This window comes from Prevotella dentasini JCM 15908, assembly GCF_000614065.1.
Classification (GTDB): domain Bacteria; phylum Bacteroidota; class Bacteroidia; order Bacteroidales; family Bacteroidaceae; genus Prevotella; species Prevotella dentasini.
This window is the reverse complement of record NZ_BAKG01000022.1, coordinates 1-42,198: the sequence shown is the minus strand read 5'-3', so window position 1 is coordinate 42,198 and position 42,198 is coordinate 1. Positions and strand designations below refer to the sequence as shown.

22 protein-coding genes, 1 tRNA gene and 7 pseudogenes are annotated in these 42,198 nt (G+C 54.2%); 8 read left to right on the top strand and 22 right to left on the bottom strand.

The features are described from left to right. Window positions 1-110: 110 nt before the first annotated feature. The 9 genes from JCM15908_RS10410 to JCM15908_RS10380 form a co-directional block, all read right to left on the bottom strand. Complete coding sequence (locus tag JCM15908_RS10410; protein ID WP_036893163.1) at window positions 111-767, bottom strand: SprT-like domain-containing protein; 657 nt, start codon at window positions 765-767, stop codon at window positions 111-113. 154 nt (window positions 768-921) lie between these two features. After that, complete coding sequence (locus JCM15908_RS15645) at window positions 922-1,035, bottom strand: ATP-binding domain-containing protein (RefSeq protein WP_506256112.1); 114 nt, start codon at window positions 1,033-1,035, stop codon at window positions 922-924. Further along, entirely contained in the window at window positions 1,032-1,094 is a 63-nt protein-coding gene (locus tag JCM15908_RS15725) for an ATP-binding domain-containing protein (protein ID WP_506256113.1), read from the bottom strand. Before JCM15908_RS15725 ends, JCM15908_RS15645 begins: the two co-directional genes overlap by 4 nt. Beyond that, entirely contained in the window at window positions 1,091-2,338 is a 1,248-nt protein-coding gene (locus JCM15908_RS13755; protein WP_234396445.1) for an ATP-dependent DNA helicase, read from the bottom strand. The genes JCM15908_RS15725 and JCM15908_RS13755 overlap by 4 nt, the downstream gene beginning before the upstream one ends. A 158-nt stretch (window positions 2,339-2,496) precedes the next feature. Further along, complete coding sequence (locus JCM15908_RS10400; RefSeq protein ID WP_025003271.1) at window positions 2,497-4,809, bottom strand: RelA/SpoT family protein; 2,313 nt, start codon at window positions 4,807-4,809, stop codon at window positions 2,497-2,499. A 41-nt stretch (window positions 4,810-4,850) separates the two neighbouring features. After that, the gene (locus JCM15908_RS10395; protein ID WP_025003270.1) at window positions 4,851-6,005 is read right to left on the bottom strand and encodes a lytic transglycosylase domain-containing protein; all 1,155 of its coding nucleotides are present in this window, start codon (window positions 6,003-6,005) and stop codon (window positions 4,851-4,853) included. Between the two features lie 37 nt (window positions 6,006-6,042). Further along, on the bottom strand, window positions 6,043-6,822 hold the full coding sequence (locus JCM15908_RS10390; protein WP_234396444.1) for a DUF5683 domain-containing protein: 780 nt from the start codon (window positions 6,820-6,822) through the stop codon (window positions 6,043-6,045). Window positions 6,823-6,851: 29 nt separating this feature from the next. After that, window positions 6,852-7,757, bottom strand: coding sequence for a ParB/RepB/Spo0J family partition protein (locus JCM15908_RS10385; protein ID WP_025003268.1), 906 nt, complete (start codon window positions 7,755-7,757; stop codon window positions 6,852-6,854). Window positions 7,758-7,915: 158 nt separating this feature from the next. Beyond that, complete coding sequence (locus tag JCM15908_RS10380) at window positions 7,916-8,680, bottom strand: ParA family protein (protein WP_025003267.1); 765 nt, start codon at window positions 8,678-8,680, stop codon at window positions 7,916-7,918. A 193-nt stretch (window positions 8,681-8,873) separates the two neighbouring features. Here JCM15908_RS10380 and surE point away from each other — a divergent pair, with 193 nt between their 5' ends. Both surE and lpxB read left to right on the top strand, forming a co-directional pair. Beyond that, complete coding sequence (surE, locus tag JCM15908_RS10375) at window positions 8,874-9,650, top strand: 5'/3'-nucleotidase SurE (protein WP_025003266.1); 777 nt, start codon at window positions 8,874-8,876, stop codon at window positions 9,648-9,650. A 141-nt stretch (window positions 9,651-9,791) separates the two neighbouring features. Continuing rightward, a pseudogene (gene lpxB / locus JCM15908_RS13750) lies at window positions 9,792-10,990 on the top strand (lipid-A-disaccharide synthase). 473 nt (window positions 10,991-11,463) lie between these two features. On the opposite strand, the gene JCM15908_RS10365 reads toward lpxB, so the two are convergent. After that, entirely contained in the window at window positions 11,464-12,507 is a 1,044-nt protein-coding gene (locus JCM15908_RS10365; protein ID WP_025003265.1) for a DUF4435 domain-containing protein, read from the bottom strand. 12 nt (window positions 12,508-12,519) lie between these two features. After that, the gene (locus JCM15908_RS10360) at window positions 12,520-13,338 is read right to left on the bottom strand and encodes an AAA family ATPase (RefSeq protein WP_025003264.1); all 819 of its coding nucleotides are present in this window, start codon (window positions 13,336-13,338) and stop codon (window positions 12,520-12,522) included. A gap of 440 nt (window positions 13,339-13,778) precedes the next feature. Here JCM15908_RS10360 and tnaA point away from each other — a divergent pair. Beyond that, window positions 13,779-15,154, top strand: a pseudogene (gene tnaA, locus JCM15908_RS13745) (tryptophanase TnaA). A 229-nt stretch (window positions 15,155-15,383) separates the two neighbouring features. On the opposite strand, the pseudogene JCM15908_RS13740 reads toward tnaA, so the two are convergent. The 11 genes and pseudogenes from JCM15908_RS13740 to rsfS form a co-directional block, all read right to left on the bottom strand. Beyond that, a pseudogene (locus JCM15908_RS13740) lies at window positions 15,384-16,731 on the bottom strand (TIGR00341 family protein). 556 nt (window positions 16,732-17,287) lie between these two features. After that, complete coding sequence (gene recA / locus JCM15908_RS10345; RefSeq protein WP_025003263.1) at window positions 17,288-18,292, bottom strand: recombinase RecA; 1,005 nt, start codon at window positions 18,290-18,292, stop codon at window positions 17,288-17,290. 174 nt (window positions 18,293-18,466) lie between these two features. After that, window positions 18,467-19,704: pseudogene (locus JCM15908_RS13735) on the bottom strand (saccharopine dehydrogenase family protein). 84 nt (window positions 19,705-19,788) lie between these two features. Next, a pseudogene (locus JCM15908_RS13730) lies at window positions 19,789-20,413 on the bottom strand (DUF6621 family protein). 392 nt (window positions 20,414-20,805) lie between these two features. After that, window positions 20,806-20,985, bottom strand: a complete 180-nt coding sequence (locus tag JCM15908_RS14855; RefSeq protein WP_159101335.1) for a hypothetical protein — start codon at window positions 20,983-20,985, stop codon at window positions 20,806-20,808. Between the two features lie 34 nt (window positions 20,986-21,019). Then, window positions 21,020-22,476: pseudogene (locus JCM15908_RS13725) on the bottom strand (TrkH family potassium uptake protein). Window positions 22,477-22,620: 144 nt separating this feature from the next. Continuing rightward, window positions 22,621-23,961 (bottom strand): Trk system potassium transporter TrkA, encoded by a 1,341-nt coding sequence (gene trkA / locus JCM15908_RS10320; protein WP_025003262.1) that lies wholly within the window; start codon window positions 23,959-23,961, stop codon window positions 22,621-22,623. After that, window positions 23,958-25,922 (bottom strand): 1-deoxy-D-xylulose-5-phosphate synthase, encoded by a 1,965-nt coding sequence (gene dxs / locus JCM15908_RS10315; RefSeq protein WP_025003261.1) that lies wholly within the window; start codon window positions 25,920-25,922, stop codon window positions 23,958-23,960. Before dxs ends, trkA begins: the two co-directional genes overlap by 4 nt. Window positions 25,923-26,674: 752 nt before the next feature. Next, complete coding sequence (locus JCM15908_RS10310) at window positions 26,675-27,538, bottom strand: phosphatidate cytidylyltransferase (protein WP_025003260.1); 864 nt, start codon at window positions 27,536-27,538, stop codon at window positions 26,675-26,677. Beyond that, window positions 27,528-29,591 carry an ATP-dependent zinc metalloprotease FtsH gene (gene ftsH / locus JCM15908_RS10305; RefSeq protein ID WP_025003259.1) on the bottom strand — a complete coding sequence of 688 codons (2,064 nt, stop codon included), beginning with the start codon at window positions 29,589-29,591 and terminating at the stop codon, window positions 27,528-27,530. Before ftsH ends, JCM15908_RS10310 begins: the two co-directional genes overlap by 11 nt. Before the next feature lie 161 nt (window positions 29,592-29,752). Beyond that, window positions 29,753-30,111 (bottom strand): annotated as a pseudogene (rsfS, locus tag JCM15908_RS13720) (ribosome silencing factor). Window positions 30,112-30,416: 305 nt separating this feature from the next. Here rsfS and JCM15908_RS10295 point away from each other — a divergent pair. From JCM15908_RS10295 to sov (JCM15908_RS13715), 5 genes are all read left to right on the top strand, one after another. Further along, window positions 30,417-30,487 (top strand) — tRNA-Gln (locus JCM15908_RS10295). A gap of 605 nt (window positions 30,488-31,092) precedes the next feature. After that, window positions 31,093-32,835, top strand: a complete 1,743-nt coding sequence (locus JCM15908_RS10285) for a DNA recombination protein RmuC (RefSeq protein ID WP_234396443.1) — start codon at window positions 31,093-31,095, stop codon at window positions 32,833-32,835. A 368-nt stretch (window positions 32,836-33,203) separates the two neighbouring features. After that, window positions 33,204-33,824, top strand: a complete 621-nt coding sequence (gene ruvA, locus JCM15908_RS10275; RefSeq protein WP_025003256.1) for a Holliday junction branch migration protein RuvA — start codon at window positions 33,204-33,206, stop codon at window positions 33,822-33,824. Between the two features lie 62 nt (window positions 33,825-33,886). Then, window positions 33,887-35,857: a T9SS outer membrane translocon Sov/SprA gene (sov, locus tag JCM15908_RS15640; RefSeq protein ID WP_373277431.1), complete on the top strand. Its 1,971-nt coding sequence runs from the start codon at window positions 33,887-33,889 to the stop codon at window positions 35,855-35,857. Continuing rightward, window positions 35,794-41,469 (top strand): T9SS outer membrane translocon Sov/SprA, encoded by a 5,676-nt coding sequence (sov, locus tag JCM15908_RS13715; RefSeq protein ID WP_373277433.1) that lies wholly within the window; start codon window positions 35,794-35,796, stop codon window positions 41,467-41,469. The genes sov (JCM15908_RS15640) and sov (JCM15908_RS13715) overlap by 64 nt, the downstream gene beginning before the upstream one ends. Window positions 41,470-42,198 lie beyond the last annotated feature (729 nt).

The following is a 42,198-nucleotide window of genomic DNA, read 5'->3' as shown; positions in this document are numbered from 1 at the left end:
GCTAACCGTATATAATTTTAAAGCCTCCCTGAAGCCCGGAAAACAACGCCCAATCCTGCCGAAATCGGTACTGCCTATAAAACTGCCAAAACCTTATGGACGGCTGGCAGTTATTCCATCCGCTTCATCTTCCGGGTCATCTCGTCGAAAAAGTCGGCAGAGACCTTCCTGCCCCGCAACGAGCGCACCCGGGGCATGCTGCTGAAATATTCGTCCTCTGTCTGATACCATGCGTGAGATTCGACCTCGCCGGCACGCAAGAGCGACAGCTCCAGACGGCCTGCCGATGCCGGGCTGACGGAGGAGAGATAGCGGCTGCCGTTCTTCATCTTCAGGGCAAGGACAAGACAGGTACGGGGAGCCTGCGGCACACGGGGACGGATGGAGCGCGTGTTGACGGAGACGGCAATGTGCCGCCCGAACCTGCGGTTGATGTTGTCCATCATTCCGCGGAAAACGATGCCATGAGGCGCGTTGTCCCTCAGTCCCGTATAGGCGATGGAGTAGTGTATCATCTCGTGGATGAGCACGTCGTCAAGCTGTTCCTGCGTCAGCGCATAGTAGGTGGAAACGGAAATGCAGTAGTCGGAGAACGTCGTGCGTCCGCGGACGGTCTTCCGCTTGCACGCCATCTGCCCCAACCGCGTCTTGGCCTTGGAGAGCCGGAGCCGCGGAACGGGCAGGCGGCCGTCGAAGATGAGGGCGTTGTACTTGTCGAACGCGGCGAGGAGGGCGGCTGTCTCTGGATTCGCCTGCCGGCCGGGGATGGGAGTGTACTCTTTCCGCTGACTGCGGAAAGGAGGGGAAAACAGCTTCTTGATGGAGAATGTCAATGCGTATGGATGTTTTAGAATGTGGAAAAGTGGGGCGGAGAAAACCGGGACGGACTCTCCTTGGCCACTGCAAAATGTACTGAAGGCGTCAGTCGCCAATCTGCGCCTTGGGCCAGTTGACCAGATAGAGATGCTCCGTGGCACGGGTGAAGGCCGTATAGAGCCAATGGATATAGTCGGGCGTGAGCATCTCGTCGGTCATATAGCTTGGTCAAGATATACGTGCGCCCACTGGCCGCCCTGTGCCTTGTGGCAGGTTATGGCGTAGCGAACTTTATCTGCATGGCGTTGTAGTAGTTGTCCTCGCGCAGCTGCTTCATCCGGTCGGCCTTCAGGGAGATGTCGGCATAGTCTTCCATCACACGCTGGAAGAGTTGCGTGTCCTGCTCACGGGTCAGTGCCGGAGCCTCGGAGGTCAGGGTATCGAGTATGACGGTCGTTTCCATGTCGGCATGGTCGTAGTCGGGGAACTCGAGGGACACGTCGGCAAAACGGAACCCATACAGGCTCTGCACGTTACGCACCCTACGGACCATGGCGCGGTCGCCGTTGGCAATGAACGAGAGGGCCGGGAAGCCGGGCGAGAGACTATATTTGTTCTTCACCACCATCAGCATGTCGCCCGTGGTCAGCTCCTCTTCGCGGCCGAGCACCATGTTGCGGATGCCTTGGTTGAAGATATTGGCACGCTTGTTGGAGCGCGTGATGACCATTGTCTCGTCCATTCCTACCCCGGCATAGCTCGAAGCGAGACTTTCTATCAGTTCGTCGCCCGGGACGACGGAGATGTCGGCAAATCCCCGGAAACGTATCTTGGGCAGCTCGGTAGCCCTGTCATGTGTTATCATCCGGCGTATCGCGGTGGCATTGCTGAGGATGCCCGAGTCCCGGCTCTGGCGCAGCACCTCGCTGAGGTCGCACTCATAGACGTGCAGGCCGTAGCAAGCGAGCACGTCGGCACGGAGGGCCGGACTCTCGGCCTCGCCCACCGGCGGCAGCTGCGCCTTGTCGCCGATAAGCAACAGACGGCAGTTGCTGCCGCCATAGACGTATTGTACGAGGTCGTCAAGGAGACGTCCGCTGCCGAAGACCGTGTTTCCCGTCGCAAGGCTGACCATCGATGCCTCGTCGACCATGAAGAGGGTGTCGCGGAAAAGATTCTGATTGAGGTTGAAAAGTCCGTCCGTTCCGTTGAACGTCCGCTCGCGGTAAATGCGGCGGTGGATGGTAGAGGCAGGGCTGCCGGCATTGAGCGAGAAGACCTTTGCGGCACGCCCCGTCGGAGCAAGGAGCTGCACCTTCGCCTTCAGCCGCCTGAGAGTCCGCACTATGGCACCGGCGAGCGAGGTTTTCCCCGTTCCTGCGCTGCCACGCAGAATCATGACCGGGTATTCGTCCGCATCGGTCATAAATCGGGAGAACGTCCGCAGGGCATTGTCTTGGTCGGCAGTCGGCTCGAAGCCGAACTCCTGCCGGATTTGGCACATCAGTTCGTCTATTGTCATGGGCTATTGTCTGGATAGGGCATCGGTGGAAGCAGGTACTGCCCGATGGCCGGTAGAAGCACGGGAGAGGCCGGGGCGTACCGGCCGGCTACTTCAATAAAGGGAATAAAATAGCCGTTCCTATAGAATAGAAACGGCATACCGCAGGTACGGAGGCGTCAGAAAATCTCCTGCACCTCCTGCATATCCTCTATCTTCCGCAGGCTTTCTACAATGACACTGGCGTCCTCCCGGTCATGAACGCGCAGCTCCAACGAGCCTTCGAAAATTCCCTTGTCGCTGGAAATGGTAATCTTGCAGATATTGACACCCAACTTGTCGGAGATGACATCGGCCACATCGTGGAGCATGCCCTTCCTGTCTATGCCGTGAATCTCGATAGTCGCGTCGAAGAAGAGGCGTTTGTGCATGTCCCACTTGGCGTCGACGATGCGTGTTCCGAAGCTCGCCTTCAGCTTGGAGGCGACGGGACAGGAACGCTTGTGAATCTCTATGTGATTCTGATTGTCGATATATCCCAGCGCATCATCTCCGGGAATGGGGTGGCAGCACGATGGGAAGATATAACGGGCAATATTCGATTCGCTGATGTAGATGGGCTTCTTCTTGTTGAAATCTTTCCCGACGGTTATCAGTCCTTCCTCTGTAGCCGGCAGATTGTCGGGAGACGGGGCAGCGGCAGCAGTGGGTTCTTCCTTTTCCGAACGCTTCAGGAAGGGGACATACTTCCGCCATCCTCCGCTGCGCGTAGACTTCTGGAACTTTGACTTCCCCTGAAGCATGTCCAAATCGGCATCCCCCATGACGATAGTCTTATCCCCAATGGCAACAAACAGGCTGGAATGACGCTGCAACTCGTGCAGGCTGCAAAGCGAGTCAAGCACGGATGTGGTCATCTCAAAGTCGTTGTCGCGGAGCCATTCCGCAAGCATTTCCTCGCCTATCTTCTGTTTCTCGCGTGCTTCGCGGCGCAGGCTCGCCAGAATCTTGCCCTTTGCCTTTGCCGTAGATACGAAATTAATCCACGACGGCTCTACTTTCTGCGCCTTGGACGTGAGAATCTCTACCTGATCACCGCTTTGCAGACGATGACTGAGCGGTACCAGCTTATGGTTTACCTTGGCACCGATGCAATGACTGCCCAAGAAGGTATGTATCTGAAAGGCAAAGTCGAGCGCGGTACATCCTGCCGGCAGCGTCTTGATTTCGCCCTTGGGCGTGAAGACAAATATTTCGGACGCGAAGAGGTTGAGCTTTATGGCATCAAGGAAATCCATAGCATCGGGCTGAGGGTCGTCAAGAATCTCCTTGATAGTGTGCAGCCAGTCGTTCAGTTCACCCTCGTCTTCGGTTATCTCTCCCCCTTCCTTATACTTCCAATGGGCAGCAAAGCCCTGCTCTGCAATCTCGTCCATCCGCTCCGAGCGTATCTGCACCTCTATCCAACGCCCCAGCTTCGACATGAGTGTAACGTGGAGAGCCTGATAGCCGTTGGCTTTCGGATGGTTGACCCAGTCGCGCAGGCGGTCGGGATGACTCTTGTAGAGCTTGTTGATGGCTACGTAAATCTGAAAGCACTCGTTCACCTCTTCCTCGCGCGACTTGGGCGAGAAGATGATGCGTACGGCAAGAATATCGTATATTTCCTCAAAGGTAACGTGCTTGTTCTGCATCTTGTTCCAGATGGAGTACGGACTCTTGATGCGTGCCTTCAGCTCGTACTTCAGCCCCAACTTGTCCAGTTCCTTTCGGATGGGGGCCGTGAAGTTCTCGAAAAGGGTCTCGCGCTGCGACTGTGTCAGGGCGAGCTTGTTCTCTATGAGCTTGTAAGTATCGGGATGCTCGTATCGGAAGCTGAGGTCTTCAAGTTCGGTCTTCACCTTGTTCAGTCCCAGACGATTGGCAAGCGGAGCATAGATATAGAGTGTCTCGCCTGCAATCTTGTACTGCTTGTTGGCAGGTTGCGACTGTAAGGTACGCATGTTATGGAGACGGTCGCAAATCTTGATGAGAATGACCCTTATGTCGTCGCTCATGGTCAGGAGCAGCTTCTTGAAGTTCTCCGCCTGTGCCGAGGCCTGCTCGCCGAAGATACCTCCCGAAATCTTCGTCAGCCCGTCAACGATAAGGGCTATCTTCGGGCCGAAAATGTTTGAGATGTCCTCCACCGTATAGTCGGTGTCTTCCACCACGTCGTGCAGCAGCGCGGCAGAGATGCTCGTCGAACCGAGGCCTATCTCTCCGCAGGCTATCTGGGCTACCGCAATCGGGTGCATGATGTAAGGCTCGCCCGAAAGACGGCGTACTCCCTTGTGCGCTTGGCGTGCAAAGTTGAATGCCTTCGTGATGATATCCACCTTCTTGCGGTGGCGCGAAGCAGTATAAGTATGCAGAAGATGCTGAAAGGCATCCTCTACCATCTTGTCTTCAGCCACCTGCTTTGAGTCGGCTTTTTCTATATCTTTGTCCATAGTATATCTTTTCCTTTCTTAATATTAAGGTGAGGCAGTAGTTATTGCAGGGAGGGCGTATTTCCGCTATTATTTTGAGAGACATCCTGCCCGACTGTCTGAGCTGTTATTTCCTCCGGGATGGATGGGGAGGCCGGACACGGCTGTCGGAGCAATTCGGAACACTTGATGAACCGGGAAGCCTCGTCAGCAGGCAGCAAAAGCGACGCACATCCATTGGAAGTTTTGACAATTCCCTGCCGGTACTGCGGATTGAGCATCTTGAGATTCTCTACGCTTATTCCCATCATGTCGGCTATCCTTCCCAAGGACACGTCTTCCGTTATCTTGACAGGCTCCACACGCTGTGGCAGACCCGTGGATGTCGGCTCAATACCATAGTCCCCATAATATGTCATCACGTAGTTGGCAGCAATAAAAGCAGGCACATATCCACGCGTCTCCTTGGGAAGATACTGATAAACCTGCCAAAAGTCGCAGTCGCCATTGTCGAGCCTCGCTTTCTCTATGGCATTGCTGACGCGCGTCGGGCCACAATTGTAGGCTGCCAGAGCCAGAGTCCAGTCACCGAAACGCAGATACAGGTCGCTCAGGAAGCGTGCCGCAGCGTAGGAAGACTTGACGGGATCACGCCGTTCGTCCACGTAGCTGTCTATACGCAGGTCGTACTGCCTGCCGGTAGTGGGCATGAACTGCCAGAGACCGACTGCCCCGACGCGCGAAGTGGCGTTCGGATTAAGTCCTGACTCTATGACGGGCAGATATTTCAGCTCAAGCGGCAGACCGTATGTGCGCAGCGCATCCTCAAAGAAGCGGTTGTAGTACTGCGCCCGCCCAAGAATACAGCCAGTAGAGTGTCGTCCTGCCTTGACATACCGGTCGATATGTTTCCCCACCTCGTCATTATAGGTCAGCTGCATCGTTCCCGGCAAGCGTCTGATGCGCCTGTCAAGTACCGCTGCCTCGGTTTCCGTCTCTACCGCATGGTCGCTGTAGTAGTTCCATGAAGCCTCGTTGCTATAGTATTTGGCGTCGCTGTACTCCACCTCCAGCCCATCCTCGTCGGGCTTGGCTGCCGGAATCATGACCACCATCTGCCGTCCGTGGTTGTCGGTAACGGTCTGGCGTTGTGCCTGCACCGCACAGGCAGCGGCAGATACCAGCAATGCCGTCAGTATATACTTCTTGTTAATCATCCGTAGGATTTATATTAATATTGCTCTCTTCCGCCTCTCAGAACACGAGACTGCACCCTACGCCGAGTGCCGTGGAGCCAAAGAGATTGTGCGAGCCACCCGGCGACTGGTCGCGGATGACCGTGGGAGATACTCGCAGCGACAATTCGTCGGAAATATCAAACTCCGACAGCGAAGCATCCACGTAGGCATCAATGATTGACAATGCGTAGACGGCCACTGTAGCAAATATGCTCATGTCGCGCCAACGGCGGTAGCGGTCCTTGCGTTTCTTGAAAACACTCTGATAGCGCGCCACGTTGCTTTCGTCAATGGTAATGCCCAAATGCAGGAAATCATTGTAACTCTGCGTGGAGGGGTCGCCGTCCATGATGTCGAGGTAGGCCTGCGAATAGTCGCGGTAAGTCTGATTGTTCCACGACCACGCATAGATACAGCCGAGAAATCCCCCGTAGAAGATAGGCAACTTCCAATATTTACGATTATAGATTTGTCCGCCACCGGGTATCAGCGAAAGCCAGAGAGCCTTTTTCGGACTGGGCCGCCACGTGCTCCAGTCGCGTCGCTGCTTCCGGATTTTCAATGCGACTTCATGCCCCTCCAACGCTCGAACCAGTTCTGCTTCGTCAGGACTGGCCGCCACACTGTCGCCCGTGCTTTTGGAATGGCCGTCCAACTGCTCTACCGCGACAGAGTCGTCAGGGTAAATAATGTCAGGGACACGGTCGGGCACCTGTGCCAGAACCTCCGTCGCCCCACACAGAACGAGCCATAGCACGAACGCGGTTCTGAAAAACCTCTGTAATAGCTTATCCACTATCCGGCACTTTAGAGTTGTTCTACTTCCTATTTCATCTTGTCCATCACTTCCATGATGTGCACCAATTCCTCTTCCGATGCAAAAGAGATGCTGATGCGTCCCTTGCCACTGGCATTGCAGGTCATCTGCACCTTGGCATCGAAAAAGGCAGAGAGGCGTTTCTTGAGAATGTCAAACTCTTCGGGGAGTTTTGCCCTCGCCGCAATCTTCTTCTTGGCAGTCTGTATATCCTCGCCCCTATTAAGCTGCTGGCAGAGTTCTTCCACCTTGCGCACGCTATAGCCGTTCTTCTGTATCTCGCGGAAGAGTTTGAGCTGGAGCGACGGACTCCCGAGAGAGAGGAGGGCGCGGGCGTGTCCCATGTCAATCTCCTTTTTCTGCAAGGCCATCTGGACCTGCGCCGGGAGCTTCAGCAAACGGAGGTAATTGGCAACGGCAGCACGGCTCTTGCCCACCCGTTCGGCCACGCGCTCCTGCGTCATGCCGCTTTTCTCCTGCAAATGCTCGTATGCCAGAGCAATCTCTATGGCGTTGAGGTCTTCGCGCTGAATGTTCTCAACGAGTGCCAGCTCCATGACGTTTTCGTCCCTAATGGTCCGAATGTAGGCCGGAATGGCGGTCAGACCTGCCTGCTGACAGGCGCGCCAACGCCGCTCACCGGCAATAATCTGGAATTTCTGCTCGTCTATCTGTCGGAGAGTGATGGGCTGGACAAGTCCCAGTTCGCGAATACTGTTGGCAAGTTCCTCCAATGCTACCGGGTCAAACTCACGACGGGGCTGGTTGGGATTGGCTTCGATTTGGGCAATGGGCACCTCATTGATGGTCGAACTGCCTTGCGTGCTGACCGATTCGGTCGAAATGAGTGCGTCAAGTCCTCGTCCGAGGGCATTGGTCTTTGCGTTTCTGTTGTATTTCTTGTGTACTGCCATATTCTAAAAAAGTTAAGGGCGTCAGTATAGTTAAGGAGATGGAAGGCGTCAGGGCCGTATCCGCGCTTGCCGGTCTTGCTCCTTGCAATGCTTTCGGTTTCGCAGACGCAGGCTCAAACCGCCCGTCTCCTACCTCCCGACAGCCCGGCCAAGCCGGCTTATTTGTTCTTTTCGATAATTTCCCTCGCGAGTGCCAAGTGGTTTTTCGCCCCCGTCGAGTCGGCATCGTAGAGGATAACGGGCAGTCCGTGGCTCGGACACTCGGAGAGTTTCACGTTCCGCTGGATGACCGTCCGGAAGACCAGCTCTTGGAAATGCCGCTTTACCTCGTCGTAAATCTGGCGTGCCAGACGCAGACGGCTGTCGTACATCGTCAGCAGAAATCCCTCTATCTCGAGCTTCGTATTGAGTTTGCTCTTAATAATCTTGATGGTATTGAGCAGCTTGCTGATGCCTTCAAGTGCGAAATACTCGCACTGCACGGGAATGATAACCGAATCGGAAGCCGTCAGGGCGTTCACCGTGATGAGGCCGAGCGAGGGGCTGCAGTCTATGAGTATATAGTCGTATTCGTCCCGGATTGATGCAAACAGGTCTCTGACGATATTCTCCCGTTCCCTGAGATTGAGCATTTCAATCTCCGCACCCACGAGGTCGATGTGGCTCGGCACGATGTCGAGTCCCTCAATGTCGGTAGTATAGATGGCGTCGCGTACATCTGCATGGTCGATGATGCACTCGTAGAGCGAACAGTCCACCTCCTTGATGTCGACACCCAGTCCGCTCGAGGCGTTGGCCTGCGGGTCGGCATCGACGACGAGCACACTCTTCTCCAGCGTTGCCAGCGAGGCGGCAAGGTTGATGGTGGTCGTGGTCTTCCCTACTCCGCCCTTTTGGTTTGCCACTGAGATTATTTTTCCCATTCTTGTCTATCCTTACTTTATTCGGTTTTCGCCCGTACAGGCCCATCAGAACATAATGAAAGTCTCCTCACAATGCCCCGTACCTGCGAAAGCCCGGTTGTTGTTTTGCCGACAAAGATACATATTTTATATGAGACTAAGGGTATATCTGAACCTTTTTTCGTAATTTTGCACGCAAAAGAAAGCATTTATTATGGATTCCAACAAACCCCTGATACTGATTTCCAACGACGACGGCTACCACTCCAATGGTATTCGGACGTTGGTGTCGTTCCTCTCCGACTTTGCCGATGTTCTCGTCTGTGCCCCCGAGGCGGCACGGTCGGGATTTTCGTGCGCCTTCTCGGCCGTCGACTATCTCCGGCTGAAACGCCGGCACAACATCCCCGACTGCGAGGTATGGTCGTGCACGGGCACCCCGGTAGACTGCGTGAAGCTCGCTCTCGACCAGCTGACGCCCCACCGCCGCCCCGACATGATTATCGGAGGAATCAATCACGGCGACAATTCGTCGGTGAACAATCATTACAGCGGCACAATGGGCATCGCCTACGAGGGCTGCATGAAATACATTCCCTCCATAGCCTTCTCCAGCTGCGACTACAATACCGATGCCGACCTGTCCTATCTGCGCGACTATGTACGCAAAATCGTGAAACGCGTACTGGCAGAAGGTCTGCCGAAAGGTATCTGCCTGAACGTCAACTTCCCCAAGGCAGAGCGGTTCGAGGGCCTGAAGGTATGCCGCATGGGCTTCGGCAGCTGGATAAACGAGGTGGTCGTGCGCGACCATCCCCGTGGTTTCAGATACTACTGGATGACGGGCGAATACCGCAACGACGAGCCGGAAGCTACCGACAACGACCAGTGGGCACTGGCGCACGGCTATGTCAGCGTAACGCCCACGAAAATTGACGTTACCGGATTCGAGGTAATGGAACAGATGAAAGGGTGGGAAGAGAATCTGTAGACAGAAACTTCCCAAAGCCTTTCCGACGGGAAGGGGTGCAGGACATTATGCCGCAGTCTCTCCACATACTCGCATCCCTCTTCCGAAGGGGGCTTGGGGAGGCTTTCGTCAGACATTGAGGAGCTTTTAACTACATAGCTTATGAAATACTATCTTATCGTTGGCGAGGCCTCGGGCGACCTCCACGCTTCGCGCCTGATGGCATCTCTGAAGGAATACGACCCCGATGCACGCTTCCGCTTCTTCGGGGGCGACCTGATGCAGCAGGTCGGCGGCGTGCGTGTGAAGCACTACAAGGACCTTGCCTACATGGGCTTCATCCCCGTGCTGCTCCATCTTCCCACCATCTTCAAGAACTTGGAGAAGTGCAAGAAGGACATTGTGGACTGGCATCCCGACGTCGTGATTCTCGTAGACTACCCGGGCTTCAACCTCAAGATAGCCAAATTTGTACACAAGCATACGGGCATCCCCGTCTATTACTATATCTCTCCGAAAATCTGGGCGTGGAAAGAGTGGCGCATCCGTGCCATCAAGCGCGATGTAAACGAGATGTTCTCCATCCTGCCCTTCGAGGTTCCGTTCTACGAAAAGAAGCATAACTACAAGATACACTACGTAGGCAACCCCACTGCCGAGGAAGTCTGCGGATTCCGCCAACGCTATGCGGAGACCAAGGAGGAGTTCTGCCACCGGCACAGCTTGGACGAAAAGCCCATCATAGCTATCTTGTCGGGCAGCCGGAAACAGGAAATCAAGGACAATCTTCCGAAGATGCTCGAAGCCGCAGGCCACTTTGAAGACTATCAGATGGTCGTAGCCGGCGCACCCTCCATCAGCGACGCATACTATGAGCCTTTCCTGAAAGACACGGGGGCGCGGATAGTCAGGAACGCCACCTACGAGCTTTTGTCACACGCCACGGCTGCCCTCGTCACGAGCGGAACGGCTACTCTCGAGACGGCCCTGTTCGATGTGCGCAGGTGGTCTGCTATGCGACGCCCGTCCCGAGCCTCATCCGCTTTGCCTTCAAGCATATTATCAAGGTCGATTTTATCTCTCTGGTCAACCTTGTTACCCAGCAGGAGATAGTGCAGGAGCTGCTTGCCGACCGCTTCAGGATATATAACATTGCCAACGAACTCTACCGCATCCTTCCCGGACAGCCTGACAGGGCGAGGATGCTTGCAGGATACCAGCTCGTGCGCAGCAGACTGGGCATGGAGGTTGCCCCCGACAACGCTGCCAGCATCATGGTCAGCCTGCTCCGGCGTCCGGCTGCGCGCCCGGCAGAAACAATTACCGACAGGGCCGAACCGCACGCAGAATCCGGCGAGTAGCCCGTTGCCGCAGTCCGTCATGGCTGCTGCCGGCTGCCTTTAGTTGCAGGCAAGGAATAGAAGGAAAGGGCATTGCTGTTCCCTACCCTCTATTTCTGTCTCTGCATTGCCTGACAGAGAGCAGCCGAAAGCAGATACAGAGAGAAAGAGGGGAGCGCACAGAAACTACGAAAAACATTTACAAATCAAGCGAGAGATATTTAGTTTTCCAGAAAAACATCCAGACTCAAAGAGCGAGTATGGGAAGCTGACCGTCAGAGACTTACGCACTACACAACCCAAAGCATCAGAACGGGTTAGCGGAAATGCCCGTTTCGCTGTGCCGTTAAGCCCGTTTCGGGATGCGAAAGTGCCGTTTTGGGATAGCCGCAAAGGCACAATGAGAAGACGGATAATCCTTTATCTTTACATATATACGACATATCCGACGGTCAGAAACACAGCCGACGGCATGCTCCTATCCCCTTGCGACCTTACGGATTCTCCCCGACGGGCTGACCGTCCTGACCGTCCCGAAGAGCATGGTGGCTTTCCAAAAAGCGGGCAATATCGTCCTTTATCCTGCGGAAAGGCTCAGACGACATATAGCCGACATTGCGGCGGAGCATCGGCACAATTTCCTCTATGCTGTGGGAATAGCTCGACAGCTCGTTGTGGCGTTGTATGCTGTGGACTGCATTGCGGTTGATTTCCGTCTCGCGCTCGCGAATCAGCTTGTCGCAGACTTTCTTCATGGCCGGCACAACGACACAATCGAAGAGATGATGCCCCTGTATGAAGAGGTAGGCGGTCTGAGGCGTAACGCCCAGCGCGCGCAGCTCGTCCTTCAGTCCGAGATAGCCCTGCTTGGCATCGGGATGCTGCCGTTGGAGCCGCTTCACCTTCTTGCCCACCTTCCGCCTTACGTTCTGCAACACGTCGACAGCTCCCTGAAGGGTAAAGTTGCCCGTCTCAATGACCCGGCAGAAGTCGCTGATGGTGAACTGGCCGTAAATCCGCTTCCTGTAAAACCATATATTCCATACCAAAAGCGGATAGACGGCTTCGCTGTACTGGCGGATATACTCTTCGAAATTGAAGATGGGGCGGTCGTTCAGGGCCACTGCCACGCTCACGTCGTGCAGGCTCGGTGCATAGCATTGCAGGTTTTCGATGGCGTAGGCGTAGGTATGGAAGACGTAGGGATTCCCATTCACCTCTTGGGAGATTTGTGTCGTGTCTTGCAGAAGATAGTCGTAGTCGGCATCCACGCAGGCAATCATGTTCTCGCCCACCTTTTTCGACACAAGATTCATCAGTACCGACTTCTTTCCCTTGGTAAGATTCTGCTTTGAGGGGAGCATCACCTCGAAATAAACATGCTCGTTCTCGAAACCGCTGAGTACGGTTCGCCAGAAGTAGATGTCGTCGTAGGACTCTACGTAGGCCACTATCTTCTGCCGGGCCGTCCGTCCGTTGAGCCGGTTGGCGGCTTCTATGTATGCTGAAGAAAGGTTCTCGCTCAATCGTCTTCCCATGACGCGGAGATTTTAGTTGTCGGTAATGTCGGAAACCTCGGTTACATGGTCGAGCCACCCGTTCATAATCACTGCAGGACTATGGGTCGTCAGTATAATCTGCACATTGGGGTTAAGCTCGAGAATGAGGTCGATGAGCCGCTTCTGCCAGTCGATGTGCAGGCTCACTTCGGGTTCGTCCATGAACAGCACGTAGGGCAGCGAGTCTTCTACAAGCACCGTCAGCAGGATGGCAAGAATTTGCTTCTCACCGCTCGACAGCTGATAGGGCATGAGAGACTCGCCGATTTGCGAGAAGCGTATCTCGTTCTCGGTGCGGATGATGGTCTTGCCCGTCTCCGTAAACAGGTCGTCGATAATGTCCTGAAACCGCCTTTTGGGTGCGGAAAGCCTGTGTGCTTTCTCGGCAGCGTCGGGACTGCCGCCCTGTAGGGTGTTGATGATTCGGTTGCCGATGTTCACCTGATAGTCGAGGTACTTGCGCTGAAGCTGGAAGAGCTGCCAGTCGAGTTCGGTAACGAGGTTGAAGTCGAGTTTGCTAACGGCTTCGAGGTTGAGCAGCGGACGGTCGAAGGAGCGGATAATGTCGTACCTTATCCACCGGGCATCGGCCGGCGAGACCTTCAGATGGACGCCCTTGATGAGGTGGCTCGGAAATTCGCCACCCTGCATCAGCCCTTTTACCACCTTGTTGAGAATGGTGCTTTTCCCGACTCCGTTGATTCCGCTCAGGACATTGACCTTACGGTCGAGCTGCCACTTGATGTGCTTTTTTCCGCTCCAAAGCGAATCAATCTCAATCTCCTCTATATAATCTGCATATTTCTGCATATTCTACCTGTTGTTTGTCAGCGCAAATATAGGAAATATATCCGAACGGGCAATGAAAACGCATCATTTTAACTCAAATACCCGCCTTATGGCAGGTACCGGCAACGGCTCCTCAGGCAACGGATAACGAAGTGCCGGAAACCCTGCACTACACTTCCATATAGTGAAAGAAGCAAAAAAATGGGCTTCGGACTAAAAGTTTTAATAACAAAACGCACGCAAATGGAAAAGAATTGTGTATATTTGCGAACATAATACCCGTTATACTGACGATTCAAAGCAATAACAATGCAATTGCTTCAACCGTCTTTCCGAACATACAGGGAGCGCGACGCTTTGCCACTCCTTTTATGATGAAGAATGGAGTCTACGGACTGCATGCCGTATAGAGGTGTTGTCTATTCTCATTAACATTATACTAATCAATTAAAACCGACGTTATGGAAATCCCATTTGCTGAATCTTGGAAAATCAAGATGATTGAACCAATTAAGAAAAGTACTCGCGAAGAAAGAGAACAGTGGCTCAAGGAGGCTCACTACAACGTATTCCAACTCAAGGCCGAACAGGTTTACATCGACTTGCTGACCGACAGCGGCACAGGTGCCATGTCCGACCGACAATGGGCAGCCATGATGCTGGGCGACGAAAGCTACGCCGGTGCCACCTCGTTCTACAACTTCGAGGCGATGGTACAGAAGATTCTCGGCATGAAATACATCATCCCGACCCATCAGGGACGCGCAGCGGAGAACGTGCTCTTCTCGTATCTCGTCAAGGAGGGGAATGTCATACCGGGCAATGCCCACTTCGACACGACCAAGGGACACATAGAGAGCCGCCGGGCGCACGCCATCGACGTAACGACCGACGATGCAAAGGACACCCAGAAGGAAGTACCCTTCAAGGGAAACGTGTGCCTGAACAAGCTCGAAAAGGTGCTGAAGGAGAACGAGGGGAACGTGCCGTTCATGGTGCTCACCGTTACCAACAACACCGTAGGCGGTCAGCCGGTCAGCATGAAGAACATCAAGGAGACTTGCGCCCTTTGCCATAAGTATGGCGTACCAGTGGTAATGGACTCCGCGCGCTTTGCCGAAAACGCCTATTTCATAAAGGTCCGCGAGGAGGCTACGCCGACAAGACCATCAAGGAGATTGTACGCGAGATGTATGCCGATGCAGATGCCGCCACGATGTCGGCCAAGAAAGACGGCATAGTGAACATGGGCGGATTCATAGCCACCAACAACAAGGAATGGTTTGAGGGTGCGAAGATGTTCTGCATACCGATGGAAGGCTACGTTACCTACGGCGGCATGAGCGGACGCGACCTCAATGCCCTCGCGCAGGGACTGGACGAGAACACCGAGTTCGACATGCTCGACACGCGCATCCATCAGGTACAATATCTGGCAAAGAAGCTCGACGAGTACGGCATCCCCTACCAGCGTCCTGCCGGTGGCCATGCCATCTTCGTAGATGCCAGCAAGGTGCTCACGCACGTGCCCAAGGAGGAGTTCCCGGCACAGACCCTGACCTGCGAACTCTACCTCGAAGCCGGCATCCGTGGCGTAGAGGTGGGCTACATGCTTGCCGACCGCGACCCCGAAACGCACGAGAACCGCTTCAACGGACTTGACCTCCTGCGTCTGGCCATCCCCCGCCGCGTCTACACGGACAACCATATCGACGTGATTGCGGCTGCACTGAAGAATGTCTTCGACCGCCGCGAAAGCGTTACCCGAGGTGTTGCCATCGAATGGGAGGCTCCGCTGATGCGCCACTTCACCGTTCAGCTGAAGCGGCTCGGATAAGCAGGCATTGCAGCCATCGCAAGTCGAACCTGCCGGATACGCATTTCCCCACACCCGTCTGCCGCAAAGGCGAGACCACTCAAGGAGAAAGGAAAGACACTGAAAACCAACAGGAGTACGCCGAAAGGCGTACTCCTGTTTTTATTTGCAGACTATCGTTCCTGCACCATCTCCTTGCGGCCTCATATCCACCCGGCAACCACAGCCGTACCATACCGCCCACCCGGGGCTAAGGCACCACTATCAGGCGCAGGCTGTCTGCCTTTGTCCGTGCCTTCAGCCACTTCTGAAGGCGCGCCCTCTCCACAGGGGCAAGACTTCCCCTGCTGTCTATCACCGCCATCACGTAGCGGCAGGTGGCAGCCGTATCGGTGCGCGCCTCAGTAACGTTCGACAAGCTCAGTCCGGCAACCAACGGGAAAACCGCCTTCACTTCGCCACGGATGCTCCTGCTCAGCTCCGCATAGGAGGCATAACTGTCCAGCTGCGTCTCCAGTTGCTGAATCTGATTGGCCTGCTCCAGCAGTTTCTGCCGGTTGGCTGCGGTGGATGTAGCTGCGGTGTTGAGGGCCTGACTGAGGAAAAGCATGCTGTCCGACTGCGAACCTTGTATGACATTCAGCTTGTATCCGTCCAACTGATACTCGTCCATCAGCGCGGGCATTACCAATAGCCTTGGACGAAATGATTTTCCCAACGGCAACCACGTTCAGCGTCTTGTGCTTCTCGTCCCTGTTCTGCGATATAATCTGCGTTCCCTTGAACGTCAGCTCGTTCTTTACGAACTTTCTCGTGTTGTTGTCGAGCACGCTCTGCCTGATAATCTGCACCGTCATGTAAGCTGCCGGAAGCATCGTCAGCACCACAATGCCGATGATGTACCGCTTCACCTTCGCCAGCCGGAGCGCGTCGACAAACACCTTGTGCCGGAAGCGCAGCATGCGCACCCCGATGAAAGTAGACAAGGCTATGAAGACCGTATTGATGAAGAAGAGGTAAAACGCCCCGAAGAAATAGGAGAAGTTGCCCACCGCCAGTCCGTATCCGGCTGTACAGAGCGGTGGCATAAGGGCCGTGGCGATGGCAACTCCCGGAATGACATTCCCCTTTCCCTTTGTCGAAAGGGCCAAAATGCCTGCCGCACCACCGCAGAGGGCTATGAGCACGTCGTAGAGCGTCGGCGATGTCCGGGCAAGAAGTTCCGACTGTGCCTCGGTCAGCGGTGTTATGAGGAAGTAGATAGTCGCCGTGAGCACGCTGATGCCGGTTGCCACAAGGTAATTCTTGATGGAACGCTTCAGCAGTCCGAGGTCGTTGATGCCCACCGACAGCCCCATGCCGATGATAGGCCCCATCAGCGGCGATATGAGCATGGCACCGATGATGACCGCCGTAGAGTTGACGTTCAGCCCCAGCGAGGCGATGAAGATAGCAAACACTAATATCCACAGGTTAGCACCGTGGAAGACGACTCCACTGCTAATCTGCCTGATGGTCTCGTCTTCATCTTCCTTGTCGGGCAAAGCATTGAAATATCCCTTCACTACCTGCCAAAGTGTCTTGTCGTTCTGTTCCATAGTCATTTCGTTTAAGTACAAATATAAATAAAAAAAACAAGATAAGGGGCAACGGACAGAAAGAATTTGAATGTAAAGCTAACTTACATCAAATTTTCAGCCTTCCCACCCCATACAGCGAAAGTGCCGGTTTCGCACTGTCAAAGTGCCGGTTTCGCACTGCGAGAACGGCACTTTGACCACATCATTTCCACACTTTCACTCCTCTATCCTGAACCCATTGATAACCAACTACATACGAAACACATATCTCATAGGTAGTAGCAGGTGATGCAGACAGACTTGCAGGACACACAATCTTGCAGCATCCTCAATATAATGACGCGGAATGGGGTGAACCTCAATTACCCTTCAGCAATCCGGACATCTCTTCCTGCATCATGGCGCATGCCACGCTTCCACCTTCGAGGAGCGCGCCGGCAAGACCGCATCAGGCTTTGTGCAGACGGAGAATTTTCTTCTCTACAGTGTACTTATTGTTTTTATAGTATAGACAAGGTAGCAGGCATATACCCACCCTACCTTATTATATATAGGGCAAGGCGGGCATGCGGTCTTATTTCTCTTTCTCTGCAATCGCCTGCTTAATGAGTCCTTCCAGCTCCTCGGCAAGTTCAGGATTGTCCTTTATCATCGTCTTGGTAGCATCGCGGCCCTGCGCGAGCTTCGTACCGTTGTAGCTGAACCAACTGCCACTCTTCTGAATGATGTTGTACTGAACGCCCAAGTCGACAATCTCGCCAATCTTGGAAATGCCCTCGCCAAAGGTAATCTCGAACTCAGCCTTGCGGAAAGGAGGAGCCACCTTATTCTTTACCACCTTTACGCGCACTTGGTTTCCGATAACTTGGTCTCCATCCTTGATACTCGTAACACGGCGGATGTCAAGGCGTACAGAGCTGTAGAACTTCAGCGCGTTTCCACCCGTGGTTGTCTCGGGATTGCCAAACATTACGCCTATCTTCTCACGCAATTGGTTGATGAAGATGCAGCAAGTGTTGGTCTTGGAGATGGTGGAAGTGAGCTTACGCAGTGCCTGACTCATCAGTCGGGCCTGTAGACCAACGGCAGAGTCGCCCATGTCGCCCTCAATCTCCTTCTTCGGTGTCAGTGCAGCCACGGAATCAACGACGAGAATGTCAATAGCGGACGAGCGGATAAGCTGGTCGGCAATCTCCAAAGCCTGCTCTCCATTGTCCGGCTGCGAAATCCAGAGGTTGTCTACATCTACTCCGAGTTTCTCGGCATAGAAGCGGTCGAAAGCGTGTTCCGCGTCAATGAAGGCAGCAATCCCCCCCTGCTTCTGTGCCTCGGCAATGGCGTGGATAGCCAGTGTCGTCTTGCCGGAACTCTCCGGCCCGTAAATCTCTATGATTCGTCCGCGTGGATAGCCGCCTACACCCAGTGCGGTGTCGAGGGCGACGCTGCCCGTCGGGATTACCTCTACGTTCTCTATCTGTTCGTCGCCCATGCGCATGATGGACCCTTTACCGAAATCTTTCTCTATCTTCGACATTGCAGCCTGCAATGCTTTCAGTTTTCCTTCGTTTGTTTCTGACATAATTAGCCTCCCCCGTCCCCCTCCGAAAGGAGGGAATTCTTATCTCGCGGGGGCCGAGTCTGAAGTTATCCCACAAAAGGGATGTGAGACAATTGTTTGTTAATATGAATGATGGATGAATGTTCTCAGCAAGTCCGTTCGTCCACCTCCTTTCAGGAGGATAGGAAGGAAGCCTTACAGCTCAATATCAACATTGAACTGCTCATGCCACGGCAGTCCCTGCTCGTTGAGCACCTGCAAGAATGGATCCGGGTCGAAGTCCTCGACATTCCATACCCCCGGCTTGTTCCAGAGACCCTTGAAGAACATCATCGCACCTGCCATAGCCGGTACGCCCGTCGTATAGCTGACCCCCTGCATGCCCGTCTCGTTGTAGGCATCCTGATGCTTGCAGTTGTTATAGATATAGTAGGTCTGCTCCCTGCCGTCCTTGACACCACGGATGCGGCAGCCAATGGAGGTTTCACCGTCGTAATTCTCTCCGAGGTCCTGCGGATTTGGCAATACAGCCTTGAGGAACTGAAGCGGGACAATCTTCACCTTAGCAGTCTTTCCCGAGCCGTCGGCCAATGGTGCCTCGTATTCGATTTCATCAATACGGCTCATGCCGAGGTTCTGAATACAGTCAAGATAGGTAAGATACTGCTGACCAAACGTCATCCAAAAGCGGGCACGCTTGATGGTCGGGTAGTTCTTTACGAGCGACTCCAGTTCCTCGTGGTGCATGAGATAAGAGTCTCGAGGGCCGATATTCGGATAATTCAAGTCCTGATGTACTGCCAAAGGCTCTGTCTCAATCCATTTGCCATCTTCGTAGTAGAGTCCCTTTTGGGTAATCTCCCGGATATTGATTTCCGGGTTGAAGTTGGTGGCGAAAGCCTTATGATGGTTTCCGGCATTACAGTCAACGATGTCAAGATAGTGAATCTCGTCGAAGTGGTGCTTGGCAGCGTATGCCGTATATGCCTGCGACACGCCCGGGTCGAAGCCGCAACCGAGGATAGCCGTCAGACCCGCCTTCTCGAACTTGTCCTTGTACGCCCACTGCCAGCTGTACTCGAAATGCGCCTCGTCTTTCGGCTCATAGTTGGCGGTGTCAAGATAGTTGCACCCACAAGCCAGACAGGCATCCATGATGGTCAGGTCCTGATAGGGCAGTGCAAGATTAATCACCAACTGCGGCTTGAATGAGCTGAAGAGGGCCTTCAGCTGCTCCACATCGTCAGCGTCTACCTGTGCTGTCCTGATGTCAGCCTTGTAGCCCTTGTCGTGGATAGACTTCACCAGCTCGTCGCATTTCTCCTTGCGGCGGCTTGCAATCATAAACTCCGTGAATACGTCCTGATTCTGGACAATCTTAAAAGCGCTACGGTAGCCACGCCACCTGCGCCAATCATTAAAACTTTTCCCATAGTCTGAAACTCCCCCCTATTCCCCCTCTCGAATAGAGAAAGGGCATCGGTATGTTTTGATGGGGGATTTTATTGTTCTTATTTTTACTTGTTTCCTATTTTGTTGTCTATCTCGGAAGCAGAGATGCCCATTGCATTAAGAAGCGAATAGCCAAGTATCTCCTGCTTGAAGTTTCCGCCCCCTACCGGCTGCATCGTGAAAAGCGTGATGTGTTTCTGCTCATCGTCCACATCCCGGAGTCGAGCGGAGACTGCCTAAAAGCTGTCCGTCCTCTCCATCCGGCACAATCATAATCCGCCTGACCTCCTCGTGGCTGAGGAGCGTCTTCAGCAAGTCGAGCAAAACATCCTCCTTGTTGCTTGCTTCCTCGCCAGTCGGTATGGCATTGATGATGAACTCACCCATCTGCGGGTCTTGGAAGGCCTGTCCGTTCAGCTCGTTGTCGTAATCGGCAGGGGAGAAATTCTCCAACTTGGGATTCTTCCTGTCGTGCAGAAGAACCACCTGCGTCTCGTGCCTACCCGGTTTCAGCCGGCCGTCAAGAGCTATATCAACGGCCCACTGACTGAAATCAACAGCCGGAATACGGCGGTTCAGCATCCGTTCAAAGTTGACGATGAGGTCGAAAGCCACGCGGCCGATGTAATCGCCATCGGCTATTATGATGTTTTTACTCCATCTGATGTTCTGTGCTTCTTGTACGTTCATAGCTACAAAGATACACTAAATCGGGCGAAGTGCAAAATTATGGGATTGTTTTTTGGAGTCTGTACCCATTTAGATGAGGCTGAAAACTTTCACGACGACGCGTGCCGCGGGCAGCCTCCCCGGGGGAGTGATGCCGCAATATGCGGTCTTATGCACCTTGGCGACGAATGGAAGGCACATCCGGTATGAACATTCCTGAGAGGATACGGGCATTTTTTCGGATGTGAAATGTTTTTACAAACCTATTCAATGTCCCGTTGTGGCCAGCCCTTGCCGCTATGGAGGAAGCGAGAATGTAATGCGGTGAGAGACAGACTATTGAGAAATAATGATTAGCCTGTGTTTTACCGACAATACGAAAACGGTACTTTCGGACAATGAGAACGGCACTTTCAGAGTGTGAAAGTGCCGTTCTCGTTCCGCCATCCCAATGTATTGGAACAATGGAAATGAATTTTTCTTACATTCTGTATGGCTGTACCCTGTCCCGAGACTTCGTCTGCTGCGCCCTGCTCCGGCCTTCTGCTTGTCTGGCAGCGGCTTTCGGGGAAAGCCGCTGCAGTCGCCATCACCTTTCCTTAGACGGCCGTCGCATAGCCGTGCTTGTCAGTTCTCCTTCCAAAAGGCCGGCGTGAAGAGTACCAGAACGGTGAAAAGTTCCAGTCGGCCGACCAACATCAGAAATGCTCCAATCCATTTCGCAAAATCGGGCAGTTGTGCCCACGACATGGTGGGGCCGATTTCCATGCCCAAGGTAGGGCCGACGTTGCCCAGACAGCTTAGCGTAATGGTGATGGCATTGGTATTGTCGATGCCTGCGGCTATCATGGTGAAAGCGCAGAAGAGCGTCAGTATGAGGTAAAGACCGATGAAGGCGAGAAGCGTTACACGCTTGGACTGGGAGACATTGACACCGTCTATCTTCATTGGCAGGACGGCATTGGGATGGAGTATCTGCCTGAACTCATTGCGGACGACTTTCAGCATCATCACGCCGCGGATGCTCTTGATACCGCCACTCGTAGAGCCGGAGCAGCCGCCGAAGAACATACAGGCGGCGAGTACTACCCACGTAACGTGCGGCCACTTGGCGGCATCGTCGCTGAAAAGCCCGGTCGTAGTGATGAACGAGATAACCTGAAAGAGCGAGCTGCGGAAAGCGTGCTCTATGTCGTAGTGGTTGCGGATGACAAGCTCCATGGCTATGAACGCGGTAAAGGATGCCACCATGATGGTATAGAAGCGGAACTCACTGTTGCGGAAGAGCTGTCGCAGGTTCACCCCTACTACTGAACTATACAGGAGCGTAAAGTTCACGCCTGACAGGAAGCAGAACAGGGCACAGACATACTCTTCGGCAGGAGAATGGAAGGTCATAATGGAGCCGCTCTCGGTGGCGAATCCGCCGGTGGCAGTACTCGTCATGGAGTAGTTGAAAGCATCGAACCACCCCATCCCGCAAATCTTGTAGCTGACGATACAGGCCGCCGTGAGCACGAGATAGACCACCCATATCCATTTTGCACCCGTACTGAGCCGGGGATGGAGCTTGCTCTTGATGGGGCCTGTGGCCTCGGCAGCAAACACCTTGACCGACCCGCCCACGAGCGAGGGCAGGATAGCGATGGTGAAGAAGACGATGCCGAGTCCGCCTATCCACTGGGTCAGCGACCGCCAGAACAGAAGCCCCTTGGAAGATGCTCGGGAAAATCGATGATGGTGGCCCCCGTCGTGGTAAATCCCGACATGGTCTCGAAGTAGGCATCGGTGAAACTGGTCAGTGCTCCGCTGATGAGGAAGGGCAGCGTGCCGAAAAGCGAGAAGAGAATCCAAGCCACCGACACGACAAAGTAGGCATCGCGACGGCCCAAGAGATTGTCGGCATGCCGGCCGAGAAGACGGAACACGATGCCTGCGCTTATGGTTATGAGGATGCTCCATGCGAAGGGAAGAATGTCGCTGCCCTGATACCATACAGCAACAAGCAGACAAAGAAACAGCAGTGTAGCTTCAATCCACAGCAGCGAACCAATGATTTTGGATATGATTTTGAGATTCAGCATTGCAATAACAAGTTGACGAAATGAGAGGTAGACAGGTTGTAGGCTCACAAAGTGGGCAAGTCGCGCCCCGGCGGCAGCAGAATACAGTCATGCAGCAGGCCGACAGCCACTCTCGGCCCCATGCCGGGCCGGGCCTTCGGGGCATCAGTTGAAGAGCTGTTCCACCTTTTTCTTTTCCACATTGTAGCAGAAGACCACGACTAGGTCGCCGGCTTCAATCTGCGTGTTTCCCGACACGAGCATGCCTTCGTTGTTGCGCACGACGCCGCCGATGGTCATTCCCTTGGGGATGTTGACGTCCTTGATGGGCTTGCGCGTAATCTTCGAGCCTTGAACGGGGATGAGTTCCGCCACGTCTGCCTTGACCGACATGAGGAACTTCACGTTTTCAACGTTGGCATCGAGCATCATTTGGTAGATGTGTCCGGCAGCAATGGACTTCTTGTTGATGATGGTGCCGATGTCAAGACTGGCGGCCATGTTCACGTAGTCTACATTTTCGACGGCTGCGACAGTTTTCCTGACGCCCATTTGCTTGGCCGTCAGGCAGGCGAGTATATTGGTCTCGGTATTGGAAGTCAGGGCTACGAACGCCTGTGTGTTGCGGATGCCCTCTTCGGTGAGAAGTCCCGTGTCGCGTCCGTCGCCATTGATGACGAGCTTGTTCTCCTCAAAGAGTTCGTTCAGCTCCTCGCACCGGTTGACGTCCTGTTCTATTATCTTGACGTTCATGTACTCGGGCATGTTCTTCACCGCGCGGACGGCCGTCTGTCCTCCACCCATTATCATGACGTTCTTCACGTCTACATAATGCTCCTTCCCTACTATCTTGCGGATGTAGGGAATGTAGTTCTTGGTAGTCATGAAGTAGGCAAGGTCGTAGAGCTTAAGAGTATCGTTACCTCCCGGTATGATGGTTTCCGGCCCACGCTTGATGGCGACGACATGGTAGGGGTCGTCCGGGCCGCTGATATCGCGGAGGGGCTTGTCCAGAATCTGACATTCCTCACGCAGCTTGATGGCCAGCATGACAAGCGCACCGTCGTGCACGTCCCACCGCTGCCGCACCCACGACATCTTCAGTCCGTTGATGATGTCCTTGGCAGCGAGCATCTCGGGGTAGATGATGCTGTTGATACCGAGCTGCCGGAAGAAATCCTGATTCTGGGGTTCTATATACTCGGCATTGTCTACCTTCGCCACCGTTTTTCTTGCGCCCAGACGGTGGGCCATCATACAGGCGGTGAGGTTGGCGGCCTCGTTGGGCGTAACGGCGATGAAGAGGTCGGCATCCTGTGCGCCCACCTCCTTCAAGGAGTTGATGCTCGTCGGCGATGCCTCGATGGTCAGCAGGTCGTAGTTGCTGCCTAACCGTTCGAGCCGTTCGGCATTTTCGTCCATGAGCGTGATTTCTTGTTTCCCACGTGCGAGCAGTTTCGCCAAATATGTGCCGATGGCGTATGCTCCGGCAATGATTATCTTCATTTCTTTTTGTCTTGTTTTTCTTGCAGACAGGCAAGAATCTGTGTTTTGATGCTCTCGTTGTCTATGCCGCAGAGCTGGCGGAGCTGGGCCACCGTTCCCTGTTCTACGAACTGGTCGGGCATACCCATGCGGATGACGTGCCCAAGGTAGCCGTTGTCGGTCATCCACTCGCTTACCGCGCTGCCGAGACCACCGTTTCGGACACCGTCCTCTATGGTAATGACATGAGTACAATCGCGGGATACCTCGCGGAGAATGTTTTCGTCGAGTGGCTTGAGGAAGCGCATGTCGTAATGCACCACGCTGCCTGTCAGTTCCGTTTCCGGCTCGTCGCCAAGGGCTTTCAGCAGGTTCTCCACGTCGTTTCCTATCGGGCCGATGGTCAGCACGGCCACCCGGGGTGCAGAGGTGGCAGCATGGCCCGGAGAAACCTCGCTGAGCCTGCGTCCTGTGCCTGTTTCAACAGCTTCGAGCGGACACCGCCAGTCAGTCAACACTCCCCGTCCGCGCGGATAACGGATGACGAAGAAGCCTTGTCCGGGCTGTTGAGCGGTATACATCAGCCGGCGCAACTCGCGCTCGTCCATCGGTGAGGCAATGGTCAGATTGGGGATGGGGCGCAAAAATGCCATATCGAAAGCTCCGTGATGGGTGGCTCCGTCCTCGCCTACCAGTCCGGCACGATCGAGACAGAGTACTACGGGCAGGTTGAGAATGGCCGTGTCGTGGATGATATTGTCGTAGGCGCGCTGCGAGAAGGCGCTATAGATGTTGCAGAAAGGCTGCAAGCCGTCCTTGGCCATGCCTGCCGAGAAGGTCATGGCGTGGCCCTCGGCAATGCCCACGTCGAAAGTGCGGTCGGGCATGGCCTTCATCATGATGTTCATGGAGCAGCCTGTCGGCATGGCAGGGGTTACCCCGACTATGCGCGGATTCCGCTCGGCCAGCTCGAGGAGCGTTTCACCGAAGACATCCTGAAACTTCGGTGGCTGATGGCTATTGTCCTGCACAATGCGCTGTCCGGTTTCGGGGTCGAATTTGCCCGGTGCGTGCCATACGGTGGCACTCTTCTCTGCCGGTTCGTAGCCTTTTCCCTTCTTTGTATGAAGGTGGAGGAGCTTCGGGCCTTTCATGTCCTTTATCTGGCGGAGTATTCTCACCAGCTCTACAACGTCGTTTCCGTCGTAGGGGCCGAAGTATCGGATGTTCATTCCCTCGAAGAGGTTCTGCTGATGCGACAACGCAGCCTTGAAGGCATTGCTCAGACGGAGTATTCCGTTGCGTCGTTCATCGTTGAGCAGTCCCTTGGAGTAGAGCCATCGCGCAGCCTTGAAGCGCAGCCGGTTGTAGGTTTCGTTAGTGTCGAGGTTGAGCAGGTATTGCTCCATTCCCCCTACGGCACGGTCAATGGACATGTCGTTGTCGTTGAGGATGATGAGCAGGTCGTTAGGCTTCGACGAGGCATTGTTCAGTCCTTCAAAGGCCAGCCCGCCGCTCATGGCTCCGTCGCCTATGATGGCTACCACATGGCGGTCGGCATGTCCCGTCAGCTTGGCGGCAACGGCCATTCCCAAGGCAGCCGAAATAGAGTTGGAGGCATGTCCGCACGTGAAGGTATCGTACTCGCTTTCCAGTGGTGAGGGAAAGGGCATGAGTCCGTCGAACTTCCTATTCTTGCAGAAGCTCTCCCGCCGTCCTGTCAGAATCTTATGACCGTAGGCCTGATGCCCCACGTCCCAGACGATGCGGTCCTCAGGCGTGTTGAAGACGTAGTGGCAGGCTACCGTTATCTCCATGGCACCAAGGCTTGAAGCCAAGTGGCCGGGATTGACGGCAACCTCCTCTATAATGTCCTCGCGTAGTTCCCTGCAAACCTCGGGCAGCTCCTCCGTGCCCAGCTGGCGGAGGTCTGCCGGATATTGTATTTTGCTTAACAGCTTGTATTTTCTCTCGTTCGACATTAGCTTGTAATGTGGATAATCCTTTTGCAAAGATACGGCAATTCGCTTGAAATGCAAAATAAACACGAGCTAATTTAGGCGCATCGGGCAAATAGGTCTGTAACCGCTCATCTTTGTTTCCATCTTGCCTCATATAGGCGACTTTGATTAGGACAACGACAGCAGAATGCCTTTTTATACATTAATCCCAAAGCAAATATTAATCAGCTTTGTGATGATAGAGGAGATGCAAAGCCTGCGTATGGTTTCCCGTATATGATATTGGTGTGTACGAATCGTCTGACTCCGGCATGCGAAATAAAGGAAATAGGAAGTGAGGAATAAAGGGATGACAGGAAGTTACTGTCAAGCCATCATCCCTGTCGGACCTATAACGTACAGAATATCTGCCGATTGCGTGAATTGTTAAAAATGACAGCAAATGGTATGAAAACAAAAACAGGTATCATATAGCCTTCAGAGCTTCTAATATCGAAGTTCTGGAAAGTATGCTATTTGCGACTTTGATCATACATTCCTTTTATATAAATAATGTAAGGACAATCTTCAATTTCTGAGGCTTAAAAGACTCTGACTTATAAAAACTTTTTCCGCTGGCAACCACAGACTGCCGTTGCCGACAGGCTTCGTATGGGAAGTAGTTCCCGTTTGCGATATTGAGGAAATGAAAAACTGTATCAGCCGTGCGCCCCTTGATGTTTTGGGTGCACGTGTTGATACAGATTCCTATAGGGGGGGAGTGCGTTGCCGCGTTAAATCATCGTCAGCGAATAGAGGTAGACCACTGCTGCCGGGATGGCAAGGAGAGAAGAGTCGAAACGATCGAGCATGCCACCGTGGCCGGGCAGTATGCTGCCGCTGTCCTTGATGCCGAGAGTACGCTTGAAGAGGCTTTCGATAAGGTCGCCCCATGTTCCGAAAACGGCCACGACAAGTCCCAGTCCCATCCATTCGGGGATGTTCAGCGAGTGAGGCGTGCTGCTCTGACTGGTCAGGTAGCCTATCAGGGCCGCCACTGCCAAGACAAGGATGCCGCCGCCGATGCTTCCTTCCCAGCTCTTGCCGGGGCTGACGCGTGGGAATAGCTTATGCCTGCCGAGCAGCGAGCCGGAACAGTAGGCACCTGTGTCGTTTGTCCAAAGGAAGATGAAGATGCTCAGGGGCAGCAGCATGTCGATGGTCAGCTGGCCATGTTCGCTGACCTGAAACGCGAGTACGTTGATGAGCGAGAAGGGAAGTGCGATATACATCTGTCCGAGCATGGTGTAGGCCCAGTTGCTGACGGGCTGCTCATTCTTCAGATACAATTCCGAAACGAGCAGGTAGACGATGGTCAGGATATAGGGCACGAAGATGCTGAAGCCCTCTACGAAACCAAGGCGGTTGCCTGCAACGGCGACGAAGAAGTAGACGCCTGCCACGGTGGAGATGAAGCGGTTGACGCGTACACCGGGAATGTCAGAGACGAGTCCCGTGTACTCCCATAGTGTCATGCCGGTGATGATGGCAAAGAGGACGACCATGTAATGTGGCTGCAGGAAGCCTGCCACCATGATGGCAACGAAGAGCACGCCGGTGATGGCACGCGTGATGAGGTTTTTCTGCTTATCTGACATCGTCGTCTGAGGTTTTTGTCGTTGTTTCCTGTTCGTTGTTGTTCTCTCGCAGCGAAGCCTCGTGCTCTGCCTGTGCCTGTCTGACCGCTTCAGGCATGTCTTCGAGTTTCGGCTGTGCGTTCTCCTCGGCTTCCATCAGCTCCTGCGTGCGGCTGACCCACTGCCGTTTTCCGAATATGCGCTCTGCGTCTTCCGCCATGATGACCTCGCGCTCAATGAGCAGCTGCGCCAAGGCATTGTGCTCGCGCTTGTGTTCGGTAAGTATCTGCTTTGCACGGTCGTATTGTCCGTTTATCATCTTGAGCACCTCCTCATCGATGGCCTTGGCGGTCGTTTCCGAATAGGGCTTCTGGAAGTTGTACTCATCGTTGTTGTAGTAACAGATGTTGGGCAGTCTGTCACTCATGCCGGCGTAGGCTATCATGCCGAAGGCACTCTTGGTGGCACGCTCGAGGTCGTTCATGGCACCCGTGGAGATGTGTCCCGTGAAAAGCTCCTCGGCAGCGCGTCCACCCAAGAGCGAACACATCTCGTCGAGCATCTGTTCCTTGGTAGTGATGGGACGCTCTTCCGGCAGATACCATGCGGCACCGAGTGCCTGTCCGCGCGGCACGATGCTCACCTTCACAAGCGGATTGGCATGCTCGCAGAACCAGCTGATGGTGGCGTGTCCTGCTTCGTGCAGGGCAATGGTACGCTTCTCGTCGGCTGTCATAATCTTGGTTTTCTTCTCCAGACCACCGATGATACGGTCAACGGCATCAAGGAAGTCCTGCCTGCCTACCACCTCCTTGTTGTGGCGTGCGGCTATGAGTGCCGCCTCATTGCAGACATTGGCAATGTCGGCACCCGAGAATCCCGGAGTTTGACGTGCCAAAAGGTCAAGATCGACACTCTGGTCGAGCTTCAGCGGCTTCATGTGTACTTGGAATATCGCCTTGCGTTCGGGCAGGTCGGGCAGGTCTACATGTATCTGGCGGTCGAAGCGTCCGGCACGCAGCAGTGCCTTGTCAAGCATGTCGACACGGTTGGTAGCGGCGAGGACGATGACGCCCGAATTGGTTCCGAAGCCGTCCATTTCGGTCAGCAACGCATTGAGCGTGTTTTCGCGCTCGTCGTTCCCTCCCATGGACGGGTTCTTGCTGCGGGCGCGGCCCACGGCATCGATTTCGTCAATGAAGATGATGCAGGGCGACTTCTCCTTTGCCTGATGGAACACGTCGCGTACGCGGCTTGCTCCTACACCGACAAACATTTCGACGAAGTCCGAACCGCTCATGGAGAAGAACGGAACGCCTGCCTCTCCGGCCACAGCCTTTGCCAAGAGGGTCTTTCCTGTTCCCGGAGGTCCAACGAGCAGTGCACCCTTGGGAATCTTTCCGCCCAATTCGGTGTACTTCTTCGGGTTCTTCAGAAACTCTACAATCTCCTCTACTTCCTGCTTGGCCCCTTCTTGTCCGGCTACGTCCTTGAAGGTAACGCCGAGGTCGTTGGCTTTTTCGTAGAGTTTGGCTTTCGATTTGCCTACGCTGAATACTCCCCCGCCAGTTCCTGCACCGCCTCCCATGCGGCGCATAATCCATATCCACACACCGATGATAAGCAGCCATGGCAGTATGGAGACAAGGATATCCGTGAGGAGACTACCCTTCTGGTTCTCATAACTGAAGGAACCTATCTTCTTGTTCTTGACGGCTTGGGTGAGGAAGTTTTCGAGATTGTCAATAGAACCAATCTCTACCGTTACGTAGGGAGCCGGGCCTACCTGCTGCACTCCCTGCTTGAAGATTTCCCTGATATGCTCCGGCCCGACATACATCTTCAGCGTGCTCTCATTCTTGTTTACGACAACTCGCGTGGCGTAGCCCTTGTTGACATACTGGACGAACGAGGTGTAGTCTTTCTTTATGCCGCCACCCGTAGCCAACAAGCCGTTGTTGTTGGCAAAGAAGGTTACGGCAATGGCAATAATGGCAAAGATGTAGAGCCAAGTCATGTTGAACTTGGGCATCTTTGGGCCGTTTGGCTGATTGTTTGGATTCTGATTCTCCATTTACTGAATCGTTTTTGGTAATGAATAATGATAAAGACAGGGGAACCATCCGCCTCTGCATGTTAAGCGTAGCGCGAAGACGTATGGGATGCGAGGGCGTTCCCGTTCCGGCAGAGACCTTGCTGTCTCGCCCGGCAAAGCTCGGGCAGCGTTTCCGGCTGTTAGTCGAGGTCGGGGATTCTCTCCAGTCTTGCGTCCTCCCAAAGATGCTCCAAGTCGTAGAACTCGCGCATCTCGGGAATAAAGATGTGAACCATGACGTCTACATAGTCCAAGGCTACCCATTGGGCGTTCTCCAGTCCTACGCAGTTGACGGGCTTTTCGCCGTCATGTTCGCGTACATAGTCGCCCACCGACTCGGCTATGGCCTCCACCTGCTGTGGCGAATTGCTTGGCAGATGATGAAGTAGCTGCAAATGCTGCCGTCTATTTCCCTAAGGTCAGCAATAACTATGCCACGTCCCTTCTTATCTTGAATACCATTTGTAATTGATTCTACCAGTCTTTTTGTTTCGTTCATTGAAATTTTCCTTGTATTCACTTGTTTACCTCTTTTTATTTATATAGCGTGCAAAGATACGGCAAAAGGAATGAAGTGCAAAGGATTTTCATTTTATTTTGCTTTTCAGGCAGTTTTGTCAGTATACCGCCATGCAGCCGGTATCAACCCGGTGTTGAGGCTGTACCAATGGTCTCCAGTCTCCCCGTTTTGCATTTTGAAGAAGGCGCAGAAATATTTTTAGCAAAAAATCTCCAAAATATTTTGTGGTTCCATAAGAATATTATACCTTTGCAATCGCAATTCAGAAATGAATTGCCGATTATTGGGATATGGTGTAATGGTAACACTACAGATTCTGGTCCTGTCATTCCTGGTTCGAATCCGGGTATCCCAACAAGGACAGCCGATTGATTTCAATCGGCTGTTTTTATTGCTATATGGTCTTCTACCTTTTCTAAATGGAACGGCACGGGAACGCTAACGGAAGTGTTGGCTCTCCTACTGCTTTTTTCTCTCACTGCCTCTCTGTGTCTTCCGGCAATCATGCTGCTTATTTGTCTTGTTCTGTCCTGCCTTGCACGTTTCCGTCTGCATATTTATGACTGGCAAGAATCTTCCTTGGCACTCCCTGAAGATGAGAGGGAATCCCTGCGGAATATGTGCTCTTGTAAATTGGAAGTGCGACAAGAAAAAACGAGAATGTAACTTTGGCTGTACGAAAACGGCACTTTCACTATGCGAAAGGGGCTTACCCGTATGGTAAAAGTGCCGCTTTCACCGGGCCGTTCTGCCGGAATGGCGGAGTGGCAGGATTTTATCTTCGCATCCGGCAAGCTGCATTTTATCCCCGGCAAATACGTTGTCATTCCATTTTTTGTAGTACCTTTGCCTAAGACTTCGGTGTCTGGGAATACGACGAAGCCCTTGCGCCCCGACGGGGACAGGGCGGCCGGATGCAGGGGCAGGCTTTATTATTCATCAAAAAATCACAGGCAGACAATGGGAACATATTTGGTAATAGCCGTCATAGGCATGGTGGTAATGGCGATACTGGGCTACCAGCTCGGGAAGAAGAACGTGCCCGATAACGGCGACGCGGCACGGGTGGAGTCGCTCGGGACGCAGGTCAGCGAGCTGACCGCACGGACGGCCTCGCAGGCAGCCGCCCTTGAGCGGCAGACGGCGGAGATAAGACAGCTGACATCGGAACGCGACGTGGAGAAGACGAACGCCCTGCATGCCGCGGCCTCGCTGGAGGAATACAGACGGCAGGCTGAACAGCAACGCACGGAGACCCTGCAACGGTACGAAAGGGAGACGGCCGAGAGAGCCGAACGCTTCGAGACACAGCTCGCAGAGCAGAAACAGCTCATGGAAAGGCAGGCAGAGACTCTGCGCAGCGAACATGCTGACGAGAAGAAGACCATGGAAGAGCGGAGCATACGCGAGATAGCCGAACTGAAAGCGTCCTACAAAACTCAGATAGAACGGATGAGGGAGGACACAGAAAGTCAGCTGACGGAACTGAAGGCATCCTACAACCGGCAGCTCGAACAGGTGAAGCAGACTTCTGAGAAGCAGCTGGAAGCTCTGCGCGAAATGAACAGAAAGCAGGTGGAAGACCAGTTGACGCTCATTCGGGAACAGATGAAATCGACCTCCGAATCGGTACTGAAAGCCCGTCAGGAAGAGCTGGGCGAACAGAATAAGGAGCAGGTCTCCAAAATTGTTGACCCGTTGCAGCAGAGCCTCAAGCTGATGAAGGAGGCACTGGAAGACTCGAAGGAAAAGCATCAGGAGGCTCTACACAAGCTCGACGCCACCATTCAGGCCAACATGAAGAACAGTCAGGACCTCGGCGAGACGGCTGCCCGGCTGACCCGCGCCCTCACGGGCGAGGTGAAGGTGCAGGGAAACTTCGGCGAGCTAAAGCTCCGGCAGCTGCTCGAAGACCTCGGCCTGAAGGACGGCGAGCAGTTCTCCTCGCAGGCCCATCTGCGCGACAAGTTGGGCAAGCTCGTCAAGGACGACGAGGGGAAGGGGCTGATTCCCGACTTCATCCTCCACTTCCCCAACAAGCGCGACGTGGTGGTCGACGCCAAAATGTCCTTTACCGCCTACGAACGCTACGTCAACAGCGAGTCGGCGGAGGAGCAGAGCGAGTTTCTGAAGCAGCACCTGATGAGCGTCCGCGCACAGGTAGACCGGTTGGCCCGGAAAGACTACAGCAAGTACTTGCAGGAGGGGTACAACAAGCTGAACTTCGTCATCATGTATATCCACACCGAAGGGGCACTGAACCTCGCCCTGCTCAACGACGGCTCGCTCTGGCGCGAGGCCTACGACAAGGGCGTCCTGATATTGGGCCCGCAGACGATGTATATGAATCTGCGTATTCTGGAACTGATGTGGACGCAGGTAAGGCAGCTGAAGAATCAGGAAGACATGATGAAGGCCGCCAACCAGATTATCGACCGTACTCAGGACTTCGCCATACGCTTTGGTGATGTAGACTCGAAGATGGCCGACGTAGTGAAGAGCATGAACAAGCTGAAGATAACGACGGCCGAGAGCGGCTCAAGCATCATAACGGCAGCGAAGAACCTTCTCAGGGCAGGGGCACGCGAAAACAAGAAGAAGAAAAGTCTGGGCGAGGCTTCGCCATCGGTTTTTATCGATGCCGACCCGACCGAAATCATATCCGACCGCAGCATGAATACGGAGATTGAGAAGCAGGAGTAAGGAATATCCAACCGATAGAAACCCCTCCCTCATCTTCCCCGGCAGGGAAGAATGTCTGCGGAGCGGGCGTTGCCGTGGGAGGCGGAGGTATTCTTGAGTTTCCATTCCTGCCCAGTTCGCTGATGCAGGATAATATCCTCAAACGGGTAAACTGGCAATGCCGATGGTGGGAAAGACACCATCGGATTTTTGGTTTTCAGTCTTTTATACGGTCAGCCGGAAAAGACAACCAAGCCGTTAAGCTGACAAAGAAATTCAGCTTTTTCGCTTTCTCGCTGCCCCGATACAATAAAGAGGGAACGGGCACGTTAGATAAGGTGTATATACAGAATATCCTTGCAGGGCCAAGGAGGAACAGTTATTGAATTATGATAGAATATATCAGGGGCGAACTCGCCGACCTGTCTCCGGCATTGGCTGTTGTCGATGCCAACGGGGTGGGTTATGCGCTGAACATATCGCTTAATACGTACACCGCCATACAGGGCACGAAGGGCGTAAAGCTCTATGTGCATGAAGCCATCGTTACGGGTGGACGCGACGACAGCTACACGCTCTACGGCTTTGCCACCCAGCAGGAGCGTGCGCTCTACCGCATGCTGATAACCGTATCGGGCGTAGGGGCAAACACGGCAAGGATGATACTCTCGTCCGTTACGCCGGCCGAACTCTGCAACGTCATTGCCAACGGTGACGAGAAGATGCTCAAAAGCGTGAAGGGCATCGGACTGAAGACAGCCCAGCGCATCATCGTCGACCTGAAAGACAAGATTATGTCGAGCGGAATAGCCGACGAATTCCGCGTGGGGACAAAGGACGGAGGTGCCCCGGCGGTGGATACTGCCGTCAGAGACGAGGTGGTCAGTGCGCTGACCATGCTGGGCTTCTCGCCTGCACCCTCTGCCAAGGTGGTGTCGGCCATTCTTGCAGAACAGCCCAGCCTACCCGTGGAGCAAGTGGTAAAACTGGCTCTGAAGCAGATAAAATAGCCTCTCTGCGGTTCTTCGCCCTGACTGCCGACTCCCGTTACCGCTCAAATAAAGTTGTTCGCTTGAAAAAAAGAAAATACATATTGCTCCTGCTCCCCCTGCTGCTGACAATTGTCAGCATGATAGTATGGGGACGTCCGCTTTCCGCCGTGCCCTCGCTGGAGAAGGCGATGGGGCTTCTTGTCCCCGTTGATACGGCCAAGAAGGTGAAATTGCCCGACGTGGAAATCGACGAGGAGGAGATTCCCGACTCGCTGCTCCATCCCCGATGGAAGGTGCAGCGCACGACACCCATTACCTACGACGACCTCAACCGGAACTCCACCGACCTTGTCCGCCCCGAGAACATGCGCCAGACCGTGGAGTATAATGACACGCTCGACCGATACGTCATAGGCAACAAAATAGGCAACTCCTACGTGATGGCCCCTATAATGATGACTCCCGAGGAGTACCGCGCGTGGACGGAGAAGCGCAGTTTTGCCGAGTACTACCGCTCGAAGAATCAGGAGATACTACAAAAGAAGGGAAAGGAGAAGTTCGACTTTACGGACATGCACTTCTCGCTCGGACCGGCAGAGAAGATATTCGGGCCGGGCGGCGTGCGCATCAAGACACAGGGAACGGCTGAACTGAAGTTCGGTGCAACCGTAAAGAACATAGACAACCCGTCGCTGCCCATCCGCAACCGCAAGATGACGACGATGAACTTCGACGAGAACATCAATCTGAGCGTAAACGGCAAGGTGGGTGACAAGGTCAACATGAACCTGAACTACAACACCAATGCTACTTTCGACTTCGATTCGCAGAACTTCAAGCTGAAGTACGAGGGGAAAGAAGATGAGATTATCAAGCTCGTGGAAGGCGGAAATGTTTCCTTCCCGTCCAACAACTCGCTCGTTCAGGGTGCTTCCGCACTCTTCGGCATCCGCACGGATATGCAGTTCGGCAAGCTGAAGCTACAGACGGTGGTCTCGCAGAAGAAGTCGTCCAACAAGAGTGTCAGCTCCAAGGGTGGCAAGCAACTGACCCCCTTCGAGATGGATGCGGCCGACTACGAGGAGAACCGCCACTTCTTCCTCTCGCAATACTTCCGCGAACGCTACGACGCAGCGATGAAGACGCTCCCCAACCTGACCACGGGCATCACCATCAGCCGCGTGGAAATATGGGTAACTAATAAGACCGGCAACACCAATAATACGCGCAACATCGTCGCCCTGACCGACCTCGGAGAGAGCCAGAGGGTCAGCCGGCAGGATTTGTGGGGAAGTGGCGGCACGCCCGTACCCTCCAACAATGCCAATAGTGAGTATTCTACCATCGCACAGGGCAACCCGGCCGTGCGCGACATTGACCAGAGTGCCACCATTCTGGACGGACTGGGACTTACCGGAGGCGCAGACTACGAGAAGCTGTCCAATGCCCGGTTGCTCAACAGTTCGGAATACCGGCTGAATAGTGCCCTTGGCTATGTATCGCTGAATATGGGATTGCAGACCGATCAGGTACTTGCGGTGGCCTACGAATATACATACGGTGGCGTAACCTATCAGGTCGGCGAGTTCGCCAGCGACCGCACCAACGTCGGGGAGGCTCTCTTGGTAAAGGCACTGAAGAATACGAGCAACAATCCACGCCAAGGTAACTGGGGCTTGATGATGAAGAACGTCTACTATCTTGGCGGAACGGTGGAGAGAGACAAGTTCCGTCTTGACGTGAAATTTCAGAGCGACACGACGGGTGTGTACCTTTCTTATATTCCCGAACCGCAGGTGAAGAGCCAAACCCTCATCAGGCTGCTCGGCGCTGACCGTCTCGACAACAACAACAATCCGCATCCGAATGGCTATTTCGACTATGTGGAGGGCTATACCATCAGTAACGGACGCGTCTTCTTCCCAGAGGCGGAGCCGTTCGGCGCATATCTGTATAATAGTCTCATAGATAAGGGCATCCCGCAGAAATTGCCAAGAAGTACGCCTTCACCGAGCTGTACGACTCTACCAAGACCGTCGCCAAGCAGATAGCCGAGAAAGACAAGTTTCAGCTTGTGGGGCAGTTCCGCGGAACGAGTGCCAACGTCATCTCGCTGGGTGCCTACAACGTTCCGCAAGGTTCCGTTGTCGTTACCGCAGGAGGAGTTACGCTCAGCGAAGGGGCAGACTACAGCGTCGACTATAGTGCCGGTGAGGTAACGATACTCAACCAGAGCATCCTCGATGCAGGTACTTCCATCAATGTATCGCTTGAAAGCCAGAGCTATGTGGCGCAGGAACGCAAGACGATGCTGGGCTTGAACTGGGAGTACGACTTCTCTAAGAACTTTCAGGTGGGCGGTACGATTATGCACCTGTCCGAACAGCCGCTGACAACTAAGGTCAACATGGGTGCCGAGCCGCTCAACAACACGATATGGGGCGTCAACCTCAACTGGAAGAAAGAGAGCCAGTGGCTGACCAATGTGCTCGACAAGCTGCCTTTCCTACACCTGACCCAGCCGTCGCACATCTCGCTTTCTGCCGAGTTTGCGCAGTTGATAGCAGGTCAGAGCAAGGGAACGCAGGATAATGCGTCCTATCTTGACGACTTTGAGGAGACGAAAAGCACCATAGATGTCAGCCGGCCGACTTCGTGGATTATCTCCAGTGTTCCGACCGACTTCCCCGAGTCAAGCGACAAGACGACCCTACGCAGCGGCTATAACCGCAGTCTCTTGGCGTGGTACAGCATAGATCCGCTCTTCACACGCCGCAGCAGTTCGCTCACACCGGGACATATCAAGAGCGACCTCAACCAGCTCTCCAACCATTACGTGCGTGAAGTGCCTGTCCGCGAGCTGTTCCCGAACCGCGAACAGAGCAATTATTCAGGTGCGGTATCAACTCTTTCCGTTCTCAATCTGGCTTATTATCCTTCCGAGCGTGGCCCGTACAATTTCAATCCCGACCTCAACGCTGACGGAACTCTCAATAATCCCAAGGCGAAGTGGGGAGGGATGATGCGCAAACTCGACACCAATGACTTTGAATTAGCCAATATCGAGTATGTAGAGTTCTGGATGCTCGACCCATTCATCTACTCCAACCAGCAGGCAGACGCTTCCCGATATGGCGGCGACTTCTATATCAATTTGGGAGAGATGTCGGAAGACGTGCTCCACGACGGAAAGAAGTTCTACGAGAGTGGCATGCCCGTGGATGGCAGCAATGCTTGGACGACGACACAATGGGGACGCATACCCACGCAACCGACCGTCAGCTATGCCTTTGCCACCACTGCCGGCAGCCGTACCTTGCAGGACGTGGGCTTCAACGGGCTTACCGACAAGGAAGAACAGGAGTTTGCATCGTATCAGGACTTTCTGACGGCTGCCCGAAGCAAGACCAATCAGGCTGTGTTCGACTCCATCTGGGCCGATCCGGCGAACGATGACTACCACTATTTCCGCGGTTCGGACTGGGATAGAATCCAAGCCCCCATCCTTGACCGCTACAAGCGCATCAACAATCCGCAGGGAAACTCGCCCGACAACGAGAACAACAACGAGCGGTACGACACCTCCTACAAGACGACTCCCGACGTAGAGGACATCAATCAGGACTATACGCTCAACGAATACGAGAAATACTACCAATACAAGGTGAGCATCCGGCCCGAAGACCTCGTCGTCGGGCAGAACTACATCGTTGACAAACGGTCGAGCGTTGTTACGCTTCAGAACGGCAACAAAGAGGAAGCGACGTGGTATCAGTTCCGTATTCCACTCACCGAATACCAGAAACGGGTGGGCGGCATCAGCGATTTCACGAGCATCCGATTCATGCGCATGTTCCTTTCAGGCTTCGAGAGACCCGTCGTTCTCCGCTTCGGGACGCTCGACCTCGTCAGCGGAAAATGGCGGCAATATCAGCAGAACCTCACCAACGCAGCTGCCACATCGGGTTCGATGGTGGTCAGCGCAGTGAGCATAGAGGAGAACAATGACAAGACACCAGTCAACTATGTCCTCCCTCCCGGCATTGAGCGCGGACAAGACCCCAGTCAGCCCCAGCTCGTTCAGGACAACGAGCAGTCTCTTGCCATGACCGTGAACAACTTGGCAACCCGCGAATCGAAGGCCGTCTACAAGAATACGACCCTCGACATCCGCCAATACAAGCGGCTACAGATGTTCGTCCATGCCAACGCCTTGGAGCAGAACACGACCAGTCTCACCGACAACCAGCTGGCAGTCTTCGTCCGTCTCGGTTCCGACTACAAGAACAACTACTACGAATACGAAATTCCGCTGAAGCTGACACCGCACCGCGACACCCCCTACGACCAATACTCGTATGCCGACTGCCGTGCCGTGTGGCCCGAGGAAAACATGCTCGACATTCCGCTCGACCTCCTCACGAGCGTCAAGAAGCAGCGCAACCAAGGCCGTGCCAACGGTACGGCAAGCTACAACCGCGAGTTCTCCGTCTACGACGAGGCTCACCCTGCCAACCGCGTCAGCATCATGGGTAATCCGACCCTCGGCGAGGTAAAGACGATGATTATAGGTGTGCGCAACCTTGCGGGCAGCGAGAAGAGCGGAGAAGTGTGGGTTAACGAGCTGCGCCTGCGCGAATTTAACAACGAAGGCGGCTGGGCAGCCCGCGGGCAGCTCAACATCCAGTTGTCAGACTTCGGAACCATCGACGTGAACGCAAGCCGCAGCACCGACGGCTTCGGCGGTCTGGAACAGGGAGTCAGCGAGCGTCAGCAGGAGACCATGACCGACGTGAGCGTTACGACGAGCCTCGAGCTGGGCAAGTTCTTCCCCGACAAGGCGAAGGTTTCCGCACCTTTATATTATAGCGTTACCAAGAGCGAGAGCAGGCCGAAGTACAATCCGCTCGACACCGACATGCGTCTGGCCGATGCCCTCGACGGGGCAGCAGACAAGCGAGAGCGCGACTCCATAGAGTCGATAGCCGTTACGAAGCGCACGACGACCAACTTCTCGCTTTCCAACGTCCGTGTAGGCATACAGACCAAGCGGCATCCGATGCCTTACGACCCTGCCAACTTCTCCTTCTCCTACAGCCATTCCCACACGCATACGTCGGGAGAGACGACCGTCTACGAGAACGAGGACAACTGGCGCGGCGCACTCAACTACAGCTGGACGCCTGTCTACAAGCCATTCGCCCCCTTCAAGAAGCTGATAAAGAGCCGCTCCAAGTGGTTCGACATACTGAGACGGTTCGAGCTGAACTGGCTTCCGCAGAACGTGGCGTTCAACACCGAGATGACGCGCAACTATTATGAACTTCAGGAACGCGACATGGAGTCGACCGAAAACTCCATGCTTCCACTGACCTTCAACGAGCAGTTCCTCTGGAACCGCGACTTTTCCCTGCGGTGGGACCTGACCCGCAACCTGCACCTCAACTTCCAGAGTGCCACCCATGCCGAGGTGGAGGAGCCTTATACGCCCGTCAACAAGAGTCTCTACCCCGACCGTTACGATGCTTGGAGAGACTCCGTGAAGCAGAGCATCCGCAACTTCGGCTCGCCTCTCGACTATCAGCAGAACTTCACCCTTTCCTACCAGTCGCCCCTGAACCTCATTCCCGCGTTCGACTGGGTGAACGCCGACGCCAACTATACGGCTGCCTATACGTGGGTGCGCGGCACGGACCTCGAAGACGGAACGTCGCTCGGCAACACCATCACGACCAACCGCTCGCTCAACATCAACGGGACGCTGAACATGGAGAAGCTCTACAATCACAGCCCGTTCCTGAAGAAGACCAACGAACGATTCAACAAGTCGGCAAGGACATCCCCCACCCGAGAGAAGAAACTGAACCGAAGCGACAAGCCGAAACCCAGCCTGAGCAGTTCGGACAAGACAAGGAACGACAAGGAAAAGCAGCTTCCGAAGAACCAGAAGAGCTTCGAGAAGGAGGTAACCATCAAGGCCGACACGACGCTCGTCGTATCTCACGGAAAGAAAACCAAGCGAATACTCGTCTCTACGAGGACAGCCGAGGGAAAGACGGTAAAGCTGAAGTGGAAGAAGATGGACGACAACAGCATCAAGCTCTTCAACAAGACCGACTCCGCCATCCGCCTCAAGCTCACCGTTACCCCGAAGGAGCCGCTCGACGACAAGGGATGGTACAAGACGGCGCAGTGCATTGCGCGCGTGCTGATGATGGTACGCAACGTCAGCGTCTCCTACCGCAACCAGTATTCCATGTCGCTGCCGGGCTTCATGCCGACCGTCGGCGATGCCTTCGGGCAGCGGAGGGGAACCGGGGCCATGTCGCCGGGGCTCGACTTTGCCTTCGGTCTGGTAGACGACGGCTATATAGACAAGGCGCGGGAGAACGGATGGCTGCTCATAAACGACAGCGTGGCGACGCCGGTATCCACCAACAACACCGAGGACGTGCAGCTGCGCATGACCCTCGAGCCGGTGAAGGACCTCAAGATAGACCTCACCGCGAGCCGGACACAGACCAAGTCGAAGAGCATACAGTACATGTACGTCGGCAATCCGACCACGCAGAGCGGAACGATGGCCATGACGACCATCTCGATAGGCTCTGCCTTCGAGTCGAAGGGCAACGCCAACAACGGCTACCGCAGTGCTGCGTTCGAGAAGTTCGTCAACTCGCTCGACGGCTACCGCGACCGCGTCGAGGCGCGCTATCGGGGCGCAACCTACCCTGCATCGTTCGGGGGCGGCCAGTTCGACCCTGCCGTCGGGGCGGTCAACAAGTATAGTGCCGACGTGATGATTCCCGCCTTCCTCGATGCCTATACGGGCATGAGCGGCAACGGGCTGGGACTCTTCCCAAAGCTCCGCAGCCTGCTCCCCAACTGGACGATACGCTACAGCGGCCTGTCGCGCCTGCCGTTCTTCCAGCAGTATTTCAAGAGCGTCAACATCAACCACGGCTATTCGAGCCGGTTCTCCATAGGCTCCTACCAGAGCTACAGCACGTGGCAGGAGTACATGGGCGACCTCGGCTTCATTGCCGATGCCGCGACGGGCAACCCCGTCCCAAGCTCCATGTTCAACATCCCGATGGTCAGCATCACCGAGAACTTCTCTCCGCTGCTGGGCATCGACCTGACGATGCAGAACAACCTGACCATCAAGATGGAGTACAAGAAGACGCGCAACCTGATGCTCTCGATGACGAGCGTACAGCTCAACGAGTCGGACACGAAAGACTGGGTGCTCGGATTCGGCTACAGGGTGAACAACATCAACCTCTTCGGCCCCCGCAACCGCCGTCTGGTGAAGAACAGCCGCAAGGCCAACGGCAACGGCAGCCAGCAGAACGGCAAGGACGGCCAGACTGCCCGGACTACGCAGAGCACGGGATTCAACCACGACCTGAACCTCCGCTTCGACCTCCACTACGTCCGTCAGGCAGCCATCACGCGCGACATCGCCACGCTGACGTCCTCCGCCTCGAGCGGCAACACGGCCTTCTCGGTGGCGTTCATGGCCGACTACACGCTCAGCCGCCTCGTCACGGCAGCGGTCTACTACAATCTCCAGATTAATACTCCACTGCTTTCGGCAGGCAGCTATCCTACGACGACCCACGACTTCGGCGTCAGCCTGAAGCTGAGCCTGACCCGGTAGCCGGCCGGCAATATCCCTTCCGACAGGCAGATGAGGGGCGGACGGTACATGGTTTCGACAGCTCCGGCAAAGTTTCCTTGCCCTGTCGGTAGCCCAGAATCCAAAGGCAGGAATATGATTTTATGACTGTCTGTTTATCAGAAACATATAAAGATATAACGAATAGATTTGTTTCATTTTTAGAGAGTGTCATTTTCACTTTATGAAAGCGGTACTTTCGCGTTGCGAAACCGACACTATCGCTGTGTCAAACTGCCACTTTCACGATGCGAAAACGGCACTTTTCGTTTTGCTGTCTTTTTGAGCTGATGGAATGAGTGCAAATGGTAGTTGTTCCGTCTGTTGTTTTTCGGGTAGCCACCCTCAGGCTCTGGGTTGATTATCAAGTATTTTTCCGTATTCTTGATTTGTTGTATGTCTGGTTTAACAGCCTGTAAAGTGTGGTTGTTCTCCGTTGCTCTGAAAATGGAAGCAGTATCTTGTTTCTGCCCCTAAATTGCTTCATGACTGCTGTCTCTTCACTTCGGTTTGCTGTTACAGGCTTTTGGTGGTGTTTTATGTGTGGCTGTTTTCCTTTTTATTTGTCTGTTCTGCTGTGTCCTGTACGGTAAAAGCAATGCGATTGTACAGAAAAAGGTGGTTTTGTTTTGTCTTTTCCAAAGTTTAGTGTATCTTTGCAGTGTATTTGGCTCCGTAGCTTAGCTGAATAGAGCGTCAGATTCCGGTTCT

What these genes read in the sequence shown, in the direction of transcription:
- trkA (WP_025003262.1), bottom strand. Translation starts at nt 23,961, where the DNA reads ATGAAGATAATCATTGCCGGAGCATACGCCATCGGCACATATTTGGCG.
- JCM15908_RS10310 (WP_025003260.1), bottom strand. Translation starts at nt 27,538, where the DNA reads ATGTCAGATAAGCAGAAAAACCTCATCACGCGTGCCATCACCGGCGTG.
- JCM15908_RS10400 (WP_025003271.1), bottom strand. Translation starts at nt 4,809, where the DNA reads ATGGACAAAGATATAGAAAAAGCCGACTCAAAGCAGGTGGCTGAAGAC.
- surE (WP_025003266.1), top strand. Translation starts at nt 8,874, where the DNA reads ATGGATTCCAACAAACCCCTGATACTGATTTCCAACGACGACGGCTAC.
- recA (WP_025003263.1), bottom strand. Translation starts at nt 18,292, where the DNA reads ATGTCAGAAACAAACGAAGGAAAACTGAAAGCATTGCAGGCTGCAATG.
- ftsH (WP_025003259.1), bottom strand. Translation starts at nt 29,591, where the DNA reads ATGGAGAATCAGAATCCAAACAATCAGCCAAACGGCCCAAAGATGCCC.
- JCM15908_RS10380 (WP_025003267.1), bottom strand. Translation starts at nt 8,680, where the DNA reads ATGGGAAAAATAATCTCAGTGGCAAACCAAAAGGGCGGAGTAGGGAAG.
- JCM15908_RS15645 (WP_506256112.1), bottom strand. Translation starts at nt 1,035, where the DNA reads ATGACCGACGAGATGCTCACGCCCGACTATATCCATTGGCTCTATACG.
- ruvA (WP_025003256.1), top strand. Translation starts at nt 33,204, where the DNA reads ATGATAGAATATATCAGGGGCGAACTCGCCGACCTGTCTCCGGCATTG.
- JCM15908_RS13755 (WP_234396445.1), bottom strand. Translation starts at nt 2,338, where the DNA reads ATGACAATAGACGAACTGATGTGCCAAATCCGGCAGGAGTTCGGCTTC.
- JCM15908_RS10365 (WP_025003265.1), bottom strand. Translation starts at nt 12,507, where the DNA reads ATGGGAAGACGATTGAGCGAGAACCTTTCTTCAGCATACATAGAAGCC.
- JCM15908_RS10395 (WP_025003270.1), bottom strand. Translation starts at nt 6,005, where the DNA reads ATGATTAACAAGAAGTATATACTGACGGCATTGCTGGTATCTGCCGCT.
- dxs (WP_025003261.1), bottom strand. Translation starts at nt 25,922, where the DNA reads ATGTCGAACGAGAGAAAATACAAGCTGTTAAGCAAAATACAATATCCG.
- JCM15908_RS10385 (WP_025003268.1), bottom strand. Translation starts at nt 7,757, where the DNA reads ATGGCAGTACACAAGAAATACAACAGAAACGCAAAGACCAATGCCCTC.
- JCM15908_RS10285 (WP_234396443.1), top strand. Translation starts at nt 31,093, where the DNA reads ATGGGAACATATTTGGTAATAGCCGTCATAGGCATGGTGGTAATGGCG.
- JCM15908_RS10360 (WP_025003264.1), bottom strand. Translation starts at nt 13,338, where the DNA reads ATGCAGAAATATGCAGATTATATAGAGGAGATTGAGATTGATTCGCTT.